The sequence below is a fragment of the Barnesiella sp. genome (assembly GCF_022723415.1).
In the GTDB taxonomy this organism is placed as follows: Bacteria; Bacteroidota; Bacteroidia; order Bacteroidales; family Barnesiellaceae; genus Barnesiella; species Barnesiella intestinihominis.
This window is the reverse complement of the sequence record NZ_JAIJHU010000021.1, coordinates 1-46289: the sequence shown is the minus strand read 5'-3', so window position 1 is coordinate 46289 and position 46289 is coordinate 1. Positions and strand designations below refer to the sequence as shown.

The following is a 46289-nucleotide window of genomic DNA, read 5'->3' as shown; positions in this document are numbered from 1 at the left end:
AATATAAACAACTATCTGTATATTATTGCAGAATAATAGCATAACAAAAATTTATTTTTACAATATGTTTATAAAACCGGAAGAATAGGGATTTTTTCATTACCTTTGCATGGTTTTCACGATAGAAATCCACAATATTTATTCGAGCTAATTACTAATACAAAATATAATTCTATCGTAATGCAAACAAAAAGAAAGGCTTCTCTAATCCTTGATGATGGAACCGTATTCGAGGGGAAATCATTTGGCTACGAAAAACCTGTTGCTGGCGAGGTTGTCTTTAATACGGCTATGATGGGTTATCCCGAAAGTTTGACAGACCCCTCCTACTCCGGTCAAATTTTAGTTACTACTTATCCGCTCATCGGGAATTATGGCGTACCTCGTCGTGAAGAGGAAAATGGATTATCTCGATTTTATGAATCGGAAAAAATCCATGTCGAAGCGTTGGTCGTATCGGATTACTCGTTTGAATACAGTCATTGGAATGCTGATAAAAGCCTTGCCGATTGGTTGAAAGAAGAAAAAATCGTAGGAATTTACGATATCGATACTCGAGAGTTAACCAAACTATTGCGAGAGCATGGTTCCATGAAAGGGAAAATTGTTTTCGAAGATGGTGAAGATATTGATTTCGTCGATCCTAATTTAACTAACTTGGTCGCCAAAGTCAGTTGTAAAGAAGTAATTCGATATGGTAACGGTAATAAAAAAGTAGTATTGGTAGATTGCGGTGTAAAACACAATATTATTCGCTGCCTGCTCAAAAGAGATGTTACAGTCATTCGAGTGCCGTGGGACTATGATTTCAATACGATTGAATATGATGGGCTGTTTATCTCTAATGGCCCGGGGGATCCTGATATGTGCGATGTTACGGTAGAACATATTCGTAAAGCCATGAATGGGACAAAACCAATATTTGGAATATGCATGGGGAATCAGCTTTTATCGAAAGCCGGAGGTGCTCGCACCTATAAACTTAAATACGGTCATCGAAGTCACAATCAACCCGTGCGGCAAGTCGGGACGAACAGGTGTTTTATCACCTCTCAGAATCATGGCTTTGCAGTCGATAATTCGACTCTTGGATCCGATTGGGAACCGTTGTTTATCAATATGAACGATGGCACGAATGAAGGAATACGGCACAAATCGAAGCCTTATTTCTCAGCACAATTCCACCCGGAAGCGGCTAGCGGGCCAACCGACACGGAGTTTTTATTTGATGAGTTTGTAAATATGTTGTAATCCGGAAATAAAAAGCCTTATGAATCAAACTGAAATAAAGAAAATCAAAAAAGTATTATTGTTGGGCTCCGGAGCCTTGAAAATAGGTGAAGCGGGTGAATTTGACTATTCTGGGTCACAGGCATTGAAAGCGCTCAAAGAAGAGGGTATCACGACTATTCTTATTAATCCCAATATTGCGACGGTACAAACTTCGGAAGGAGTGGCAGATAAAATTTATTTTCTGCCAGTTACCCCCTATTTTGTAGAACGTGTCATTCAAAAAGAAAAACCCGAAGGGATACTTCTGGCTTTCGGGGGACAAACAGCTCTCAACTGCGGTGTTCAACTCTATCAATCTGGAATATTAGAAAAGTATAACGTACAAGTTTTGGGAACTCCGGTTCAAGCGATTATGGATACCGAAGACCGAGAACTTTTCGTTAAAAAGTTAGATGAGATTGATGTTAAAACCATTAAAAGCGAGGCTGTCAATTCGATAGAAGATGCAGCGAAGGCAGCTTCCGAGCTGGGTTATCCTATTATTATCAGAGCGGCCTATGCATTAGGAGGATTGGGCAGTGGTTTCTGCGATAACGAGGAAGAATTGCGTGTAAAAGCAGAAAAAGCGCTTTCCTTTTCCCCACAAATACTGGTGGAGAAATCGCTGAAAGGGTGGAAAGAAATAGAATATGAAGTCGTTCGAGATCGTTACGACAACTGTATTACAGTATGTAATATGGAAAATTTCGACCCGTTGGGGATTCATACGGGCGAAAGTATCGTTGTAGCGCCTTCTCAGACATTAACCAATAGCGAATATCATAAATTGCGCGAATTAGCCATACGGATTATACGCCATATCGGTATTGTCGGAGAATGTAACGTACAATATGCGTTCGATCCTAAATCGGAAGACTATCGGGTCATCGAAGTGAATGCGCGGCTAAGTCGTTCGTCTGCTTTGGCTTCTAAGGCTACCGGATATCCTTTGGCTTTCGTTGCAGCAAAATTGGGATTGGGATACGGGTTGTTCGATTTGAAAAACTCGGTCACCAAAGAGACCAGTGCTTTCTTTGAACCAGCTCTTGATTATATCGTATGTAAAATTCCTCGTTGGGATTTGGGAAAATTTCAAGGTGTAGACAGGGAGCTCGGATCAAGTATGAAATCGGTCGGAGAAGTGATGGCTATCGGCAGAACATTCGAGGAAGCCATTCAAAAAGGACTCCGTATGATTGGACAAGGAATGCACGGATTCGTTGAAAATAAAGATTTGGTTATTCCTGATATCGACAAGGCATTGCATGAACCGACGGATAAGCGGATATTCGTGATCAGCAAAGCCATGCGTGCAGGGTATACCGTCGATCAAATACATGAATTAACGAAAATAGATCGCTGGTTCCTGCAAAAATTAATGAACATTGTTCGTACAGCTCAAGAGCTGGAAACTCTCGACGAATCGATCGCACAATTCAAAAGCGATAAAAAGGCCGGGGCGGAATTGATACGTCGGGCGAAGATACAAGGGTTCTCCGATTTCCAAATAGCACGAGCCATTTGGAAAGATAAAATGGAAGATTGCCATATGCAATGGGTGCGTAAATATCGTAAATCATTGGGGATTGTTCCTGTTGTAAAACAAATCGACACGTTGGCAGCCGAGTATCCGGCTCAAACCAATTACCTTTATTTGACTTATAGCGGTATTGCCAATGATGTGAAATATCTCGGAGACAAAAAATCTATTGTCGTATTGGGGTCAGGCGCTTACCGTATAGGTTCCTCGGTGGAATTCGATTGGTGTGGAGTCCAAGCGTTGAACACAATACGTAAAGAGGGCTATCGGAGTGTAATGATAAACTACAATCCCGAGACTGTTTCGACAGATTACGATATGTGTGACCGACTCTATTTCGATGAATTGACCTTTGAACGGGTAATGGATATTCTCGAATTGGAAAATCCTCATGGGGTTATTCTTTCGACCGGAGGTCAAATACCGAACAATTTGGCTACCCGTCTTGACGAACAGCATGTTAATATATTGGGAACGACAGCCAAGAGTATTGATAATGCAGAAGACCGTCACAAGTTCTCTTCTATGCTCGACTCGTTAGGTATAGACCAGCCCCGTTGGCGAGAACTGACGTCGTTGTCAGATATTTACGATTTCGTGAAAGAAGTCGGTTATCCGGTATTGGTTCGACCCTCTTACGTGCTTTCCGGTGCGGCAATGAATGTTTGTTCGAACAATACGGAGTTGGAGCAGTTCCTACAACTGGCAGCTAATGTTTCTAAAAAACACCCTGTCGTTGTGAGTGAATTTATTCAGAATGCCAAAGAAATAGAAATGGACGCTGTTGCCCGTAATGGTGAAGTCCTGATTTATGCCATATCCGAGCATATTGAGTTTGCCGGTGTTCACTCTGGTGATGCGACCATACAATTTCCACCTCAAAAATTGTATGTCGAGACTATGCGGCGTATCAAGAAGGTTGCCGGACAGATTGCTCAGGCGCTTAACATATCGGGGCCTTTCAATATTCAATTTTTAGCCAAGAACAACGATATCAAGGTCATCGAGTGTAACCTGAGAGCTTCTCGGAGTTTCCCTTTTGTATCGAAAGTATTGAAAATTAATTTTATCGAGTTAGCTACCAAAGTAATGATGGGGCTTCCAGTGGAAAAACCGAATAAAAACGAATTTGATTTGGACTATGTCGGGATTAAAGCATCTCAATTCTCGTTCTCCCGGTTACAGAAGGCCGACCCTGTATTGGGTGTGGATATGGCTTCGACCGGCGAGGTCGGTTGTATAGGGCTCGATACGAGTGAAGCTGTATTAAAGGCTATGCTTTCGGTCGGATATCAAATACCCCAAAAGAATATTTTACTCTCAACGGGAACAACAAAGCAGAAAGCCGATATGCTTGAAGCAGCGCAATTATTGTATCAAAAGGGATATAATTTATTTGCAACAGGAGGGACTCACCAATTCCTTACCGATAACGGTATTCCTGCGGTGAAAGTATACTGGCCGAGTGAAAGTGACCGTGAGCCTCAGGCATTAGAAATGTTGCACAATAAACAAATCGATTTGGTAGTCAATATTCCCAAGAATCTAACTCAAAAAGAGTTGGATAACGGATATAAGATACGCCGAGCCGCCATTGACTTTAATATCCCGCTTATTACAAATGCCCGATTGGCATCGGCATTTATTCAGGCATTTTGCAGTTTGAGTATCGATGATATACAAATCAAAAGTTGGGACGAATATAAATAGCAATAAAAGAGTGATGATCGATAAAAAGAGGGTGTCCGTAAAGGATACCCTCTTTTTTATTTACTCAATGTTTTATAAGAAAGAATATGCCAAGTTATACCTATCGCTAAAACTATAAAAAGAGATGCTAACCATATATTTCCAGACATGAAAAATGAACAATACAGCAAAGTCAGCCAAACTAATGAAACGGAGATAACCTTTACTCGTAGAGGGATAGCTTTGTTTTCCATGAAATTTCGAATGTATGGCCCTAACCGTTTATGATTCAATAGCCACTTATATAGTCTCGGGGAACCACGGAACCATAAAATACTAGATAACAAAAGAAATGGTGTTGTAGGTAATAAAGGTAGAAAAATCCCCATAACTCCTAAACACAGAGAGATACTTCCTAAAACGATATATATGACTTTCACATCACAAAAATACAATAAATATCGAATATGCTTTATAAATAATAAGAAAGGGAGTATCTTTTCAGATACTCCCTTTCTTATTATTTGTCAGGAAATCGAGGAATTACATCATTCCACCCATGCCGCCCATTCCGGGAGCCGGCATAGCGGGTGCAGGATTTTCCTCTTTCTTATCGGCAATCACACATTCTGTTGTCAAGAACATGCCTGCGATAGAGGCTGCATTTTCCAGAGCTACACGAGTTACCTTAGCTGGGTCAATAACGCCTGCTGCAAAGAAATTTTCATAGGTATCTGTACGGGCGTTGTATCCAAAGTCTCCTTCTCCGTCTTTAACCTTTTGAACGACAACAGCACCTTCCACTCCGGCGTTAGCGGTAATTTGGCGAAGAGGTTCTTCTATGGCTCTTTTTACAATTTCAATACCTGTCGTTTCATCTTCATTTGCTCCCTTTAAACCATCTAATGCGGGGATACAACGAATGTATGCAACACCTCCACCCGGAACGATGCCTTCGGCAATAGCTGCTCTTGTAGCGCTTAACGCATCGTCTACACGGTCTTTTTTCTCTTTCATTTCGACTTCGGAAGCGGCTCCAATATAGAGAACTGCGACTCCACCAGCTAATTTGGCTAAACGTTCTTGCAGTTTCTCACGATCATAATCGGAGGTTGTCGTTTCTATTTGGGCTTTGATTTGGGCAACGCGTGCAGCGATGGAATCTTTGCTTCCCATACCGTTGACAATCGTGGTATTCTCTTTGTTTACCGTAATCTTTTCAGCACGACCTAACATTTCGATTGTCGTCGATTCCAATTTCAATCCTTTTTCTTCAGAAATAACTACACCACCTGTCAAAACAGCTATGTCTTCGAGCATTTCTTTACGACGATCCCCGAATCCGGGAGCTTTTACAGCACAGATTTTGAGAGACCCGCGCAAACGGTTTACAACCAAAGTTGCCAAAGCCTCACTATCGACATCTTCTGCTATAATCAGTAAAGGACGACCTGTTTGTGCCGTAGCTTCAAGAACGGGAAGCATATCCTTCAAGGCAGAAATCTTTTTGTCGTAGATCAAAATATACGGAGTATCCATTTCGCACTCCATTTTCTCGGTATTCGTAACGAAGTAAGGAGAAATATATCCCCGGTCGAACTGCATACCTTCTACAATATCGACAGTCGTATCGGTACCTTTGGCCTCTTCTACCGTGATAACACCTTCTTTCTTTACTTTTTTCATAGCCTCGGCAATGAGTTGGCCAATCTCGCTATCGTTGTTGGCCGAGATACGAGCGACCGATTCGATTTTCTCAAAATCGTCGCCTACTTCCTGAGCCTGAGCCTTGATGCCTTCTACCACTTTGGCTACGGCTTTGTCGATGCCTCGTTTCAAATCCATGGGGTTGGCTCCGGCAGCTACGTTTTTAAGGCCTACGTTTACGATGGCTTGTGCCAATACTGTTGCTGTCGTTGTTCCGTCACCGGCATCATCGCCTGTTTTAGAAGCAACTTCTTTTACCAATTGAGCACCCATGTTTTGAAATGGGTCTTCCAATTCTATTTCTTTGGCAACTGTCACACCATCTTTTGTAATATGAGGTGCACCAAACTTTTTCTCAATAATTACATTACGACCCTTAGGACCGAGAGTGACTTTAACGGCATCTGCCAATTCATCGACTCCTTTTTTCAATTCTTCACGAGCTTGAATATTGAATTTAATTTCTTTTGCCATAGTTTTTTACCTAATAAAGTTAAACATTAAACACATTAAAGAATAGCTAAAATATCGGATTGTTTCATGATCAGATATTTCTCACCATCTAACTCGATTTCGGTACCTGCATATTTGCCATATAAAACAGTATCGTCGGGTTTTACCACCATTTCTTCGTCCTTCGTACCATTACCAATGGCGATCACTTTACCTTTGAGGGGTTTTTCCTTTGCCGAATCGGGGATAATAATACCACCGATTGTTTTTTCTTCTGCGGGAGCTGGAAGTACCAATACTCTGTCTGCTAATGGTTTAATCTTCATCGTTTTTTATTTTAGTTAATGTTTCGTTTTATATATAATGTTCTCGCTTTCGTGAGAACATTATATATATATCCAAATCTATGCCAAAAGATTTATTTGCTTAAAATCTGACAAAACGTCACCTGAGAATTGTGGCGTCGAAATAATTACTGACAAAGATTCCTCCTCTTTTCACTTAGAAAGAACAGGTGTCATTGTCGAAAATTTATTCAAGAAGGAATGGCTATTAATGGAGTGTCGGTGTGAAATAACATTTTGTGAGCGATACTCGGATTGAAAAGACGTGCAAATATATTTCGTTTACGATTGGGAACAACCATAACATCTATGGCCGATTCATGAAAAAGTTTTTCTACGTTATCTAAAAAATTTTCCTCACCGATAATCTTATAATCTATTTCTCTTCCCGGATAATGAGATTGACAGTAGTCTCGAATACCTGCTAATTTAATTTCTGTCCATGCATCGCTTTTTTCCGTTAAGTGTAAAAACATTATACCAAACGAATAGTTTTCGAATAAACGCATGAACGTGTCCAGAGAGATTAAATCCTGTTGATCGAAATTAGTAAAAAAAGCAATGTTTTTTATTTCGTTCATACAAGTATGAGTAAATCCTTCTGGGACAGCGAACACCGGGAAATTACCGGAATCTACTACTTCTGCCGTGACACTCCCTATTAGATCGATCTCTTTACGAGTTTTTCCCCTTGAACCCATGACTATGAGCGATGGATTCAATTCCTTAGCCATTAAGATTATCGTATCTTCAGGGACACCTTCACACACCCTATAAATGAATGGTGCAGAAGGAAAATCTCCATCTGTCATCAATCGCTGCAATTTTTCGCAAAAGTTTGCCATCTCCCGATTGGCCTTTGCGAATAATAGTTTATGTTCTTCACTCTCTTTTAACTCATAGGAGATTGTCTCTGTCAAGGAGAGTGACCCTGTGGAAAAAGGAGATAAAAAAGTATGTAGTAATACGACTTCTGCTTGATGGGTAGCTGCAAAATCAAAACCTAATCGACATGCTTGTAAAGAATAATCAGAAAAATCAATCGGTATAAGAATCCTATTTTTCTGTGGTTTGTCAGAAACTTCTGATTTCCCAAACACCGGATCGGTTTCTAAAATCTCGAGGGCGTGAGGCAAATCTTTCTCATGAATTCGCACTCGCACCCCCGGAGATATAACTGGTTTTAATAAATTGACATTCTGAATTACGACAGCTATTCCTTGACTTTCCAAAACGCCCTTTAAAATAAGAGCCTTTGGATAAGTATGAATCGCCAACGTTATCAACCTGTCTTTTTTCATTGTCAATTTATCCCTTTTATTTTTTATTTTCTTCTTCAAGAATACGAATTGCCATATCGTATATTTGCGTATTATCAAGGACTACGATTCCCCCGTCGGGCCCCGGTTCTATGTGAAGGCCGCAATTTTTCCCAAATGAATAATTACTGCCTCCGAAATAGTTACGTACGGTCTGTGTGGTAACATTCAACTCATCTGCTATTCTATGCATTGAACCATCTGGCAAACTGTCTTTGATGCGACGAAGTTCGTTAAATGTGATTGTCTTAGTCATAAGGGTAATGTTTTTATGGTTAATTATTTGGTTAATTGTACTCTATTGAATACGCAATAAATTTATGCTCTATTTTCTTTATATCCAAATTTTGTGAGTAAAATTTTATGAAGCATCAAGAATATGTTGCAATCAAGGCATAAACAGCTATGCAGAGTACACTTAAATAGATTACTCCCGTCGTTATTCGTATATCGGGATCTTTTATGTATGGCGATTCCCTATTGTTCAAGAATTTTTTATTTAACAAAAAACTTCGGAATCCATTTAATACAATACAAATTATGACAGCAATAATTGTTCCCGAAATTATCCCCGCTAAGATATCACCCGGATAATGAACGCCTAAATATATGCGTGAATAGCAATTTACGATAGCCCAAATGAGCGATGTGACTGCAAAAAATTTATTCCGAAAAATCATGGATAACAGGACCACTGCTCCGAAACTATTCGCAGCATGGCTGGATATGAATCCATAACGTCCGCCTCTATAACCATTTACTATTTGCACAAATTCGGATAATTCAGGATCACGGGCTGGTCTCAATCTGGCAAAGTAAGGTTTACACAAAGTAGAGGCGAACTGGTCGCAGCATGTAATGGTTATTGCGAGAGCTACACAGACCAATAGAGCTTCTTTCCAATTTTTTCTGAATAGGACAAATAGAAGAGATAATATCAAAGGTATCCATGTGTATTTTCCTGTATATACCCACATGAATTTATCTCCAAACGGGGTATGCATACTATTTAAAAATAGTAATAATTCTTTATCCCATTCTATTAATTGTTGGAGTATCGACATAGAATTAGATAATTTCTATTGACGAAGAGGGTAACCACCCGCGATTTCCGTCACTTATCTTGACCTCGGACCAGTCTCCCAATTTACTTAATATAGAGACCTTAGTCCCCTCATGTAAAATAAAGAGGTCTGTTCCACTTTCTGCCGGAGAACTTTTTACCGGAACAGTCGCAGCAAATACGATGGCTTCACTACGGGCTTTTAACTTACTATTCAGTCCCCATGCAAACCAATTGGCAAGAACAGCAATCAAGAAAAGTATAATTCCTCCAAAAAAACCGAATTTCTTTGCTTTGACAGACTTGGAGAACAGATATAAATATAGACCTCCGATAAACAATAGAAATGAAACTATTCCTATGACTGCCCATGTATTCGATGACAAAAAATTGCGTAATGAATCTATCCATACGGAAAGAAAGAACTTACCTACCGGGTCGATTTTATCAACGATGTGGGTATTGGCCATCTCTAAATTAAAACGGGCATCTTCATTACCGGGATTCAGTAATAGAGCTCGTTCGTAATTTAGTATTGCTTTCGCAAACTCATTGTGTTTATAGTAAGCATTGCCTAAATTATAATATAAATCGGACGATACGCCTTGTTCTCTTAATGTCTGCTCATATAATTCTATTGCCTTAATGTAATCTTCCTGCCCATAAGCTTCATTGGCTTGTGTCAAAGTTGTCTGGCTATATATAGGCGATATTCCTATAACTACAAAAAGTAAATAAATATATATCTTTTTCATTTTTCCCTATTTTACTTTTTTACTGTATTTTCCATTCTGCTTATAGCATCGAGAGTTTGTGAATATAACTCCTCCATAGTTTCATTTGATTGTGCCGGTGCATATTGAGCGAACTCACATCGACTCAGGATATCATTGAACGTAGATATTAGATCTTCTCCTGCCCCATATTTTTCCAGCTCAGTTGCAACATTGTCCTTAGTAAGTTCAGAAAGCGGCAGACTGAGTTTATCGCTCAAATATCCCCATATGGCTTTGAGTACTTCGTCGTAAAAATGTTCTTTGTCATGATTTTTCAGATATTTCCCTGCAACTTTCAATCGCTTCAATGCGACCTTATTGGCCTTTTTGTTTTTCATCAGAGCGACATTGGCATTCGCTTTTGCTTGTTTGCGATTTATAAGTACAAAAATACAAAAAGCTAATGTCGGTAAAATATACCAGAACCAATATTTCCAATTATCTACATATATCGAAGGAGTCTGCACCAAGTTCATCTTGTTTAATTTAATGTAGTGAATGTCCCGGTTCAGTAATTTTAAATCTTCTTTGTTGGAAAAATTAGAAACGGTTTTTCCTCCCTCACCAGAAGCACCTTTTTCGACTGTAATCTCGTACTCTTCTGTATGTAAAGTTTTATATTGTTTGGATTTTGTATCGAAATAGGAGAACTCTACTGCCGGTATTTTGAATTTACCCGCAAAACGAGGAATCGTAGTATATTCTACCGTCCGAGTACCGCTAACTCCTCCTGTCGTAGCTTTTACCGAAACATCTACTTTGGGGTCGTAAGTATCGAAATCGTTGGGTAATTTCAAATCGGGATTTTTCATATATTTCAAATTTCCCGAACCCTTGAATATCAATTTTAAAGTTATTGCTTCATTTGCTTTCACATGTGTAGAACTAATCGAGCTACTCAATGTAAAATTACCTACTCCTCCCATAAATGAGACCGGTTTACCCGCCGGTAGAGGCATTACTTCGACAGAAGCAGCATTCGAACTAACAGATCGACTTACCCCTTGTGGGACTCTCATCGGGCCGAACGGTCCATTAACGAGTTGGTATGTTTCTACTTGAAATTCGAATTTTCCCGGATTTATAGTTATTTTCCCGGTACGTTGAGGGAACAAAAGGCATTGTTTCAAAATCGCCATTTTATAGTTCACCCCATTGTAATTTTCCAATTCGAACGACGTGTTTTGAGGTAAGTCTATATCCTGTACCACAAATCCTTCGAATGAAGGGAAGCTATAATTCTCTGCTTGTACACCCGATGCCCGAGTGTATAATTTTATCGTTGCCAGCAATGCTTCTTGTTCATATACTTTTGTCTTCGAAAGTACAGTCCGAATAAATAATTCCGTATTTCCAGCTTCTTCTCCCATCGACTGTCTCGAAGCACCGCCTGCCGAGGACGATGTTTTATCGGGAGGAAGTATCGTTAACTTCCATGTATTGGTAGAAAAAGTACGCCCATCGGCCGAGATTGTAGCCGGTGCAAAAGTGTAGCTACCTTCTTTTTCCGCTCTCAAAGTAATTACATGTGTTTCCGTTGTTTGTCTATCGACATTACCGTTTACAACAGATACACTCGTGCCTGAGCTCGTTCCTTGATATAATACTTTACAGCCAGAAAATTCAGGTAACCTCAAATCTTTACCTGATGCATTATACAAAGTATATTCCAATTGGAATTGTTGCCCTTGTATCACTTGTCTGGGTCCATCTACTGCAAACCGCACATTATCGGCCCACAGAGTTGCCATACAGACCAAAGCCCCAAACATTATTAAATATTTTCTCATAACTATTTATATAACTATGTTATATGATTCTACCATTCTTTATCGGTCTTTTTACGTTTTTGTTGCTGCATCAGCGCTTTTTGGACTTTTTCTTGTGTATCTCGTTCGTCCTGTTGAATCGCATCGAGAATTTGTTGTGCATTCTCTTTCGACATTTGAGATTGTTGTGGTTGTTGCTGCTGTGGTTTATTTTGTTCTTGTTGATCTTTATTTTTATCTTGGTTATTTTGATTGTTGTTTTGCTCTTGTTGATCTTGCTTTTGGTCTTTTTGTTGATCTTTGTTCTTATCTTGCTGGTCTTTGTCGTCGTTTTTATCTTGATTTTGTTGCTCTTGTTGTTGTTTCTTTAACAGCAATTGTGCCAGTCTGAGGTTGTAACGCGTCTCGTCGTCCTTCGGATTTCGTCGGAGAGCATTTTTATATTCTTCTATACTTTGAGCATAATTTTTTTCTTGGAACGATATGTTTCCAAGATTATGCCAAGCGTGTGCTGCTCGTAAAGAATCGGACGATGCTTGTACGATTTTTCTATATTCGTTGCGAGAATCATTCCATTTCTGCTGTTTGTAAAGCGCCGCACCTAAATTGTATGTTGCAATTTCCGACGAAGGGTTAGCTTCCAGAGCTTTACGGTATTCGATCTCAGCTTCGGTATATTTTTTATCGTTAAATAATCCGTTTCCTTTTCTAATCGTATTGCGTTCGACTTTTTCATCTATTTTATTTTCACCTTGCGCAACAGCCTGTGCATTCTCTTGTGCGAGCAAACTCATTGTCATGCTCATCAACACAAAATACATTATATATCTGATAGATTTCATATCTCAACATATTTATGAAAAGAAAGTTATCTTTTTTAACCAACTGTTCTTTCTGTCTACAATAAACACATCTACTATTAATAATAACAATGCTATCCACGCCAGCCCCTGAAATTGTTCATCATATTGCGAATAGACCTTACTCTCAATATCGGCCTTTTTCATTTTCTTTACTTCTGAGGTCAAGGCTCTCAATGCACTATTGGTATTATCGGCTCGAACATAAATACCAGTTCCTGCCTTTGCTATTTCTTGGCCGAGAGACTCGTTCAATTTCGAAATAACTACATTACCGTCTCTGTCTTTAATAAAGTTATTTTCACTGTTCCCGGTCGGGATAGGAACACCTTCCAACGACCCGATACCGATTACATCTACTTTGATATTTTTTCCGGCCGCAGCTTTTGCCATTTGAACAGCATCGTCTTCATGATTTTCTGCATCGGTTATGACAATGATTGCTTTATCTACCCCTTCGTTGGGTGTAAATGAATTCATCGCAGTAGAAATAGCCCGACCAATAGCTGTACCTTGTGTCGGAACCATATTGGGATTAATGGTATTCAAAAACATTTTAGCAGACACAAAATCCGATGTAATCGGTAACTGAGTATAAGCATCTCCTGCAAAAACAATAAGACCTATCTTGTCGTTGTCCAATTCATCTACGAGTTTGGACAACATCATCTTTGCTTTTTCCAATCGATTAGGCGCTATATCCTTCGCCATCATCGAATTGGAGACGTCTAGCGCTATCATAATTTCGACTCCTTGTTTCTTTACGGTTTCGAGTTTAGAACCGAACTGGGGGCGCGCCAACATAAATACAATGACAATAAACGCCAATTGTTGAATAATAAATTTAATCCACGGTTTATATTTTGAGACATCGGTCATCAAAGGAGCCAGCACCGACGGATTGCCGTACTTGGCCAAATTACGTCGGGACCGATAACGCCCATAGATAAACAGTCCCCACAATATAGGAACAATGATCAATAAATATAGGTATTCAGGTTGTGCAAATCGAAACATAATCAACTTCTGTTTAAGGAATATTTTTCAATAACGTATGACGAAGAACAATTTCCAAACCTAAGCATAAGAGAGCCATTAATGCCCAAATAGTGTATTCTTCCTCTTTTACGCTGAATTCTTTAACTGTTAGCTTCGTTTTCTCCAATTTATCTATTTCCTCAAAAATACCTTTGAGGACGTTTTTGTTCGTTGCCCTGAAATATTTTCCATCTGCTGTCTCTGCAATTTGCTTCAAGGCCTCTTCGTCCATTTCGACCGGCATATTCTGATATGTAATGCCATACGGTGTCTGAACCGGTGTAGGCGCTAATCCTTTTGTTCCCACCCCTATCGTATAAACGTGGATTCCAAACGACTTCGCTATTTGTGCCGCGGTCGCCGGCGCAATGTCACCGGCATTGTTCGTACCATCGGTCAGCAGTATAATTGTCTTCGATTTGGCTGGTCCGTCTTTTATTCTGTTAATAGCGGTTGCCAAACCATCACCGATTGCTGTTCCATCGTCGACCATACCGCAATGGACATCTTTCATTAAATTAAGAAGGACGGCATGATCTGTTGTCATCGGACACATGGTAAAACTTTCCCCGGCGAAGATCACCAAGCCTATATTGTCGTGTTCTCTCCCGGAAACAAACTGTGCAGCTACATCTTTTGCCGCCTCTACTCTATCCGGTTTGAAATCGCGGGCTAACATACTTCCAGAAATGTCAAGGGCAAGCACTATATCCACTCCTTCGGTAGAGGAATTTTGCCAGCTATCGGTAGATTGGGGACGAGCTAATGCAATAATCAAAAGAACCACTGCCAAAACACGCAAAACAAAATTGAAATGCCGCAGGTAAATTTTGTATGTACGCGGCATTTTATCGAATGGCTGTGTCGTAGAGACTTGTAGTGCAGCCTGCATACGCTTCTGTTTAAGAATATACCATGCTATTACCGGTATAATCAATAACAACAGAAGTAAATATAAAGGATTTGCAAATACCATTTTCAAATTATTTTAAAGGCTGTTATCAACCTTCGTTCAACATCTCTTTTTATTCCGTTTTTTCGGAAGCCTGATTCTCGGATTCAGGAGCCTTTTCTTCCGGTTTAGTCTCTTCAACAAAAGTCTCGGCATAACGCATTACCTGCTCATTGTCGTCCGGCAGAGGTCTCATTTTTGCGAACTTCACGAAATCGGCCATTTCAAGAATATCTCGTAATTGCCGATTGACAGCTTTTGTCTCTTCGTTACGATGCAATGTTTCAATAATTTGAGAAGAAGTCATTTCCATTGCATTGATATGAAATCGTTCGTCGATATACTCTCTAAGAATCTCCGTTAAAGTCGTATAATAGGCCTTCTCCTGACCTTGTTGCCAAAGTTTAGAGTCTTTTAATTCGTGTAAAGCTTGTATTGCCCGGTCATAAGGCGGAACCAACATTTTTTCATCGATAATTTCTTCGCCTTTTTTCCGCCGCCCCCAACGCCAATATGCATATATTCCTGCCGCTATGACGATTAAAGCGACCAATAAATATATTACCCACGACGGAATGTAATCCATCAATACGAAAGGTGGTGCATCTACTCCTTTTATATCGAACTCTGCATGAGTTGTATCAACCGGAACCGGTACTACTTTGAGACTCAACGCCTGAGTCTCGAAAGTATCGTCTTCTATGACATATTTGAACGGAGGTAGGTAATAAAGTCCCGAATCGAACGAGGTGACAAGAACTTCATTATTTATTTGTATCCGATTGTTTTTCAAATCAATCGTATCGGGTTTAGATACCTTCAACACTTCTACGCCTGTAACAAGCGTATCTTGAATAATGGGTAACTTCACAAATTTATCTTTATCCTGAGAAACCTCTAATCGTACCGTAGTTTGATCTCCCATCATAATAGCGGCAGAATCCATTTGGGCTCGCACGACTATATTATTCTGGGCAGATACAGTTGCCATAAATACCGGCAATACAGAACAAAGACCCAACAACTGTAATATTATATACCTTCTTTTCATATATACATAGATTTTTAATCTACCCTCTTCGCTTGAAGAGAGTCATAAGGGCTACGACAAAATCATCGTTTGTTGCGATAGTCGCTAAATCGACTCTACTTTTACGTAAAGTCGCAAGCATTCTTTCTTGTCTCGAATTCCACCAAGCGGCATATCGGTTTCGCACGTTTGCCGAAGACGAATCTACCCACTGCTCACACCCTCGCTCGGAATCTTGGAGTTTAATCAATCCTACATCGGGTAATTGAGTTTCACGTCGGTCATATACTTGTATTGCCACCAAATCGTGACGACGATTTGCTATCGATAAAGCATTTTTATAGTCGTTCCCGTCCACGAAATCAGAAATCAAAAACGTCGTGCATCGTTTCTTGATCGCGTTTGTCATATATTCCAGAGCCAAACTTATATTAGTTCCTGTACTCTCGGGTTGGAAGTCTATAAGTTCTCGTATGATATACAAAATATGCTTGCGGCCCTTTTTAGGAGGTATGAATTTTTCTATCTTATCGGAAAAAAATATCATACCTATCTTATCGTTATTTTGTATAGCCGAGAATGCAATGGTTGCAGCGACTTCGGCCATCATCTCACGTTTGGCCTCTCCTACCGCTCCAAAATTTCTACTGGCAGAGACATCGACCAAAAGCATGACTGTCAATTCCCTTTCTTCTTCAAATACTTTCACGTAAGGTTTATTGTAACGTGCCGTCACGTTCCAGTCTATATCTCTTACGTCATCGCCATATTGATATTCTCGAACTTCGGAGAACGCCATACCCCGACCTTTAAAAGCCGAATGGTATTGCCCCGCAAATATATTACGGGAAAGACCTCTCGTCTTTATCTCGATATGACGAACTTTTTTTAACAGCTCACTGGTTTCCATAAATTATATCCCGAACATCGTTTAGGGAACTTCTACCTTATTGAGTATTTCACTAATAATTTCTTCTGCGGTCATATTGTTGGCCTCGGCTTCGTAGCTCAACCCGATACGATGACGCAATACATCGTGACAAACGGCTCGCACATCTTCGGGAATAACATAGCCCCGTTGTTTTAAAAATGCATAAGCCCGGGCTGCTAAGGCCAGACTAATAGATGCACGAGGAGAGGCCCCGAATGATATCATTTCTTTCAGCTCTCCCAAACCATAATCTTGGGGGAAACGTGTTGCAAATACGATATCAACAATATACCGTTCTATTTTTTCATCTATATAAACTTTTTGGACAATCTCTCTCGCTTCAATAATCTCAGACGGTTGCAGAACGGGTTTAATATCTATTTTTCGTCCGCTTATATTCTGACGTATAATGAGTTTTTCTTCTTCTTTTTTAGGATATCCGATAATTACTTTAAGCATAAAACGGTCCACCTGTGCCTCCGGTAACGGATATGTACCTTCTTGCTCTATCGGGTTCTGAGTAGCCATAACCAAAAACGGATCGTCTAATTTAAACGTCTGCTCACCAATGGTAACCTGACGTTCCTGCATGGCCTCTAATAGCGCACTTTGTACTTTTGCAGGAGCCCGGTTAATTTCATCTGCTAAAACAAAATTGGCGAAAATAGGACCTTTCTTGATTTGAAATTGCTCTTTTGCCTGACTATATATCATCGTACCCATGACATCGGCAGGCAGTAAATCGGGCGTGAATTGTATTCGGCTATATTTTGCATCAATGAGAGAAGCCAATGTTTTTATAGCCAAAGTTTTTGCCAGACCCGGTACACCTTCAAGCAAGATATGTCCGTTGGATAACAATCCTATCATCAGTGAATCCACCAAATGTTTTTGACCGACAATAACTTGATCCATGCCTTGTGTTATCATATTCACGAACGAACTTTTACTGGCGATCAGATCGTTCAACTCCCGAATATCTACTGTTTCACTCATACGTTTTATCTTTTTGTATTTTTAATTTATACGTTTTTTGACTTTCTCTGTCGCAAAATTAGCCATACACTGGTTCTATATATACCCAATCGCGTTAAAAATGGCTAACTATTCACTTAAAAAAGACTAAGTCGCTAACTTATTCAGCTAACGACTCTGTTGATATTTATTCATAACGACTCTGTATTTTCGCGGCTAATGCCTTAGCGTTCTCGACAGAAGTCCTATTGTTTGCATCAATATCATATTTCGATGCACTTGGAATGGTTAAACGAGTCCCAATCGGAACTTGATTAGGATTTTTAATCACGTCCTTGTTTTCTTCATAAATATACACCCAAAATGCCTTATGCCCAAAATATTTTCGAGCCAATGTCGTCAGAAATACTCCTGATCGAATAGTTTCTATAACCGGCTTGACCTCAGGTGCTGCGAGGGGAGAAACCGAGATTACCGAGTCTTTAAGGACAGAATCCTTTTCCATTTCTGAAAGTGTATCTTTATTTTCCGGTAGAACAACCGATTCGGGATTGTTGTTCATGGGTCGCGAATCGATCGACTGCTTTCCCAAAGACAGAGTATATTCTCCGATTTTCACAACATAAGGGCTATCATTTCCCATAAAAAATATACCTCCGGCCAAGCATATTATAATAATGCCGAATGCGGACAGTACACCCCACCAGAATGATTTTCGAGAAGCCGATTTCCGCAAATAATCTTCATAACAATCTTCCTCTTTTTCTTCTACTTTCGTCTCTGATTCGGGTTGAATAATTTCCTCTTGAAATTTCTCTATTTCCTGTGATGATACAGTAGATTCAGAAGATTCTTCATCGGCTGATTTATCTTCCTGAATATATTCATGAGCCGGTTCTATGGGTTCATCTTCCTCTTCTTTTTCTCGAATTTCTTTTGAATCTTGTAGTTCTACATTTTCGGTATTACAAATGTCGTTATTTTCATCTATATCTTGACTTGGAACGGCCGTCATATCCTCAATCGGCACATGATCATTGAGGACTTCGACAGAAAAGCTGGAAAATGGGGCATTAACAGCTTCACGCAGTACTTTATCAGGAATAAAAGACAGTTTATAGTGCCCCGGTATCTCCACAGGTTCTCCGGTTTGAACATTGATACTTCCTCGGGCTTCTACCCATATAGGTTTAAATAAACCTAACCCGTTTATTCTCAACTCTTCACCAGAAGTTATGACTTCTGTTGAAACAGTAAAAAATTCTTTCAAAAAAGTTTCAGCTTCTTTCTTCGTGATATTCATCTTTGAAGAAAGCAATCCAACCAAATCGGGAAAAGATATTTTTTCGTTCATTTGGAAGACAACATTTTAAGTTTAGTTTTAATAGCACTCCCCGGTTTAAATGACAGAATCATCTTGGGAGGGACAAGCATACGCTTACCGGTTGACGGATTCACGACTACTCGTTCCAATTTCTTTTTGGGCTCGAATAACCCGAATCCTTGTATTGCCACAGTGTCCATCTGAGAACAACGTTCTTTCAAAATTTGAAGGAATGCAGACATATAGCTGTCAATTTCTCCTTTATCTTTGCCCAATCGGGATTGTAATTGTATCAAAAAAGATTTATGATCCATTCTCTATTATTTTTTATTGAGAGAAGTTTGTTCGTACCATTAATAGCCTATGTGCAAATTTAGAAAAAAATTTGTACAAACGTACATTATTTGTATATTTACCGTTACTTAATCAACATAAACCACTATGGAAAATGTTCGAAAATATTTTAAACGCGATATAAGTTGGCTTTCTTTTAATTACAGAGTATTAATGGAAGCTATGGATCATACGGTTCCGTTATTTGACCGAATAAAATTTTTGTCTATCTATCAGTCCAACCAAGAAGAATTTTATAGAGTGAGAGTATCGGAATATCACCAAATACTATCTGATCCACTGCAAAGCATCGAGGATAAACGACAGGCCGAAAATACACTGAGCGCAATCAATCAAGAAGTAAATCGACAAGTAGATATTTTCAATAAGTTCTTTTTCAACGAGATTATACCTGAACTTGAAAAAGAAGGAATGGTATTGTATCACAACGAACAAATAGAAAATTGTCATCAAGAAGAGATTCGTAATTTCTTTAAAGAAGAGGTATTCCCTTTCCTACAACCGGTCTTGATCCTAAAAAACGATATTGTATCTTTTTTACGAGACAATCGACTTTATTTGGCCATAAAAATGTACAAGAAAGGAGATCCCGATAGACAACCGTTTTATGCCCAAATAAAGATACCATTTAGTAAAGTACCTCGTTTCATAAATCTCACACCTCACGATGGCAAAAATTATCTGATGTTTATCGACGATATGATCGCCTTAAATTTAGACGTCGTATTTCCCGGATTTATTATCGATTCTCACTATGCGATAAGAGTCTCTCGCGATGCAGATTTTTCCATAGAAGCCAAAGAGGTAGCGAACATCGTCGATGCGGTACGCAAGCGCGTAAAGAAGAGGAAAATAGGGAATGCCAATCGATTGGTTTACGATGGCTGCATGCCCTTAGATATGCTGCAATACATTTGTGATGCCTATGATATTCCTCACGGACAGTGTATTCGATCAGGGAGATACCTTAATTTGGAAGATTTATCGAAGTTACCGAATCTAACCGGAAAAGAATTAAGCGAAGTACTCCCCTCGCCTATGCAGATACTGGCATTCGATAGTGCACCAACCATGTTCGAAGTTATTCGGCAACGGGATTTTCTAATTCATTTTCCATATCAGTCGTTTAGTTATTTAACCCGTTTTCTTACCGAGGCTGCCGATAATCCTAACGTTACCGACATAAAACTCACCCAATACCGTGTCGCTGAAAATTCCGAAATCATAGATCGTTTACTTTATGCTGCACAAAAGGGAAAACAAGTAACTGTATATGTAGAGATAAAGGCACGGTTCGACGAGGAAAACAATATCATAACTTCCGAACTGATGCGAAAATCTGGGATTCGCGTGGTGTATAGTACTCCCGGATTAAAAGTACATGCAAAAGCATTATTAATCAAATGTTCTACACTTCACAAAAATCAGCCACAAGCTTATGCTTTTTTAAGTACAGGGAATTTTAATGAAAATACGGCTCGAATTTATTCGGATATGGGCCTGTTCACTGTAAATAGGGAAATTACCAGCGAATTGGATAAATTATTTTCCATTTTAGACGGCTCGTCAAATGACCGATATTTCCAAACTTTATTGGTCGCTCAATTCAACATGGTCGATGTGTTGAAACAGAAAATAAATTTTGAGATCGAAGAGGCTCGTCAAGGTCGGAAAGCCCATATTATATTAAAAATGAATGGACTGCATGATACGAATATGATAAATGCTCTTTATGATGCCAGCGAAGCGGGTGTACATATAGATTTGATCGTAAGAGGTATTAATTGTTTAGTTCCCAACCAACCTTACAGTCGCAATATCCGTATGATTCGCATAATAGATTCTTATTTGGAACATGCGCGTATTTGGTATTTTTACGCTGGTGGACATGAGGATATATACCTTTCTTCGGCAGATTGGATGCGACGGAACTTGAACAGACGCATTGAGACTGCTGTTCCCATATTCGACCAAAGCATAAAAAATGAAATATTATCAATTATATCTCTTCAACTGCAAGATAATGTCAAGGCTTGTTATATAGACGAAAATTTAGAAAATCACTATGTTCAAAGTCGGGAAACAAAGCTCCGTTCTCAACGCCACTGCTTTCAACTGTTAGAAAAATATTCTATTCCCGACACTCAGTCTGTGATACCCGAAATTTTTATCAGTTGATTGGGATTTACTAATTTATCATTCGGTAATTTCGACATTGTTACCTTCCGGGTCGAGTATAGTACTCTCATAAAATCCATCACCGGTAAGCCGTGGTTGTCCTATAACCGTATATCCATCGGTTTGCAAACGTCGGGTAAGCTCGTCGACAGCTTCTCGACTACCTACCGATATAGACAAATGGGCCAAACCTTTCACTTGGCCTCGGTTGAAAGGCATATCTAAAATATCAGGACGATTCATTAATTCAATACAAGCTGTTCCCTCATCAAAAGATAAAAAATAAGAAGTAAATTTCTTAGATTCATTGACATATCTGTCATTGCATAAAGCGCCGAAATATTTCATATAAAAAAGACGAACCGATTCGATATCGTCTGCCCATAGTGCAACGTGATTAAGTCTCATATGAATGTGTAATTTTTGTACAAATGTACATTACTTATCTATATTACAAATTCTCATCGATTAAAAAAAATTAAAAGAATAACGATTATCATGTGATTTTCATTTTGTTTTTTATTATTATTTTTGCAGAAAAATCTCAAATCATGAAAAAGATAGTATTTTTATTTCTAATTTGTATGCCGATATGCCAGGTTGTATCGGCTCAAACCTTAAAGAAGCAGAACCAAATGCTGAAAGATTCCATCGGTATTATGCACAAAGTAATCGATGAAAAGTCTTCGGTAAATAGTGCTTTATCGAAAGACAACAGTACACTTAAAAATCAAAATGTATTACTAAAAGCCAGTAAAGACTCATTGATTAAAGAGCAGAAAACACTTCTCGGTAAATATAAAAATTTATCAGAAGAAAACGATTTATTAAAAGATTCGCTTTTTATATATCGGGGCCAAAATAAAACATTGAATTTACAAGTAGATAGCCTTAATACAAAAATTGAGAATCTTACCGAAGAAATGAATACAAAACTTGATTACATGGCTAAACAAGAAAAAATTTGGGGAAGAAAAAAATACTTCAATATTTCTTATGGTATGCCTTCATTAACCCGGGGTAATGGCTTAGAAAAATTAAATAGTGATTTTGCTGTGGCTATAAACCGAGGGAATACTTATTATTTGCACAAAAAGCCTCTTTTCGGAATGTTGAAATTCGGATTGGATTGGACAGTCTTCGATATAGCAGCAGCAAAATATACCGTAGAAGAAAGTGATTTTGAAGACGGCGGAGATATTTATAAAGCTGAAATCGGAATGCAGTTTGGTCCTTCTATCACGATTAATCCGGTCGATTTCTTAAAAATAAACGTATATTTCCGTTATGATCCGACTTTCTCCGTCGCATATAATCAAGACAGTGATTTCCTGATGAACTATGGATCTTATTTTAATACAGGTTTAGCAGCTTCATACAAAGTTATATCTCTTGGTGCTGAATATCGTTGGGGTACGACTTCGTATAAGATAGATGAAGAAAATCAAGATTGGAAAGTATCAGGCGCATACCTATATGTTAGTTTCCGATTCTAATCTGTATAATTTATTATAGAGGCACAGCCGATAGGATTCCTTCTTATCGGCTGTGAATTTTTCGAACAATTTGCCAATATATAGATTTTATATCTGTATCTTGGGCAGATATAGCAAAACTACCGGTCTCTATGCGGCAATTGATACAGGGAGTACAAATAACTTCATCTTGAAAAACAAATCCAATTCGTTTCCCTATCGAATGCTCTGTTGCGTCTGCCCACTTTTCTACACAATCAGCAGCTACATGGCCCGTAATTTGATATATGAACTTACCTTTTAAGTTTTCTGCCGAATCTAATTTTATTTCTTCAAAATCATTAATAGTTACGATAGGTTCTAAAGAAATACTGTCTTCTACACGATCGGTGATATAATACCACCCATTTGGTCGCTCGTTTTTTTTCGGATTGCAGACACTCAACAAAAAGAGAGATAAAGGAATACAAATAAACCTATTCATCATACAAATTGTAATCGAGGTAAAAGTACGTAAAACTTGGTTTACACCAAAGCATAAAATTACATTTAGTACAAATGTACTATATTTCTCTGAATAGCTTTACCTCGTATTTCAAATTATTGGCAAAACAATTTAGAGATAAAGAATGTTTAAAAATAAACTGACATTTTATAGCCAGCTTTATACTCATAATAACAAAGATATCTTGTTAATATTAAAAAATTAAGTATATTTGAATTCTGACAATTATAAATGCATTTCTTTTTATACTTTATTCCCATCTCAATTAAACATAACAAAAAAATGAAAAAATTACTTTCTTTATGGATAACGGTTGTTATCATTCTATTTCAAGTTCATGTCTCAGAAGCTTGTACCGGCATTACTTTAACAACAAAAGATAATTCTATGATTCTTGCCCGAACAATCGAATGGGGCGGCAGCGATTTAAATAGCCAATATGTTGTCGTTCCTCGTGGTTACGAACAGTATTCCTATATTCCCGGAGGAGAGCGATCGGGAATGAAATTTACAGCTCGTTACGGTTATATCGGGTTATCCGTCGAACAAAAGGAATTTGTGGCAGAGGGACTAAACGAGGCTGGACTATCTGCCGGATTATTTTATTTTCCCGGATATGGTCGATATGAAGACTATGATTCCAAACTGAAAGATTCCAGTATAGCCGATTTACAGTTAGTATCATGGATATTGGGAAACTTTTCAACGGTAGACGAAGCTATGAAAGCTATAAAAAAGATACACATCGTGCCGATTGACCCGAGAGCCTCAACCGTTCATTGGAGAATGGCAGATATTACAGGAAAGCAAATCGTATTGGAGATTGTTGATGGTCAACCTAATTTCTATGAAAATACATTAGGAATACTTACCAATTCTCCCGGTTTTGAATGGCACATGACCAATCTGAATAATTACATCAATCTTTATTCCGGGACTACTAATCCGAGGACACTCGGAAATATAAAACTTTCCTCATTTGGTGCAGGCAGTGGTTTCCTCGGCATTCCCGGTGATGTCACTCCCCCATCAAGATTCATACGTGCCGCTTTTTACCAGACTTCTTCTCCACAAAAAGAAACAGCGATAGAAGCTGTTATACAGAGCTTTCACATTTTGAACAACTTTGATATATCTATCGGTATAGAGTTTTCTGAAAGTGAAACGCCTACCGATATACCGAGTGCCACACAATGGACATCATCGACAGATCTTACACACAGAGTTATCTATTATCGTACTATGTATAATAGCGACATTCGTTGCATAGACTTGAAAGCCATCGATTTTAATCGTGTAAAATATCAAGCGGTTCCACTCGATTTGATAAAACAGCAACCTATACAGCCGGTACAAATCAATTGATCAATACTCGGTATACTTTGTAAATGTAATCACAAAAAGACCGTATCTATCATAACGATATGGTCTTTTTTCATTTTGGAAATATCGCCTTTATATTTAAATTTAATAATTAATTATAAATCAAACAATTATATAAATTTCAAACTATGGTATTTTAATTGCAAAGTATAAAACGAAAACTCTGTAATAGAGACATGTGAGAAATGGAAAAGCAGAAAATGGATCGTAAAAAAGAAAAATTCAAAATCTTGAAATTCGGAGGAACTTCATTAGGAACCGTCGAGAGAATCAAACATGTAGCAAATCTTATTTGTAATAATGAGTTGAATCTGGTCGTACTATCGGCAATGTCGGGCACGACCAATTCATTGGCAGAAATAGCCTCATTACTATTTAATGGAGATATCGACGGTGCACAACGTGACATTGAGTGTTTGAAAAGCAAGTATATCGAAGTCGCCGATAAGCTCTATCTTTCTGCAAAGAGCATAGAAGAAGCTAAAAAGTTTATTCTGTGCTCTTTTTCATCGTTACAAACAATAGCTCAATCTCCCATTTCTTCAAAACAAGAAAAAATTATACTGTCACAGGGCGAATTACTGATAACTCGACTGATGCATATTTATTTGAAAGAAATTGGAATCGTATCGGTTCTGCTTCCTGCGATTGAGTTCATGCGTACCGACAGAAACGGAGAGCCCGATATACACTTTATCAAAAGAAATGTATGCAAATTATTAAAACGCTATCCCAATAATCGTTTGTTTATTACGCAAGGTTATATTTGTCGTAACGTATCCGGTGAAATAGACAACCTACAACGAGGCGGTAGCGATTATACTGCATCATTATTGGGTTCAGCCTTGAATGCATGTGAGATACAAATATGGACCGACATAGACGGACTACACAACAACGACCCAAGAGTAGTATCGACAACAGCACCAGTGCGTACTCTGACTTTTGACGAAGCCTCCAAACTCGCTTATTTCGGTGCAAAGATTTTGCATCCGACATGTATCCTTCCGGCCAAATTAAAAAATATCCCTGTAAGGTTACTCAACACTATGAATCCCCAAGCTCCGGGAACGCTTATTTCCGATACTGCCGACACCGGGAAAATAAAGGCTGTTGCAGCCAAAGATAACGTAACTTATATTAAGTTGCGCTCTCATTATAAAATACCGTGTTACCGTTTCCTCGAAAAAATATTTCACTGCTTTGCACAATCCCATACACCTATCGATTTGGTCGTAACGTCTAATGTGGAAATATCTTTATCAATCGACAATAAGATACATTTGCCGAAAATAATCTCTATGCTGGAACGATATGCCGATGTTTCGGTCGAAGATGATATGGTAATTATTTGTGTTGTGGGTGATCTGAAATGGTATAATGTGGGCTTTGAACATCAAATAGTCGAAGCCTTAAAAGATATTCCTGTACGAATGATCTCTTACGGAGATAACTGCGATGTGTCGTTCGTTATGCGTCGTGATGATAAAAAGCGAGCTTTGGAAGCACTTAGTCAACGTGTCTTTTCTTAATAAATAGCAAAATAACCCTGTTAAAACGGGTGATAAAGTCAGACAAAAAAGGTCATTCATTTTCAGAATGACCTTTTTCTTATAAAAATAATTTTAATTCTACTAATTTACATCTTTCACTCCCGCAAGTTCCGGGTCAATCATAATACGTCCGCAATATTCACAAACGATAATTTTCTTACGCATTTTGATATCGAGCTGTCTTTGAGGTGGAATACGATTGAAACACCCTCCACAAGAATCGCGTTGAATATAAACCACTGCCAAACCATTGCGTGCGTTCTTACGAATTCTCTTAAATGCAGACAACAAACGAGGCTCCACTTTATTTTCAAGTTTCTTGGCCTTTTCCCTCAGCTTTTCTTCATCTTGTTTGGTCTCCGAAACAATTTCATCAAGTTCGCTTTTCTTTTCGTTCAAAATATGCTGGCGATCCTGTAAAATCTCCTCCGAAGCTGCGACTTCATTACTCTTGGCCTCTTGTGCTGCGATAAATTCATTGATACGTTTTTCGCACAATTGAATTTCAAGCGTTTGATATTCGATTTCTTTCGACAGAAAATCAAATTCTCGATTATTCCGCACGTTATCCTGCTGCTTAGTATATTTCTCTATAAGCGTTTGGGCATTTTGTATTTCTACTTTTTTAGCCGACACAGCAGCTTTAAGGTCTTCTATTTCTGTATGAAAGTTTTTGATACGAGTTTCAAGACCTGCAATTTCATCTTCAAGGTCTTGAACTTCAAGAGGAAGCTCACCTCTCAATGTTTTTATTCTATCGATTTCCGAAAGAATGGTTTGCAAATCATACAGTGTTTTCAACTTCTCCTCCACTGTATATTCTTTCTCTGCTTTTGTTTTGTCAGTAGCCATACTTTACAAATAATTTATCGGATTTGTATCTACCTGTGTAGAATGGATTGCAAAGGTAGGGAATTTTTTTTGAATTATCTCACAAAAAATTTCTTTTGTATATTGTTCGCTCTCATAATGACCGATTTCGGCCAATAGTATATGAGATTCAAATTCGAAATAGTCGTGATAACGAATCTCTCCTGTAACAAACATATCGGCTCCGGCTATGACAGCTTTTGTCATCAATGAGGCTCCGGCTCCTCCACATAATGCTATTCGTGAAATTTTTCGGTTATGCAACGGAGAATGTTTTACGCAACCGGCCTTAAAAATTTCTTTCAGCTTTTCCAAGACCAACACTTCATCGACAGGTTCCGGTAAGGCTCCTACAACACCGCTCCCGACTTGTTCCCATCGGTTGGATAACGGAATCAAATCGAATGCCGGTTCTTCATACGGGTGGCTCCTTTTCAGCGCATCGATAACCGCTTCTTGTACATGTATAGGAACTATCACTTCCAAGCGCGTCTCTTGTTCCCGGTGAAACTCCCCTATCGTACCGCAATATGGATTAGCATAGGTTCCCGCACGAAACGTCCCTGTCCCTTCTTGTCCGAAACTGCACTTATCATAGTTCCCTATATGACCGGCTCCTGCTTCAAAAAGAGCGTTTCTTACGCTCTCGACATGAGTCGAAGGTACATAGGTAACCAATTTTATCAGTCGGCCGCATAACGGGTCTAAAACTCGAATCGAGGTCAATCCCAGTTTCCGAGCCATTCTGTAAGATACCCCCTCCGGGGCATTGTCGAGATTGGTATGGGCTGCATAAATGGCTATGTTGTGTTGAATAGCTTTAATGACAATCCTCTCGACATAACTATTCCCCGTTATCGATTTCAATCCCTTGAAGAGTAAAGGATGGTGAGATACAATCAAATTATATCCCATAGAGATAGCTTCGTCGACTACGGCTTCCGTGACATCGAGACAAACAACCGCACCCGAAACCGATTGAAACCGACCGCCCACTTGCAATCCTGCATTATCATAGGATTCTTGCCAATTCAATGGAGCGACCGATTCTATCGCCTTTATGATATCGTTAACTATTATCACGAATCTCTAATTCTTCGGGTTCACTTTTATACATAGTTCTTCTAACTGGGATTCCGCCAAAATAGAAGGTGCATTAAGCATAACATCTCGACCGGAATTGTTTTTGGGGAATGCGATGCAGTCTCGTATAGAATCTAATCCGGCGAACATCGAGACTAGACGATCCAAACCGAACGCCAAACCTCCGTGAGGCGGTGCTCCATACTTGAATGCATTGATTAAGAAACCAAACTGATCCAATGCTTGCTCTTCGGTAAATCCCAGCAAACGGAACATATGGTCTTGCAATTCACTGTCGTGTATACGGATAGACCCGCCACCCAATTCGACACCGTTGATAACCATGTCGTAAGCGTTCGCTCTGACGGCTCCGGTATCGCTATCCAATAGAGGAATATCTTCCGCTTTCGGGGAAGTAAACGGGTGATGCATGGCATAGAAGCGCTGGGTCTCCTCGTCCCATTCGAACAAGGGAAAATCGATAACCCACAAGGGTGCAAACGTATCTTTATCCCGCAACCCCAAACGAGAGCCCATTTCCAGCCGCAGCTCACAAAGAGCCTTACGGGTTTTCATCGCAGGACCAGCTAATATCAACAACAGGTCGCCCGGTTTTGCACCGAATCTTTCGCCCCACTTTTTCAAATCGTCTGCCGAATAAAATTTGTCGACCGATGACTTTGGCGTGCCGTTTTCATCGAAACGGACATAGACCAACCCTTTGGCTCCTATTTGTGGACGTTTGACGAACTCGGTCAATTCATCGAGTTGCTTACGGGTATATGTCGCACACCCTTCGGCACAGATACCGCCCACATACTCGGCACTATCGAACACCACAAAATTATGTCCTTCGGTTAAATCTTTCATTTCAACGAATTTCATACCGAAGCGCATATCGGGTTTATCGCTGCCATAGTATTTCATGGCGTCGGCCCATGTCATACGCAAAAACGGTTCGTTGAACTCAATGCCACGAATCTTTTTGAACAGGTGTTTAATCATACCTTCAAAAATATTCAAAACATCTTCTTGCTCGACAAAAGACATTTCACAGTCTATCTGAGTAAACTCGGGCTGACGGTCTGCCCGTAAATCCTCGTCACGAAAACATTTCACGATTTGGAAATAACGGTCGAATCCCGATACCATCAATAACTGTTTCAATGTTTGGGGCGATTGAGGGAGCGCGTAAAACTCTCCCGGATTCATTCTTGAAGGCACTACAAAATCACGAGCCCCTTCGGGAGTAGACTTGATCAACACCGGAGTCTCCACCTCCAAGAAATTTAATTCGTCGAGATAACGGCGGACTTCGAATGCCATCTTGTGACGTAATTCGAGATTACGGCGTACTACCGATCGTCTCAAATCGAGATAACGATACTGCATGCGAATATCGTCTCCTCCGTCCGATTCGTCTTCGATAGTAAAAGGCGGTGTCTCTGCGGTATGCAACACGACCAAATTTTCGGCTATGATTTCTATTTCACCGGTCGGCAGATTGGTATTTTTGCTTGACCGTTCCGTTACCGTACCGGTTACCTGTATGACATACTCACGCCCCAATTTATTCGCTTTATCGCATAAATCGGCATCTGTTTCTTGATTAAAGACCAACTGTGTGATACCATATCTGTCTCGCAGATCGACAAATGTCATTCCGCCCATTTTGCGACTGCGTTGTACCCACCCTGCCAACGTTACCTTTTGGCCGACATGGTTCAACCGCAATTCTCCGCACGTATTCGTTCTATACATTATTATATGATTTATTTTCGTTGATTATACTCCGACATTCTTATGAAAAATTATCTTTGCAAAATTAAAATAAAACATCGGTAAACAAATATGATTCCTTAAAGAATTTGATAAAAATATGGGAGCATAGTTGTGGATATAAAAAAAAGCTGTAAATTTGCAGCACCAAAATCGAGAAACGATTAATGGGATTCGGGGTGTAGCGCAGTCCGGTTAGCGCACCTGCTTTGGGAGCAGGGGGTCGTGGGTTCGAATCCCGCTACCCCGACAAAATATAAACACTGATTATCAAATGATTTTCAGTGTTTTTTCTTTATATATTTCATCAAAAAATATACTTTCAATCGATAGACGTTTCGTATATTTTTGTTGTGCTTAGGTGCGTTTTGTTTCAAAACCGTGCAAATTCCGTGCAAAAAAACTTGGCAAATATGGCTTCTACAAATCGTACTTAGACACACATCAAAAAAGAAAGATTGAATATCACTACTCAAATAGAGACTAAACCATCGGAATAAACATGTAATTCAAAACTCCTGCCCGCTATTTTCTTCCATTTTATAAAATATACAAAGCCCACGTTTACAATCTCTTATAAAAGAAGAAAAATAAAATAATTTAGATTAGTAAAAATTCTAGGATTATTTTATAAAATAATCAAAAACAAATCGCTATATTTGTATCATACAGTGAATAAATTCGTGGTGGCGATTGCCATTTCGGTTGGTTTGACATAGGCCTCCGATCCATAATAAAATGCAAATAGAGTTTTGCATTTCACGAATTTATTCACTGTTCTTTTTAGTATCGTGTATTATGGTCGGAGGCTTTTATATAAAAAAGTTATGACTAAAATTAAATTGTTTCAACTTAGATTATTTAGAACAATTCGCCGTCAAATTTGTTCAATAGACATGATTGATATAGAAACATTTACAAATATATTCCGATTGCTCAACCACGTTGACCGGTCAATCATTGAAAAATATATACAAGGATATTCTATAAAATCTATTGCAGATGAATCCGAATATTCCAAAGCATTTGTGTCCGAAAGAATCTATGTATTCCAGAACGAATTAAAAAAAGAAATTTCCAAAAAACAGAGTAAAGTTAAGAATTAAAATAAATCTGTCCTATTTTTTTCTTATCAAGTTCATAAAAAGCGTATTAAAGCCTTTTCTTACCGATTTGCGACCCAGAAAATAAAAACGAATCGTGCATTCCGTTCCTTCTACTGTCGTATTATCGACCGTCATGATACATGAATCGACAAGGGGAATAAATTGTTTTCGAAAAACATAAAAAAAGAAAGGTTACCCGATATCACATCGGATAACCTTTCGAGAGAGGCAGTCTTTTCAGACTGTTATTAACCTGAAACAATCTTCTTTATTTCTTGAACATCTTCTGGCTACGTACCACATTGCCTTTCTGCATCTTCACTACATACATAGCAGAAGACAGATCGGAGACATTCACAGATTCGGGATTGTTGTTTACATATTTAACCAACTGTCCATCGACCGTATATATCCAAGCCTTATCTACATTGTTGAAATAGATTACATCGGTAGCTACCGTAGGATACAGCGAAGAAACAGACGATACACCGTTGCCGTTGCCATTTACGACATCTTCGATTCCAGATACATCTAATCCATCGGGTTCATCGGCAATACCTTGATCACGGTAGTCGGCATATGTTTTTTCCGGTTCACGTCCGGGATTCGATCCGGTTACTTCCACATCGAAATCGATCGAGAATCCTTTTGCCGTACCTCCCGTAGGTCCGGGGTGAGTAAACCAAGCATCAGAGAATACCATACGGAAACGACTTGTACCCACTGCCGCATCCTCGGGAACATTAAGAATGAAGGTACAACCTGTTGCGATAGAATCGGTTCCTGCATTTAACGTACCTACCTCCATTACTAATTCGTCTGTACTAGCATCGAATACATAATCGAGATTCCAATCTACATAGGCTTTACCCAAACACCACTTCAAACCATCGTCGCTACCGTTAACTCGTCCTGCAAACTTAACCGTTACTTTCTGGCCTTGTTCTACTTTCAGTTTTTGGTCAGTTACTCTCAAATAGTTATCACCTCCAACAGGTGTATTCGATGTATAGTTCAAATTTTCAGTTGCACCCGTAGTAACAAGCGATGAAACATAACGATATTTTTGAGCTGTCTCAACACCTTCCGATTCGAGATTCAAATAAGTTTTTCCATACAAATCGGTATCGGGCTCGGGTAAAGACCCCGTGGCACGCGGTACATGCGTCCACACCACCGGAGAATACGATTTCAAATCGACTGATACCGAACGAACACCGATATAGGGATCGTCGTTTTCATCTTCAAATTGAATATTACCTACATAAGCCGACCAAGTGGAAGTACGTCCTACTTCCGATACTCGTCCGTCTTCTCCATTCTTATACAAAATTTCAAAATGATCGATATTTACCTCGTCGTTGTAAACCATACCATAATCTTTGCGGACAGGACTAAATCCAGTATAATCGACACTCCAAGTCAATTTTACAGACATCGAAGAAGTCGTTTCTTCCTTCACTTCTGTAACTACACTCAAATCGTCGATATCAGCGGGTTTCATAGCAGAGCGGTCATCGCATAATTGCAACTGTCCTACGAGCATTTTATAGCTGTCCGATGCCGAACCTTTCACACGCAGACCGATATATTCGATTACATCGTTTTGGTTGATACCGCTGAGAGCTATTTCTTTTTCTTCCCAAGTAGCGCCTTTCAAGTCGCCCACAGGGAATTCCAACCATGCACTGTCATCAAATTTCTTCAAGATGAGATATAGATTGGAAGCATTACTTCCCTCGATACCCGATTTCACGGCCAGTTTGGCTGTTGCATTATTCCCAGAAACAGTCAGTTTGGCACGATAAAGCACTACATCAGATCCCGTCGAAGTAGGAGTTCCTTTCAAACGGAGGGCAGATCCACCGATATAAGCATCCTCATGAGTAAATTCAGCATCGATATCCGTCGAACGGTTCGTTGTCCCCGTTTGATAGATTAACCAACGATAGGTCGGTACATAGTCTTGTTGTCCCATGTTGTACCAGCTACCCAGTGTTTTTTTACCTTTATAAGCATAGAAATCTCCATTTCCCAATGAGAAATAGGTATTGAACGGCAGATCGCCTTGAATAGCCGTACGTTCCGGTATAAATTCGGCCAATCCGCAGAATTCGGCTAATTGCGTATCTGCTTCACTGGCATTTTCTACTTGGAATACATTAGTATAGGAAGGAGCCGGACGTTGGATCGGTGTGCGATACCCCCCCGAGAATCCTTTTTCCAACAACTTTTGATAGTTCGTTTGCATATCCATGGGGTCTTTTCCCACCACATATTGGAAGAAACGACTGATTTTGTGCTCTCCCCAAAGGCAAAGACCACATCTCTTCGTCGCTTCATCTTGATTCAAGAGAGGCCAGCTAAGATCCATGTGACGATACCAACCACCGGCATATAAACCGTCGGCCGTACCGTAAGCAGTTTCTGCCGCTTGAACCGACGAAGCCATATATTGTGTTGCAAAATCTCCTCCCGAATAATTCAACATTAAGTCAGCGGTTTTACCGTTCGCTTTTGTTCCATAAAGGGCATTTGCAGTACGTGTCGAAAGTGAAGAACTACTGGTGTACAAACCAATATGGAAACTGTCGAACCCTATCTCTTTCGCTCTTTTGTAAAGCGCTTGATGGAATCCGACAACGTCAGTCTGCTGATAGCCCGAATCCTCGAAATTGTAGTTTATACCGTCCAATCCCAAGAACAAAAGAGCATTCAAAAAGGCATCTACATACACGTATTCTCCTTTCTCGTTTTTCTTTGTAATAAGCTTGATATACTCACTTGAAGTTGTTCCCCAAGACTCGAAAAACTTAATACCCGAGAACATGTGCGTCCCATTCTTGTGAGCGGCATCGGCCCAAGAACCCGGAGCTTGTAATATAGTGTGGTTCCAAGCACCGTATAAATTCGTATAGTTCCACATAGAGAATACATCGCTATGGAATTCGGAGCTGGGATAGCCACCGACACTTTCACCTTGTCCGGTCGGTGTGTTCATCCACAACCGACGGGTGGGATATACATCGGCAACAATGTTTTTGGCTGCATCTTCCATAATAACTGCCGGGCGTACGTGCGAACGGGAGAATTCCAGATCGAGATTAAAACCGGCAGCTTCAAACTCTTCTTTGGTCGGGTACTTACGTCCTTCATCAGCCGCCTGAGCGAATAACAGCAATAACTTGTCATCATTCCACGGTGTAAAGTCAAAAACTTCTGTCGATGCAGACGCCGGATATTCCGGTTCTTGCGCCTGCACGTTGCCGGCCAGACAGCATAGAGCCACAGCCGCACCGCATACAGTAAACTTCTTCATGATAAAAAAAACATTAAATTATAAATTTTGTAACTATTATAAATAGTAGAGAGAAGAGGAGCGACAGCTCCCCTGCCCTCTAAACCATTTCATTAGAAATTGGAACCTTCTACGTCCCACCAAACACGAGTACCTTGTGTATCGGTCCCCCCCAAAGCCTCTATACCAGAGGTCTGAATATCGGACAAACCTGCACTCGTGTCCCTTCCCGGCAAAGGAATTTTCCGAATAAGGTCGCCTTGTACCAAACTGCCGTCACCGTCCTCGACATTCAATACGGGGAATATCTTCGGATAGCCCGTACGGCGCAAATCGTTCCATGCTTCATAGGAATAGGGGAACCCGGCAATATACTTCTGAGTGATGATTTTTTCCAATTTGGTTTCCGGCGTATCGCCTTCGTTCCATTTAACACCGATTTTGGTTACACTGGCTATATCATTGGTATGGTCCATCGGGTCGGTATACGCATAAGCGACCGGTTCTTCCACACTCATATACTCATCGACTTTCTCTCCATATTGCGAATTTGTACGTTGATCCAACTGAGCGCTACGAATGCCTGCTTCATAAAAAGATTGGGCAGAACCACCCATCGCCCAGTTACGCACTGCACCTTCCGCACGAAGGAACTGAACTTCTGAAAGTTTCATCAGGTATAACGGAGCCATACTGATACGATTGGAAGAAACTGCCGAATAAGCGATACGGGGGTTAACACTCACTGTTTGACCCGAAACCATGGATATACCAGCTCGTAGCCCTACAATCCGAGAATTGGTAGGTTCTATTTCCTCAGGATTTGTTTCATTGACAATCTGAGAAGAATTTTTCTCGAACAACGCATAATCGTCTTGTACATAAGGATGCTTCAAACTGAACAGTAAGCTCTCAAACGAAGCATTCAACCGGGAATCGCCCCATAATTTGCTAATATCGACCAATGGATGGGTAAACCCTGAAACGACTGGATCCAAAGCTATTTCTTGATTTTCCGTTTCGATTACACCTTCGGTAACAGCTTCTTGTGCCCATTTTTGAGCTTTTGTCCGATCAACTTTCACAATATGCATAGCCATACGAAGTTTTAACGAATTGGCAAAACGCCTCCACGTGTCAATACTAAAATCTTTCGTTACCCAGTCACTTTGTTGCAAGATACCATTCAAACGACTTTTGTACCACCCCGGACGTTGCTCATAATGTTTCAAACAAGCATTGATCGTATCCAGATTATCTACGATAGTTTCATAAATATCGGCCATCTTATTGAAGGTAAATGGATTCGTTTCCTTATTATTCTTGTGGTCCACATAGGGGATAGAGCCATACAGGTCGACCATCTCCTGTGCCGAATAATTGTAAAGCAATAGTCCTATCGCTTTCATCTCGGGGATAGAGTCGATATGAGGGTGATTCAACATGTTCACCAAATTGTTTTTCACCATGAGAAAAGCACCATAAGGGCCATCGCAATATCCTCGATTGTAATAGTAAGTAGAAGATAAAATACCGTCTCCCCCATGTGAGAAGTTATGAGGAACGCATAAATAGCCGGCATAGTTATCGACGGTTATATTATACACATATTGATATTGGTGAGCTCCGGGAAGCTGGCCTTCTTTTCCTCCTCTCATACAATATTGTACCGTTTGTAATTGAAAGAAATAATTGTTTAATTCTTTCTCGGCAAACGCAAAACCTTCTTCTGAAATCTCTTTTCTATAATCTATACTATCGGCTTTACCTTTGTAGACTATCGGATCCAATTCGGTATCACCACCAGTAAAGGTATCGGTGGGCATATCGAAATCTAAACATGAGTGCAAGCTCACAACAGAAAGCAATGCACCAAATGCCGCTAAAACAGTTTTTTTCATATATCTATTCATTATTTACTACTAAAAATCAATTTTCAAATTCACACCGACCGAACGGGTTGCCGGCATATTGAAGATATCGAACGCACCCAAACCGTTTTTGGTAGAGAGGGCGATATCGGGATCGACCGGAGCATCCTTATAGATGAAGAACAAGTTGCGGCCTACGACTGACAACGAGAGGTTACTGATAACTCCTCCAAAAAGATTATGGAAAGAATAACCTAACGAAAGTTCTGCCAGACGGAAATTGGTGGCATCATAAACATATTGCGAACCAAACATATTACCACCTACTGCTTTGTAATATTCTTCAATAGGAGCCAAATTACCGTCTGGCATTACCATAGCCGGCTTTCCGTTCCATTGTAAATCGGGATTTGCTTCGGCTGCCAAACGAGCATCTCCCACTCGCTTAGATACACCTTGATAATCGAGATAAGCCTCGGTCAATGAGATGACCTTGCCACCGATACGACCGCTCACCAAGAAATAAAGAGAAAGGTCTTTCCAAGAAATCGTATTTCCCCATCCCAATTGGAATTTAGAATTCATATTGCCCAAGTAGACATAACTATTGTTACTTAACTGAGGTGCTCCGTTAGAACTTAAATAAATACTACCATCGTCATTGCGACGAAAATCGAGGGCATACATATCGCCGTAAGAACCGCCTTCGTCGTACCTTACCACAATATTACCACCGGCAATTTTTTGTTCGAGCTTAGACGACTTTCCTTGCTCATCTTTGAATGTCTTTACAATCTTGTTGTCGTTGTACGAGAAATTCACCGAAGTACGCCACATCCAATCTTTGGCAAAGCCCAACGAATAGGAAACGGTGGTTTCGATACCTTGATTACGAATCAAACCGGTATTTACAGGTTTGGACTTACCTCCCGTAGTAGCTTGTAGGAAATAGTTATTATACAATCCCGTGTGATAATACGTCAAATCCCAGTTCAACGAACTATCGAAGAACGATACATCGAATCCGGCTTCGAATGATTTTGAAGTTTCGGGAATAGGATTATCGAAATAGCCATAGGTAGACGAAGCGATCGCTCCGGTTGCTAAATCAGCTTTACCTTTATTAAACACCTCATTAGGAATAGAGTTACCTACTTCGGAGTAAGAAGCACGGAGTTTCAAGTGTGTAATAAATTCGGGCAAAGAAATGTAGCGATGCATTAACGTATTGGCTCCGACCGAGAAATAGCCATAATTATCGGGAGTACCCCGATATTCGAATTGTTTGAAAGCCCGATACCAGTCTTGGCGATAGCTACCTTCCAAATAGACATAATCTTTGTATCCTACTTGTCCCGTAAAGAAAAGACCTTTATCCCAGTTGGAAGACAAGGAATACTCATTCATATTGCTTCCTCCCCATGACGCCAGAGGCTCAAAGAAGTTAATACGGGTCGGTAGCTGATTCATGTCGGTATAGGAGAAATAGGTGGCTCTCGTCCACAACTTTTGGGTCTCTCCTTTAACGGTGTGTCCCACCCAACCGGCCGATGCCGATACAGAGAAATCTTTGATTTCCTTGTTGTAACTCAACATGGCATCGACATAGACATCGTTGCTCCAAATGAGATCCTGTCCATACATACCATAGTCCTCGATAGCGGCTACGTTTTGCGTAGTGGCCATTCTCTTTGTAAATCCTTTATACTTGGCACGGTCCATGTTCAAACGGCCTTGTATCTTCAAGCCGGGAATGATTTCATAGCTTGCCGTAATATATCCATAGGCTCTTTCCTCCTCGGTCTGTCCTTTATTGGCATTCGTTATCCAATAGGGATTATTGTTACCCGGTGAAAAATAGGCCCATTGTTGCATCGGTCCAGATAACTCAATAGTACCATCGGGAACCCACTGTTTCTGATCATTATAATATCCGTAGATGTTTGAAGTCCACGTGCCTTCTCCTCGATAATTTTTCTTATAATAATCCATATCGATGTTACGCGGCATACGATACAAATCATATAACGGGTTCATGACCGTACCTCCGCCCGGACGATTCTTTGTCTGCGCATGCACATAGTTCAATGACAAATCGACATTCAACTTCTTGTTGAACAAAGAATAACTCTGACGGAATGAAAAAGTATTTCGTTGATAAGTATTATTGGGAACCATACCGTCGGCGTAGGAGTTGGCATAAGAGAAATAGGAACGTACTTTCTCAGTACCACCACTTACCGATACCGAGTTGTTGTAAGTCGCACCTGTCTCGAAAAAGTCGGAAATATCGTCTTTTGCATAATTACGCAACTTAGCTCCACTGTAATTGAGCTCCTCGGGTGTCATTTCAGAAATCTTTTTGCCCCAACTTTCAGTAGTAAGAGTACTGGCTGCCAGATTTACATTTGCACCATATACATTCTGTATCTGAGGAAGTACCAACGGATTTTCAAAAGTCACATTAGAATTGACACTTACCGATACACGACCCTCTTTACCTTTCTTGGTCGTAATCATAAGCACGCCGTTGGCCGCAGCACTACCGTAAAGAGCAGCCGCATTAGCACCCTTCAAAATGTTGATGCTCTCGATATCGTCGGGATTAATCAAGGAAAGAGCATCCCCACCCTCCGAAGAACTCGAATAAGTGAGGCTCTCGCCACCAGCCCAAGAAGAAGCCGCTCCACCGACTTGGTTAGTCATAGGTATACCGTCGATAACGATCAAGGGGCTGTTGTTACCCATAACCGACTTATTACCACGCAAAAGGATTTTTGAAGTACCACCGGCTCCACCGGCACTTTGAGTGATAGTTACACCGGCTGCTTTCCCTTGAAGCGAGTTCACGAAGTTGGCATCTTGCACCTTCATTAAATCATCTCCCTTAATTTCTTGGGTCGCATAGGTCAAAGACGATTCTTTACGGGTGATACCCATGGCGGTTACAACGACTTCGTCGAGCACCTCGGAATTGTCCTGCATAACTACATCTATCTTGCTCTGCCCGTTGATAGCGCGCTTGATGGTTTGATAACCGATGTAGGAAAACTCCAATTCGTTACTCCCCGCAGGAACCTTGATCGAGTAGTTACCATCGAGATCTGTCGCTACGGCCACATTTGTACCGGAAACTTTTACCGTGAGGCCGATAAGAGTCTCTCCCGACGGATCGGTAACTGTACCCGTTACCACTTTTGTCCCCGTGGCAACATTTTGATTTACACTCTTCGATTGTGCCGCTCCTTGTGGCGACATCGTATCAGCTGCGCTGACATGCGCAGCAGTACCGATTCCAAAACCAGAAACCAGTACGAAAGCTACAATAATTGCTTTTAGATTTCTTCTATACATACGTGTATTATAGGTATTCGAATACTAAAAAAATAATTCTCCTCTCTCATTTTAATTCTAAAAAATAGTCTCTCTTATTTCCATAGGCTAATGTTTTTTATATTAAAAATGGATAAACTTCAAAATGCTTCCTATAAACTGCGACGTAGTCGGGATTCTGATAAAACGACATGCCTCACCATTCGTAAATGATACTTCAAACTATCAAAAAAAACAGATATGTACTTTTTCATGGATCCTTTAATGTTTTTTCATGAATCAATAAGTATCTCTATAATTTTTTTGTTATATATTATATAACCCCAAATCAAAAACAATCCCTAGTGAAAAATGGAATTTTTTTTTTGCTCCCTTGAAGAAAATAGTAGTAGAACCAATTGGAGCAAGTATATATCTATTTGGTTTATAAACAAATACAAATCACTCCAAAGATTACACTTTTTAGAAACTATCTATGATTCCCTCCCAAACAGCATTTCTTATTTATTATCGGAATCCCTATCCGGCACAGAACCGTCCCCTTCCGCATTATGTTTAATATCTAAATATTGTCACAAAAAAGGCGTATTTGAAGAAAAAAGAGTACTTTTGCGGACTATTCCATTCTCATATCAGGATTATTGTGTATTTACTCCAAAAAGTTTCTTGACTTTATGATAAAAATTTCATTTGAAAATATTCGACAAGCCGCTAAAAATATCGGCAACTACGCTTTACGGCTTAGTGAAAAGATTCGTCGTATTTCTCCCCGGGTATGGTTGTATGTGGGGGCAGGTATTCTCCTATTAAGCGGAGGATTATATTGGTTACTGCGTCCCGCACCTCCGGGTCCCGACCTACCGATAGTCGAAGTCGAGCCTGTTGTTACGGACGATGTGGAAATTTACGGGGAATATGTAGGCCGCATTCGTGCTCAGCAATTCGTTGAAATAAGGGCCCGGGTAGAAGGGTTCCTTGAAAAAATGCTTTTCGACGAGGGTACTTATGTAAAAAAAGGACAACCCCTTTTTATAATCGACCCCAAACAGTATCAAGCTCGAGCAAATAAAGCTAAAGCTCAGCTAAACAAAAACAAAGCGTTGGCATTGAAAGCCGAGAGAGACTTGGAGCGCATCAGACCTTTGTATCAACAAAATGCAGCCAGCCAACTCGATTTAGATAACGCCATCGCTTCTTATGAAAGTGCAAAAGCCGAAGTAGAGATGAGCGAGGCCGATTTAACCCAAGCCGAAACAGCATTGGGTTATACGACTGTGAGCTCCCCTATCTCGGGATATATATCGGAACGTAACGTCGATATAGGAACACTTGTCGGCCCCGGCGGGCAATCGTTACTGGCTACGGTTGTAAAGAGCGATACCGTTCGTGTCGATTTCAGTATGACCGGACTCGATTATTTGAAAAGCAAAGCCCGTAACGTTAATTTAGGGCAAAAAGACACGACCCGAACGTGGGAGCCTTACATTACTATTACTTTACCCGACAATTCGCCTTATCCTCAGCGGGGAATAGTTGATTTTGCCGATCCACAAGTCGATCCTCAAACCGGTACATTCTCAGTAAGAGCCGAAATGCCCAACCCCGAACATATATTATTACCGGGGCAGTTCACCAAAGTAAGGTTACTGCTCGATGTTCGGGAAGCGGCAGTCGTAGTCCCCAATAAAGCAATCGCGATTGAAAAGGGGGGCGCTTACATATTCGTCGTAAGAGCCGATAGTATTGCAGAAAGGCGTATGGTCGAATTGGGACCGGAAGTAGGAAACAATGTCATTATCGAACGAGGTTTGGTTCCCCACGAAAATATAGTGGTCGAAGGATTTCATAAACTCACTCATGGAGATAAAGTTATCCCCTCGACTTATCGGGCTGAACAAGAAGACCATTCTAAAAATTAGTATGTTATGAAATCGGACTTCTTTATCGACAGACCCATATTTTCAATTGTTATTTCAATTGTTATCGTTATCGTCGGTGTATTAGGTCTTTTTTTACTCCCGATAGACCAGTACCCCCAAATTGTTCCTCCGGTAGTCAAAGTATCGGCCTCTTATCCGGGAGCTAGCGCACAGACGGTCACCCAAGCTGTCGCCACTCCCATCGAGCAGGAATTGAATGGTACGCCCGGCATGCTTTACATGGAATCAACGAACAGCAATTCAGGAAGTTTTTCGGCAACAATCACATTCGACATATCGACCGACCCGGATTTAGCAGCCGTTGAGATACAAAACCGCGTGAAACAGGCCGAAGCTCGTCTCCCAGCCGAAGTAGTACAAAACGGAATTTCCGTGGAAAAACAGGCTTCCAGTCGATTAATGACTGTCACTTTACGCTCTAACGATCCGAAATTCGACGAAATATACCTCAGTAATTATGCCACGCTCAATGTGTTGGACATGTTGAGACGGGTCAAAGGAGTGGGTAGCGTATCGAATGTCGGTAGCCGTTATTACGCTATGCAGATATGGGTTCAACCCGACCGCTTGGCTAATCTGGGACTTACAGTGGACGATTTACAAAAGGCATTGAAAGACCAGAATCGGGAATCGGCCGCCGGAGTATTGGGTCAGCAACCGATTTCCGACATCGATATAACGACTCCTATCATAGCACAAGGGCGATTATCTTCCGTAGGAGAATTTGAGGACATTGTCATACGGGCTAATCCCGACGGTTCTTTGATTCGTTTGCGCGATGTCGCTCGCATCTCTCTCGAAGCACAATCTTACAACACGGAAAGCGGAATAAACGGAGGTAATGCGGCCGTGCTTAATATCAACATGCTACCGGGAGCCAACGCAATGGAGGTCGCTGAATCTGTGAAGAAAGAGATGGAGGAGATTAGTCGTAACTTCCCGGAGGGTATTACTTATGAAATTCCCTTCGATATGACCTCTTATATTTCCCAATCCATAAACGAGGTTTACCATACGCTTTTCGAAGCCCTGATTTTGGTTATCTTGGTTGTATTTCTCTCGCTACAAAATTGGAGAGCTACACTTATCCCGGTTATAGCTGTACCTATTTCGTTGATAGGAACATTCGGAATCATGCTTGCGTTCGGATTCTCACTCAATATGATGACCCTTTTGGGTTTAATCCTTGCTATCGGAATCGTGGTCGACGATGCCATAGTCGTAGTCGAGAATGTAGAACGAATCATGAATGAGGAACATCTTAGTCCCTACGAAGCTACCAAAAAAGCCATGCAAGGATTGGGTAGTGCCATTATCGCTACCTCGTTGGTGTTATGTGCCGTATTCGTCCCGGTCAGCTTTTTGGCCGGTATTACAGGTCAATTGTACCGTCAATTCACGATTACTATTGCCGTTTCGGTCCTTATTTCGACATTAGTCGCACTAACTTTGAGTCCCGCCATGTGTGCTTTACTGCTCAAACCGGATTCAGGCAAAAAGAAAAACAAACTTTTTCGTTACATAAACTTATGGTTAGCACGAGGCAATAGACTTTACGAGAAACTCATTCGAAAAGGATTGAAGCATGCTCGTAGAGTAGTAGCAGCTTTCGGTATATCTCTGATAGCGATATGGGTTCTTAACGAAATAGTTCCTCAAAGTTTTATGCCACAGGAAGATCAAGGGTATTTTACCGTTGAGTTAGAATTACCGGAAGGCGCTACATTGGAAAGGACACGCCATGTAACTGAACGAGCCATGAACTATTTAATGTCTCGTGAAGACGTAGAGTATATACTCAATGTGACAGGATCTAGTCCCCGTGTCGGTACGAACCAATCTCGAAGTCAATTAACGGTCATTCTAAAACCCTGGGAAGATCGCAAATCGTCGAATCTCCGAGATATTATGGAGGAAATTCGTGAAGAATTAAAAAAATATCCCGAAAGTAAAGTTTATTTGAGTACTCCTCCCGTTATTCCGGGATTAGGTAGTTCGGGCGGTTTCGAAATGGTGCTCGAAGCACGAAGCGATGCGAGTTATGCCGATTTACAACGAGCCGCCGACACATTACTTTATTATGCCTCTCAACGAAAAGAGATAAGCGGTTTATCGTCTTCTATTCAAAACGATATACCTCAGCTTTATTTTGATGTAGATCGGGACAAGGCCCAAATGCTCGGAGTAAAAATAGCCGATATTTTTTCTACGCTCAAAACATTTACGGGGTCGATCTATGTGAACGATTTCAATATGTTCAACAGAATCTACCGTGTATATATCCAAGCCGAAGCACCGTATAGAGCACATAAAGATAATTTGGGGCTCTTCTTCGTCAAAGGAAGCAATAACGCCATGATACCTATTACCGCTCTTGGTACAACCTCGTATACAACAGGTCCGGGGACTATTCGTCGGTTCAATATGTTCACCTCCACAACTATATCGGGAGAAGCGGCCCCGGGTTATAGTTCGGGACAAGCGATGGCTATACTCGAAGAAATAGCAAGCAAGCATTTGCCTAAAAACATTGGCGTCGAATGGAGCGGACTTTCCTATCAGGAAAAACATGTAAGTGGTCAGACAGCCTACATATTGGCCTTAGCATTACTTTTTGTCTTCTTATTCCTTGCAGCTCAATACGAAAGTTGGTCTATCCCAATAGCAGTTATATTATCTCTTCCGATAGCAGGAGTCGGAGCCTATTTAGGAAACTGGATATGTGGCCTTGAAAATAATATTTATTTCCAAATCGGCTTGGTTATGTTGGTGGGATTAGTCGCCAAAAATGCAATTCTTATCGTAGAATTTGCCAAAGACGAAGTTGAGAAAGGAAATAATGCAGTGGATGCTGTAATCAAAGCCGCACACTTACGATTCCGACCTATCGTAATGACCTCTTTGGCCTTTATATTAGGTATGTTACCTCTTGTCTTTGCCAGCGGTCCGGGATCGGCCAGTCGTCAAGGTATCGGTACAGGCGTATTTTTCGGTATGATTGTGGCAATTACCGTAGGCATTATTTTTGTTCCCCTTCTTTTCGTATGGGTTTACAAGTTAAAATCTAAAATGATGAAACGATGAAACAGATGAAAGTTTTCATATATATATTGGTGACAGCATTCATTTTAAGTAGTTGTTCTATACAAAAACGCTGTCAGGCTCCCGAACTGAATTTACCAGATGAAATTATTGCAGGAGAAAACGATACATTAACCATTGCCGATATGTCATGGTGGGAACTCTATTCCGATTCGACTCTTAGCAAATTAATTAAAAAGACGTTAAGAAATAATCGGAATATGCAGGCCGCAGAAGCTCATATCAGGCAAATGGAAGAATTATACCGCGTGAGTAAAGCATCTAGTTGGCCAACTATCGGAGCTCAACTTTTCGCAGATCACGAAACCAATGATTATTACGGTGAAAAGTTCACAAAAGATCCCGAATTTAGTCTTAAAGCCTCATTAGGTTGGGAAATAGACCTATGGGGGAGCCTACGTTGGGGAAAAAGAAAGGGTGCGGCGGAGTACTTAGCCTCCGTGGAAGCTGCACGAGCCATGCAAATGACCCTAATTGCCGAAACAGCGACCGCCTATTTCGAATTAGTTGCATTGGATCAAGAACTTGAAATTGTTTTACAAACCGTAAAAACTCGTGAAGAAAGTGTCAATCAAGCCCGATTACGATTCGAAGGTGGTCTCACTTCCGAGACAGCTTATCAACAAGCACAAGTAGAACTGGCCAGTGCTTCGGCTCTTATCCCCGAGTTGGAGCAAAAAATCGCATTGAAAGAAAATCAAATTGCGGTATTAGCCGGAGAATATCCGTCGAAAGTGGAACGAGGAGAATTCGACTTAAATGTAAGTTTACCCGAAAATATACCTATCGGGCTTCCCTCTACCCTACTGCAACGAAGGCCCGATGTGCGTCAAGCAGAGCAACAGCTACAAGCTGCTATGGCGGCAGTAGGGATTGCATATGCCGATCGGTTTCCACGATTAACTATAAGTTTAGTCGGAGGGCTTGAAAACGATGAATTAAAAGGTTTTTTCGAATCTCCATTCTCCTATGTGTCTGGCAATCTCGTAGCTCCTTTATTAACCTTTGGAAAGAAGAAAGCCCAATATAAAGCGTCATTGGCAGCCTATGACGAAAAACGTTTCGCCTATGAACAAAAGGTTCTTGAAGTTTTCCGAGAAGTAAATGATGCCGTGATAACTTATCAGAAAAAAAGACGAACATCGGAACTTCAACTCAATCTTTTTGAAGCAGCTCAAAAGTATGTAGATCTAGCACAATTACAATATTTCAACGGAGTTATTCGTTACATCGATGTTTTAGATGCCCATCGAAATTTTTTCGATGCTCAAATCGGTTTGAGTAATGCTGTAAGAGACGAGTATCTTGCTATGGTGAATTTGTATAAAGTATTAGGTGGCGGCTGGGGAACAAACCCAATTTAAGCGAGCAAATTTTTCTATAAATAAATAGATAGAGCCGGGGATTATAATCCCCG

The 46289-nt window shown here is 40.2% G+C and carries 33 protein-coding genes and 1 tRNA gene; 10 read left to right on the top strand and 24 right to left on the bottom strand.

Features of this window, described 5'->3' with window-relative positions; translation table 11 throughout:
* Positions 1-180: 180 nt before the first annotated feature.
* The gene (carA, locus tag QVD32_RS06000) at positions 181-1251 is read left to right on the top strand and encodes a glutamine-hydrolyzing carbamoyl-phosphate synthase small subunit (RefSeq protein WP_021892575.1); all 1071 of its coding nucleotides are present in this window, start codon (positions 181-183) and stop codon (positions 1249-1251) included.
* A 19-nt stretch (positions 1252-1270) separates the two neighbouring features.
* Entirely contained in the window at positions 1271-4522 is a 3252-nt protein-coding gene (carB, locus tag QVD32_RS05995; protein ID WP_021892574.1) for a carbamoyl-phosphate synthase (glutamine-hydrolyzing) large subunit, read from the top strand.
* Between the two features lie 56 nt (positions 4523-4578).
* On the opposite strand, the gene QVD32_RS05990 is transcribed toward carB, so the two are convergent.
* The 16 genes from QVD32_RS05990 to QVD32_RS05915 all read right to left on the bottom strand — a co-directional run bounded on the left by QVD32_RS05990 (position 4579) and on the right by QVD32_RS05915 (position 19356).
* Positions 4579-4941, bottom strand: coding sequence for a YbaN family protein (locus QVD32_RS05990; RefSeq protein ID WP_118687179.1), 363 nt, complete (start codon positions 4939-4941; stop codon positions 4579-4581).
* A 103-nt stretch (positions 4942-5044) separates the two neighbouring features.
* On the bottom strand, positions 5045-6682 hold the full coding sequence (gene groL, locus QVD32_RS05985; protein ID WP_008862073.1) for a chaperonin GroEL: 1638 nt from the start codon (positions 6680-6682) through the stop codon (positions 5045-5047).
* Positions 6683-6717: 35 nt separating this feature from the next.
* Entirely contained in the window at positions 6718-6987 is a 270-nt protein-coding gene (locus QVD32_RS05980; RefSeq protein WP_008862074.1) for a co-chaperone GroES, read from the bottom strand.
* Between the two features lie 209 nt (positions 6988-7196).
* A complete protein-coding gene (locus QVD32_RS05975) occupies positions 7197-8306 on the bottom strand; it encodes a universal stress protein (RefSeq protein ID WP_021892573.1) in 1110 nt (369 codons plus the stop codon).
* Positions 8307-8322: 16 nt separating this feature from the next.
* Positions 8323-8580 (bottom strand): hypothetical protein, encoded by a 258-nt coding sequence (locus QVD32_RS05970; RefSeq protein WP_008862076.1) that lies wholly within the window; start codon positions 8578-8580, stop codon positions 8323-8325.
* A 115-nt stretch (positions 8581-8695) separates the two neighbouring features.
* Positions 8696-9328 carry a phosphatase PAP2 family protein gene (locus QVD32_RS05965; RefSeq protein ID WP_229033621.1) on the bottom strand — a complete coding sequence of 211 codons (633 nt, stop codon included), beginning with the start codon at positions 9326-9328 and terminating at the stop codon, positions 8696-8698.
* Between the two features lie 64 nt (positions 9329-9392).
* Positions 9393-10142, bottom strand: a complete 750-nt coding sequence (locus tag QVD32_RS05960; protein WP_008862078.1) for a tetratricopeptide repeat protein — start codon at positions 10140-10142, stop codon at positions 9393-9395.
* Positions 10143-10153: 11 nt separating this feature from the next.
* A complete protein-coding gene (locus tag QVD32_RS05955; protein WP_021892571.1) occupies positions 10154-11953 on the bottom strand; it encodes a BatD family protein in 1800 nt (599 codons plus the stop codon).
* A 29-nt stretch (positions 11954-11982) separates the two neighbouring features.
* A complete protein-coding gene (locus QVD32_RS05950) occupies positions 11983-12774 on the bottom strand; it encodes a tetratricopeptide repeat protein (protein ID WP_021892570.1) in 792 nt (263 codons plus the stop codon).
* 12 nt (positions 12775-12786) lie between these two features.
* A complete protein-coding gene (locus QVD32_RS05945) occupies positions 12787-13809 on the bottom strand; it encodes a vWA domain-containing protein (RefSeq protein ID WP_021892569.1) in 1023 nt (340 codons plus the stop codon).
* 13 nt (positions 13810-13822) lie between these two features.
* Positions 13823-14806, bottom strand: coding sequence for a vWA domain-containing protein (locus tag QVD32_RS05940; RefSeq protein ID WP_021892568.1), 984 nt, complete (start codon positions 14804-14806; stop codon positions 13823-13825).
* Positions 14807-14855: 49 nt separating this feature from the next.
* The gene (locus tag QVD32_RS05935) at positions 14856-15833 is read right to left on the bottom strand and encodes a hypothetical protein (RefSeq protein WP_021892567.1); all 978 of its coding nucleotides are present in this window, start codon (positions 15831-15833) and stop codon (positions 14856-14858) included.
* Positions 15834-15852: 19 nt separating this feature from the next.
* Positions 15853-16722 (bottom strand): DUF58 domain-containing protein, encoded by an 870-nt coding sequence (locus tag QVD32_RS05930; RefSeq protein ID WP_021892566.1) that lies wholly within the window; start codon positions 16720-16722, stop codon positions 15853-15855.
* A 21-nt stretch (positions 16723-16743) separates the two neighbouring features.
* Positions 16744-17739, bottom strand: a complete 996-nt coding sequence (locus tag QVD32_RS05925; RefSeq protein ID WP_008862085.1) for an AAA family ATPase — start codon at positions 17737-17739, stop codon at positions 16744-16746.
* A 166-nt stretch (positions 17740-17905) separates the two neighbouring features.
* On the bottom strand, positions 17906-19072 hold the full coding sequence (locus QVD32_RS05920; RefSeq protein ID WP_021892565.1) for an HU family DNA-binding protein: 1167 nt from the start codon (positions 19070-19072) through the stop codon (positions 17906-17908).
* Complete coding sequence (locus QVD32_RS05915; protein ID WP_008862087.1) at positions 19069-19356, bottom strand: HU family DNA-binding protein; 288 nt, start codon at positions 19354-19356, stop codon at positions 19069-19071. Before QVD32_RS05915 ends, QVD32_RS05920 begins: the two co-directional genes overlap by 4 nt.
* A gap of 127 nt (positions 19357-19483) precedes the next feature.
* On the opposite strand from QVD32_RS05915, the gene ppk1 reads away from it, so the two are divergent.
* Positions 19484-21574 carry a polyphosphate kinase 1 gene (ppk1, locus tag QVD32_RS05910; RefSeq protein WP_021892563.1) on the top strand — a complete coding sequence of 697 codons (2091 nt, stop codon included), beginning with the start codon at positions 19484-19486 and terminating at the stop codon, positions 21572-21574.
* Positions 21575-21592: 18 nt separating this feature from the next.
* On the opposite strand, the gene QVD32_RS05905 is transcribed toward ppk1, so the two are convergent.
* Positions 21593-21982, bottom strand: coding sequence for a VOC family protein (locus QVD32_RS05905; protein ID WP_021892562.1), 390 nt, complete (start codon positions 21980-21982; stop codon positions 21593-21595).
* A gap of 143 nt (positions 21983-22125) precedes the next feature.
* On the opposite strand from QVD32_RS05905, the gene QVD32_RS05900 reads away from it, so the two are divergent.
* Complete coding sequence (locus QVD32_RS05900) at positions 22126-23070, top strand: hypothetical protein (RefSeq protein WP_021892561.1); 945 nt, start codon at positions 22126-22128, stop codon at positions 23068-23070.
* 43 nt (positions 23071-23113) lie between these two features.
* On the opposite strand, the gene QVD32_RS05895 is transcribed toward QVD32_RS05900, so the two are convergent.
* Positions 23114-23536 carry a SecDF P1 head subdomain-containing protein gene (locus tag QVD32_RS05895; protein WP_021892560.1) on the bottom strand — a complete coding sequence of 141 codons (423 nt, stop codon included), beginning with the start codon at positions 23534-23536 and terminating at the stop codon, positions 23114-23116.
* Between the two features lie 300 nt (positions 23537-23836).
* Here QVD32_RS05895 and QVD32_RS05890 point away from each other — a divergent pair, with 300 nt between their 5' ends.
* A complete protein-coding gene (locus QVD32_RS05890) occupies positions 23837-24919 on the top strand; it encodes a linear amide C-N hydrolase (RefSeq protein WP_021892559.1) in 1083 nt (360 codons plus the stop codon).
* A 203-nt stretch (positions 24920-25122) separates the two neighbouring features.
* Positions 25123-26469 carry an aspartate kinase gene (locus QVD32_RS05885; protein WP_229033620.1) on the top strand — a complete coding sequence of 449 codons (1347 nt, stop codon included), beginning with the start codon at positions 25123-25125 and terminating at the stop codon, positions 26467-26469.
* 102 nt (positions 26470-26571) lie between these two features.
* On the opposite strand, the gene QVD32_RS05880 is transcribed toward QVD32_RS05885, so the two are convergent.
* From QVD32_RS05880 to aspS, 3 genes are read right to left on the bottom strand one after another with little or no spacing between them, the layout of a single operon-like run.
* A complete protein-coding gene (locus tag QVD32_RS05880) occupies positions 26572-27342 on the bottom strand; it encodes a zinc ribbon domain-containing protein (protein ID WP_008862094.1) in 771 nt (256 codons plus the stop codon).
* Between the two features lie 3 nt (positions 27343-27345).
* Positions 27346-28440, bottom strand: a complete 1095-nt coding sequence (locus QVD32_RS05875) for a Nif3-like dinuclear metal center hexameric protein (RefSeq protein ID WP_195242065.1) — start codon at positions 28438-28440, stop codon at positions 27346-27348.
* 9 nt (positions 28441-28449) lie between these two features.
* On the bottom strand, positions 28450-30204 hold the full coding sequence (aspS, locus tag QVD32_RS05870) for an aspartate--tRNA ligase (protein WP_021892556.1): 1755 nt from the start codon (positions 30202-30204) through the stop codon (positions 28450-28452).
* Between the two features lie 193 nt (positions 30205-30397).
* Between aspS and QVD32_RS05865 the strand changes: the two genes are divergently transcribed.
* Positions 30398-30472: transfer RNA gene (locus tag QVD32_RS05865), tRNA-Pro, on the top strand.
* Between the two features lie 1124 nt (positions 30473-31596).
* Here the strand turns inward: QVD32_RS05865 and QVD32_RS05860 are convergent.
* The 3 genes from QVD32_RS05860 to QVD32_RS05850 all read right to left on the bottom strand — a co-directional run bounded on the left by QVD32_RS05860 (position 31597) and on the right by QVD32_RS05850 (position 39851).
* Positions 31597-34647, bottom strand: a complete 3051-nt coding sequence (locus QVD32_RS05860; protein WP_021892555.1) for a T9SS type A sorting domain-containing protein — start codon at positions 34645-34647, stop codon at positions 31597-31599.
* A gap of 92 nt (positions 34648-34739) precedes the next feature.
* Positions 34740-36527, bottom strand: coding sequence for a SusD/RagB family nutrient-binding outer membrane lipoprotein (locus QVD32_RS05855; RefSeq protein ID WP_021892554.1), 1788 nt, complete (start codon positions 36525-36527; stop codon positions 34740-34742).
* A gap of 21 nt (positions 36528-36548) precedes the next feature.
* Positions 36549-39851: a SusC/RagA family TonB-linked outer membrane protein gene (locus QVD32_RS05850; RefSeq protein ID WP_008862100.1), complete on the bottom strand. Its 3303-nt coding sequence runs from the start codon at positions 39849-39851 to the stop codon at positions 36549-36551.
* A 656-nt stretch (positions 39852-40507) separates the two neighbouring features.
* On the opposite strand from QVD32_RS05850, the gene QVD32_RS05845 reads away from it, so the two are divergent.
* The 3 genes from QVD32_RS05845 to QVD32_RS05835 are packed head-to-tail and all read left to right on the top strand — an operon-like array spanning position 40508 to position 46236.
* Complete coding sequence (locus QVD32_RS05845; RefSeq protein WP_270552369.1) at positions 40508-41749, top strand: efflux RND transporter periplasmic adaptor subunit; 1242 nt, start codon at positions 40508-40510, stop codon at positions 41747-41749.
* Positions 41750-41755: 6 nt separating this feature from the next.
* On the top strand, positions 41756-44854 hold the full coding sequence (locus tag QVD32_RS05840; protein WP_021892552.1) for an efflux RND transporter permease subunit: 3099 nt from the start codon (positions 41756-41758) through the stop codon (positions 44852-44854).
* Positions 44851-46236, top strand: coding sequence for an efflux transporter outer membrane subunit (locus QVD32_RS05835; RefSeq protein WP_021892551.1), 1386 nt, complete (start codon positions 44851-44853; stop codon positions 46234-46236). The genes QVD32_RS05840 and QVD32_RS05835 overlap by 4 nt, the downstream gene beginning before the upstream one ends.
* Positions 46237-46289 lie beyond the last annotated feature (53 nt).

Excerpts from the sequence above, each read along its gene's own strand:
- carA (WP_021892575.1), top strand. The coding sequence starts at position 181 with ATGCAAACAAAAAGAAAGGCTTCTCTAATCCTTGATGATGGAACCGTA.
- carB (WP_021892574.1), top strand. The coding sequence starts at position 1,271 with ATGAATCAAACTGAAATAAAGAAAATCAAAAAAGTATTATTGTTGGGC.
- groL (WP_008862073.1), bottom strand. The coding sequence starts at position 6,682 with ATGGCAAAAGAAATTAAATTCAATATTCAAGCTCGTGAAGAATTGAAA.
- QVD32_RS05980 (WP_008862074.1), bottom strand. The coding sequence starts at position 6,987 with ATGAAGATTAAACCATTAGCAGACAGAGTATTGGTACTTCCAGCTCCC.
- QVD32_RS05975 (WP_021892573.1), bottom strand. The coding sequence starts at position 8,306 with ATGAAAAAAGACAGGTTGATAACGTTGGCGATTCATACTTATCCAAAG.
- QVD32_RS05970 (WP_008862076.1), bottom strand. The coding sequence starts at position 8,580 with ATGACTAAGACAATCACATTTAACGAACTTCGTCGCATCAAAGACAGT.
- QVD32_RS05965 (WP_229033621.1), bottom strand. The coding sequence starts at position 9,328 with ATGCATACCCCGTTTGGAGATAAATTCATGTGGGTATATACAGGAAAA.
- QVD32_RS05960 (WP_008862078.1), bottom strand. The coding sequence starts at position 10,142 with ATGAAAAAGATATATATTTATTTACTTTTTGTAGTTATAGGAATATCG.
- QVD32_RS05955 (WP_021892571.1), bottom strand. The coding sequence starts at position 11,953 with ATGAGAAAATATTTAATAATGTTTGGGGCTTTGGTCTGTATGGCAACT.
- QVD32_RS05950 (WP_021892570.1), bottom strand. The coding sequence starts at position 12,774 with ATGAAATCTATCAGATATATAATGTATTTTGTGTTGATGAGCATGACA.
- QVD32_RS05945 (WP_021892569.1), bottom strand. The coding sequence starts at position 13,809 with ATGTTTCGATTTGCACAACCTGAATACCTATATTTATTGATCATTGTT.
- QVD32_RS05940 (WP_021892568.1), bottom strand. The coding sequence starts at position 14,806 with ATGGTATTTGCAAATCCTTTATATTTACTTCTGTTGTTATTGATTATA.
- QVD32_RS05935 (WP_021892567.1), bottom strand. The coding sequence starts at position 15,833 with ATGAAAAGAAGGTATATAATATTACAGTTGTTGGGTCTTTGTTCTGTA.
- QVD32_RS05930 (WP_021892566.1), bottom strand. The coding sequence starts at position 16,722 with ATGGAAACCAGTGAGCTGTTAAAAAAAGTTCGTCATATCGAGATAAAG.
- QVD32_RS05925 (WP_008862085.1), bottom strand. The coding sequence starts at position 17,739 with ATGAGTGAAACAGTAGATATTCGGGAGTTGAACGATCTGATCGCCAGT.
- QVD32_RS05920 (WP_021892565.1), bottom strand. The coding sequence starts at position 19,072 with ATGAACGAAAAAATATCTTTTCCCGATTTGGTTGGATTGCTTTCTTCA.
- QVD32_RS05915 (WP_008862087.1), bottom strand. The coding sequence starts at position 19,356 with ATGGATCATAAATCTTTTTTGATACAATTACAATCCCGATTGGGCAAA.
- ppk1 (WP_021892563.1), top strand. The coding sequence starts at position 19,484 with ATGGAAAATGTTCGAAAATATTTTAAACGCGATATAAGTTGGCTTTCT.
- QVD32_RS05905 (WP_021892562.1), bottom strand. The coding sequence starts at position 21,982 with ATGAGACTTAATCACGTTGCACTATGGGCAGACGATATCGAATCGGTT.
- QVD32_RS05900 (WP_021892561.1), top strand. The coding sequence starts at position 22,126 with ATGAAAAAGATAGTATTTTTATTTCTAATTTGTATGCCGATATGCCAG.
- QVD32_RS05895 (WP_021892560.1), bottom strand. The coding sequence starts at position 23,536 with ATGATGAATAGGTTTATTTGTATTCCTTTATCTCTCTTTTTGTTGAGT.
- QVD32_RS05890 (WP_021892559.1), top strand. The coding sequence starts at position 23,837 with ATGAAAAAATTACTTTCTTTATGGATAACGGTTGTTATCATTCTATTT.
- QVD32_RS05885 (WP_229033620.1), top strand. The coding sequence starts at position 25,123 with ATGGAAAAGCAGAAAATGGATCGTAAAAAAGAAAAATTCAAAATCTTG.
- QVD32_RS05880 (WP_008862094.1), bottom strand. The coding sequence starts at position 27,342 with ATGGCTACTGACAAAACAAAAGCAGAGAAAGAATATACAGTGGAGGAG.
- aspS (WP_021892556.1), bottom strand. The coding sequence starts at position 30,204 with ATGTATAGAACGAATACGTGCGGAGAATTGCGGTTGAACCATGTCGGC.
- QVD32_RS05860 (WP_021892555.1), bottom strand. The coding sequence starts at position 34,647 with ATGAAGAAGTTTACTGTATGCGGTGCGGCTGTGGCTCTATGCTGTCTG.
- QVD32_RS05855 (WP_021892554.1), bottom strand. The coding sequence starts at position 36,527 with ATGAAAAAAACTGTTTTAGCGGCATTTGGTGCATTGCTTTCTGTTGTG.
- QVD32_RS05850 (WP_008862100.1), bottom strand. The coding sequence starts at position 39,851 with ATGTATAGAAGAAATCTAAAAGCAATTATTGTAGCTTTCGTACTGGTT.
- QVD32_RS05840 (WP_021892552.1), top strand. The coding sequence starts at position 41,756 with ATGAAATCGGACTTCTTTATCGACAGACCCATATTTTCAATTGTTATT.
- QVD32_RS05835 (WP_021892551.1), top strand. The coding sequence starts at position 44,851 with ATGAAACAGATGAAAGTTTTCATATATATATTGGTGACAGCATTCATT.